The sequence below is a fragment of the Faecalispora sporosphaeroides DSM 1294 genome (genome assembly GCA_000383295.1).
Lineage (GTDB): Bacteria > Bacillota > Clostridia > Oscillospirales > Acutalibacteraceae > Faecalispora > Faecalispora sporosphaeroides.
The window spans coordinates 1-57,671 of record KB911070.1 but is presented as its reverse complement, the minus strand read 5'-3'; the positions used below and the strand labels follow the sequence as shown (position 1 = coordinate 57,671).

The 57,671-nt window shown below is 54.2% G+C and carries 52 protein-coding genes and 1 rRNA gene (1 of these 53 running past the window's edge); 35 read left to right on the top strand and 18 right to left on the bottom strand.

Translation table 11 applies throughout. The annotated features are described in order from the left end of the window. From miaB to G340_RS0109820, 24 genes are all read left to right on the top strand, one after another. Window positions 1-502, top strand: the final stretch of a protein-coding gene (gene miaB, locus G340_RS0109940; RefSeq protein WP_020073503.1) for a tRNA (N6-isopentenyl adenosine(37)-C2)-methylthiotransferase MiaB. Its footprint begins 917 nt before the window's first position; 502 of the gene's 1,419 nt are visible here — the last part of the coding sequence; the start codon falls outside the window, past its left edge; its stop codon occupies window positions 500-502. Window positions 503-750: 248 nt separating this feature from the next. Beyond that, window positions 751-1,161 carry a YlbF family regulator gene (locus tag G340_RS0109935; RefSeq protein ID WP_020073502.1) on the top strand — a complete coding sequence of 137 codons (411 nt, stop codon included), beginning with the start codon at window positions 751-753 and terminating at the stop codon, window positions 1,159-1,161. Window positions 1,162-1,266: 105 nt separating this feature from the next. After that, a complete protein-coding gene (gene mutS / locus G340_RS0109930) occupies window positions 1,267-3,882 on the top strand; it encodes a DNA mismatch repair protein MutS (protein ID WP_020073501.1) in 2,616 nt (871 codons plus the stop codon). Window positions 3,883-3,995: 113 nt separating this feature from the next. Then, window positions 3,996-6,035, top strand: coding sequence for a DNA mismatch repair endonuclease MutL (mutL, locus tag G340_RS0109925; protein WP_020073500.1), 2,040 nt, complete (start codon window positions 3,996-3,998; stop codon window positions 6,033-6,035). A gap of 148 nt (window positions 6,036-6,183) precedes the next feature. Further along, entirely contained in the window at window positions 6,184-7,131 is a 948-nt protein-coding gene (gene miaA, locus G340_RS0109920; RefSeq protein WP_020073499.1) for a tRNA (adenosine(37)-N6)-dimethylallyltransferase MiaA, read from the top strand. Further along, complete coding sequence (locus tag G340_RS0109915) at window positions 7,124-8,419, top strand: HlyD family efflux transporter periplasmic adaptor subunit (RefSeq protein ID WP_020073498.1); 1,296 nt, start codon at window positions 7,124-7,126, stop codon at window positions 8,417-8,419. Before miaA ends, G340_RS0109915 begins: the two co-directional genes overlap by 8 nt. After that, window positions 8,397-9,143, top strand: a complete 747-nt coding sequence (locus G340_RS0109910) for a YggS family pyridoxal phosphate-dependent enzyme (RefSeq protein ID WP_020073497.1) — start codon at window positions 8,397-8,399, stop codon at window positions 9,141-9,143. The genes G340_RS0109915 and G340_RS0109910 overlap by 23 nt, the downstream gene beginning before the upstream one ends. A 24-nt stretch (window positions 9,144-9,167) precedes the next feature. Then, complete coding sequence (locus tag G340_RS0109905; protein ID WP_020073496.1) at window positions 9,168-9,650, top strand: cell division protein SepF; 483 nt, start codon at window positions 9,168-9,170, stop codon at window positions 9,648-9,650. Further along, the gene (locus tag G340_RS0109900) at window positions 9,650-10,411 is read left to right on the top strand and encodes a YlmH family RNA-binding protein (RefSeq protein ID WP_020073495.1); all 762 of its coding nucleotides are present in this window, start codon (window positions 9,650-9,652) and stop codon (window positions 10,409-10,411) included. The genes G340_RS0109905 and G340_RS0109900 overlap by 1 nt, the downstream gene beginning before the upstream one ends. A gap of 15 nt (window positions 10,412-10,426) precedes the next feature. Further along, complete coding sequence (locus tag G340_RS0109895) at window positions 10,427-11,170, top strand: DivIVA domain-containing protein (protein ID WP_020073494.1); 744 nt, start codon at window positions 10,427-10,429, stop codon at window positions 11,168-11,170. A 27-nt stretch (window positions 11,171-11,197) separates the two neighbouring features. Further along, complete coding sequence (gene lspA, locus G340_RS16710; protein WP_020073493.1) at window positions 11,198-11,788, top strand: signal peptidase II; 591 nt, start codon at window positions 11,198-11,200, stop codon at window positions 11,786-11,788. A 1-nt stretch (window position 11,789) separates the two neighbouring features. Continuing rightward, window positions 11,790-12,716: an RluA family pseudouridine synthase gene (locus G340_RS0109885; protein WP_033402251.1), complete on the top strand. Its 927-nt coding sequence runs from the start codon at window positions 11,790-11,792 to the stop codon at window positions 12,714-12,716. Window positions 12,717-12,813: 97 nt separating this feature from the next. Beyond that, a complete protein-coding gene (locus tag G340_RS0109880; RefSeq protein ID WP_020073491.1) occupies window positions 12,814-13,617 on the top strand; it encodes a Cof-type HAD-IIB family hydrolase in 804 nt (267 codons plus the stop codon). Between the two features lie 17 nt (window positions 13,618-13,634). Continuing rightward, window positions 13,635-14,054 carry a ComEA family DNA-binding protein gene (locus G340_RS0109875; RefSeq protein ID WP_020073490.1) on the top strand — a complete coding sequence of 140 codons (420 nt, stop codon included), beginning with the start codon at window positions 13,635-13,637 and terminating at the stop codon, window positions 14,052-14,054. 299 nt (window positions 14,055-14,353) lie between these two features. Then, window positions 14,354-14,800, top strand: a complete 447-nt coding sequence (locus G340_RS0109865; protein ID WP_020073488.1) for a hypothetical protein — start codon at window positions 14,354-14,356, stop codon at window positions 14,798-14,800. 605 nt (window positions 14,801-15,405) lie between these two features. Beyond that, window positions 15,406-16,533: a 2-aminoethylphosphonate aminotransferase gene (locus G340_RS0109860; RefSeq protein WP_033402260.1), complete on the top strand. Its 1,128-nt coding sequence runs from the start codon at window positions 15,406-15,408 to the stop codon at window positions 16,531-16,533. Window positions 16,534-16,626: 93 nt separating this feature from the next. Next, window positions 16,627-17,898 carry an aspartate aminotransferase family protein gene (locus G340_RS17125; RefSeq protein WP_081626946.1) on the top strand — a complete coding sequence of 424 codons (1,272 nt, stop codon included), beginning with the start codon at window positions 16,627-16,629 and terminating at the stop codon, window positions 17,896-17,898. Window positions 17,899-17,941: 43 nt separating this feature from the next. Beyond that, window positions 17,942-18,748, top strand: a complete 807-nt coding sequence (phnX, locus tag G340_RS0109850; protein ID WP_020073485.1) for a phosphonoacetaldehyde hydrolase — start codon at window positions 17,942-17,944, stop codon at window positions 18,746-18,748. A 35-nt stretch (window positions 18,749-18,783) separates the two neighbouring features. Further along, window positions 18,784-19,515, top strand: a complete 732-nt coding sequence (locus tag G340_RS0109845; RefSeq protein ID WP_020073484.1) for a GntR family transcriptional regulator — start codon at window positions 18,784-18,786, stop codon at window positions 19,513-19,515. A 312-nt stretch (window positions 19,516-19,827) separates the two neighbouring features. Further along, window positions 19,828-20,883, top strand: coding sequence for an extracellular solute-binding protein (locus G340_RS0109840; protein WP_020073483.1), 1,056 nt, complete (start codon window positions 19,828-19,830; stop codon window positions 20,881-20,883). Continuing rightward, window positions 20,883-21,746: an ABC transporter permease gene (locus tag G340_RS0109835; protein WP_020073482.1), complete on the top strand. Its 864-nt coding sequence runs from the start codon at window positions 20,883-20,885 to the stop codon at window positions 21,744-21,746. Before G340_RS0109840 ends, G340_RS0109835 begins: the two co-directional genes overlap by 1 nt. Continuing rightward, a complete protein-coding gene (locus G340_RS0109830) occupies window positions 21,734-22,603 on the top strand; it encodes an ABC transporter permease (RefSeq protein ID WP_020073481.1) in 870 nt (289 codons plus the stop codon). The genes G340_RS0109835 and G340_RS0109830 overlap by 13 nt, the downstream gene beginning before the upstream one ends. After that, window positions 22,600-23,745 (top strand): ABC transporter ATP-binding protein, encoded by a 1,146-nt coding sequence (locus tag G340_RS16700; RefSeq protein WP_020073480.1) that lies wholly within the window; start codon window positions 22,600-22,602, stop codon window positions 23,743-23,745. The genes G340_RS0109830 and G340_RS16700 overlap by 4 nt, the downstream gene beginning before the upstream one ends. Window positions 23,746-23,790: 45 nt before the next feature. After that, the gene (locus tag G340_RS0109820) at window positions 23,791-24,609 is read left to right on the top strand and encodes an alkaline phosphatase family protein (protein WP_326522381.1); all 819 of its coding nucleotides are present in this window, start codon (window positions 23,791-23,793) and stop codon (window positions 24,607-24,609) included. Between the two features lie 413 nt (window positions 24,610-25,022). On the opposite strand, the gene G340_RS16695 is transcribed toward G340_RS0109820, so the two are convergent. The 3 genes from G340_RS16695 to G340_RS0109805 are packed head-to-tail and all read right to left on the bottom strand — an operon-like array spanning window position 25,023 to window position 30,361. Further along, entirely contained in the window at window positions 25,023-28,160 is a 3,138-nt protein-coding gene (locus G340_RS16695; RefSeq protein ID WP_154653170.1) for a family 78 glycoside hydrolase catalytic domain, read from the bottom strand. Window positions 28,161-28,209: 49 nt separating this feature from the next. Beyond that, the gene (locus tag G340_RS0109810) at window positions 28,210-29,733 is read right to left on the bottom strand and encodes an NAD-dependent epimerase/dehydratase family protein (protein ID WP_020073477.1); all 1,524 of its coding nucleotides are present in this window, start codon (window positions 29,731-29,733) and stop codon (window positions 28,210-28,212) included. 46 nt (window positions 29,734-29,779) lie between these two features. Continuing rightward, the gene (locus G340_RS0109805) at window positions 29,780-30,361 is read right to left on the bottom strand and encodes an HdeD family acid-resistance protein (RefSeq protein ID WP_020073476.1); all 582 of its coding nucleotides are present in this window, start codon (window positions 30,359-30,361) and stop codon (window positions 29,780-29,782) included. Between the two features lie 423 nt (window positions 30,362-30,784). Between G340_RS0109805 and G340_RS0109800 the strand changes: the two genes are divergently transcribed. Together G340_RS0109800 and G340_RS0109795 are read left to right on the top strand one after the other, a co-directional pair. Next, window positions 30,785-31,465, top strand: coding sequence for a response regulator transcription factor (locus tag G340_RS0109800; protein WP_020073475.1), 681 nt, complete (start codon window positions 30,785-30,787; stop codon window positions 31,463-31,465). Further along, on the top strand, window positions 31,455-32,507 hold the full coding sequence (locus G340_RS0109795) for a HAMP domain-containing sensor histidine kinase (RefSeq protein ID WP_020073474.1): 1,053 nt from the start codon (window positions 31,455-31,457) through the stop codon (window positions 32,505-32,507). The genes G340_RS0109800 and G340_RS0109795 overlap by 11 nt, the downstream gene beginning before the upstream one ends. Window positions 32,508-32,625: 118 nt before the next feature. Here G340_RS0109795 and G340_RS0109790 read toward each other — a convergent pair whose 3' ends face one another. Together G340_RS0109790 and G340_RS0109785 are read right to left on the bottom strand one after the other, a co-directional pair. Continuing rightward, on the bottom strand, window positions 32,626-32,910 hold the full coding sequence (locus G340_RS0109790; RefSeq protein ID WP_020073473.1) for a GlsB/YeaQ/YmgE family stress response membrane protein: 285 nt from the start codon (window positions 32,908-32,910) through the stop codon (window positions 32,626-32,628). Window positions 32,911-33,625: 715 nt separating this feature from the next. Beyond that, on the bottom strand, window positions 33,626-34,054 hold the full coding sequence (locus G340_RS0109785) for a CBS domain-containing protein (RefSeq protein ID WP_027103950.1): 429 nt from the start codon (window positions 34,052-34,054) through the stop codon (window positions 33,626-33,628). 291 nt (window positions 34,055-34,345) lie between these two features. Between G340_RS0109785 and G340_RS0109775 the strand changes: the two genes are divergently transcribed. The 3 genes from G340_RS0109775 (at window position 34,346) to G340_RS16690 (ending at window position 36,909) form a co-directional block, all read left to right on the top strand. Then, window positions 34,346-35,095: an EFR1 family ferrodoxin gene (locus tag G340_RS0109775; RefSeq protein ID WP_020073470.1), complete on the top strand. Its 750-nt coding sequence runs from the start codon at window positions 34,346-34,348 to the stop codon at window positions 35,093-35,095. A 266-nt stretch (window positions 35,096-35,361) separates the two neighbouring features. Next, window positions 35,362-35,574, top strand: a complete 213-nt coding sequence (locus G340_RS0109770; protein WP_020073469.1) for a cold-shock protein — start codon at window positions 35,362-35,364, stop codon at window positions 35,572-35,574. An 87-nt stretch (window positions 35,575-35,661) separates the two neighbouring features. Next, the gene (locus G340_RS16690; RefSeq protein WP_020073468.1) at window positions 35,662-36,909 is read left to right on the top strand and encodes a DEAD/DEAH box helicase; all 1,248 of its coding nucleotides are present in this window, start codon (window positions 35,662-35,664) and stop codon (window positions 36,907-36,909) included. A gap of 70 nt (window positions 36,910-36,979) precedes the next feature. Here G340_RS16690 and G340_RS0109760 read toward each other — a convergent pair whose 3' ends face one another. From G340_RS0109760 to G340_RS0109750, 3 genes are read right to left on the bottom strand one after another with little or no spacing between them, the layout of a single operon-like run. Then, entirely contained in the window at window positions 36,980-37,648 is a 669-nt protein-coding gene (locus tag G340_RS0109760) for a DUF6320 domain-containing protein (protein WP_020073467.1), read from the bottom strand. Beyond that, a complete protein-coding gene (locus G340_RS0109755; RefSeq protein WP_020073466.1) occupies window positions 37,635-38,915 on the bottom strand; it encodes a hypothetical protein in 1,281 nt (426 codons plus the stop codon). Before G340_RS0109755 ends, G340_RS0109760 begins: the two co-directional genes overlap by 14 nt. Next, on the bottom strand, window positions 38,902-39,843 hold the full coding sequence (locus G340_RS0109750) for an alpha/beta hydrolase (protein ID WP_020073465.1): 942 nt from the start codon (window positions 39,841-39,843) through the stop codon (window positions 38,902-38,904). Before G340_RS0109750 ends, G340_RS0109755 begins: the two co-directional genes overlap by 14 nt. A gap of 323 nt (window positions 39,844-40,166) precedes the next feature. Here G340_RS0109750 and G340_RS0109745 point away from each other — a divergent pair, with 323 nt between their 5' ends. Beyond that, the gene (locus G340_RS0109745) at window positions 40,167-41,072 is read left to right on the top strand and encodes a ribonuclease Z (protein ID WP_020073464.1); all 906 of its coding nucleotides are present in this window, start codon (window positions 40,167-40,169) and stop codon (window positions 41,070-41,072) included. Window positions 41,073-41,221: 149 nt separating this feature from the next. Continuing rightward, window positions 41,222-41,497 carry a metal-sensing transcriptional repressor gene (locus tag G340_RS0109740; RefSeq protein ID WP_020073463.1) on the top strand — a complete coding sequence of 92 codons (276 nt, stop codon included), beginning with the start codon at window positions 41,222-41,224 and terminating at the stop codon, window positions 41,495-41,497. A 177-nt stretch (window positions 41,498-41,674) separates the two neighbouring features. On the opposite strand, the gene G340_RS0109735 is transcribed toward G340_RS0109740, so the two are convergent. The 6 genes from G340_RS0109735 to G340_RS0109710 all read right to left on the bottom strand — a co-directional run bounded on the left by G340_RS0109735 (window position 41,675) and on the right by G340_RS0109710 (window position 48,102). Then, window positions 41,675-42,178: a DNA-deoxyinosine glycosylase gene (locus G340_RS0109735; RefSeq protein WP_020073462.1), complete on the bottom strand. Its 504-nt coding sequence runs from the start codon at window positions 42,176-42,178 to the stop codon at window positions 41,675-41,677. Next, on the bottom strand, window positions 42,162-43,505 hold the full coding sequence (locus G340_RS0109730; RefSeq protein WP_020073461.1) for a CCA tRNA nucleotidyltransferase: 1,344 nt from the start codon (window positions 43,503-43,505) through the stop codon (window positions 42,162-42,164). The genes G340_RS0109735 and G340_RS0109730 overlap by 17 nt, the downstream gene beginning before the upstream one ends. Window positions 43,506-43,752: 247 nt before the next feature. Next, window positions 43,753-43,962 (bottom strand): hypothetical protein, encoded by a 210-nt coding sequence (locus G340_RS0109725; protein WP_020073460.1) that lies wholly within the window; start codon window positions 43,960-43,962, stop codon window positions 43,753-43,755. 17 nt (window positions 43,963-43,979) lie between these two features. Then, entirely contained in the window at window positions 43,980-45,278 is a 1,299-nt protein-coding gene (locus tag G340_RS0109720) for a GerAB/ArcD/ProY family transporter (protein WP_020073459.1), read from the bottom strand. Further along, the gene (locus tag G340_RS0109715; RefSeq protein ID WP_020073458.1) at window positions 45,275-46,444 is read right to left on the bottom strand and encodes a Ger(x)C family spore germination protein; all 1,170 of its coding nucleotides are present in this window, start codon (window positions 46,442-46,444) and stop codon (window positions 45,275-45,277) included. Before G340_RS0109715 ends, G340_RS0109720 begins: the two co-directional genes overlap by 4 nt. Continuing rightward, complete coding sequence (locus G340_RS0109710) at window positions 46,441-48,102, bottom strand: spore germination protein (protein WP_020073457.1); 1,662 nt, start codon at window positions 48,100-48,102, stop codon at window positions 46,441-46,443. The genes G340_RS0109715 and G340_RS0109710 overlap by 4 nt, the downstream gene beginning before the upstream one ends. Before the next feature lie 190 nt (window positions 48,103-48,292). Between G340_RS0109710 and nrdD the strand changes: the two genes are divergently transcribed. After that, window positions 48,293-48,577, top strand: a complete 285-nt coding sequence (nrdD, locus tag G340_RS0109705; RefSeq protein ID WP_020073456.1) for an anaerobic ribonucleoside-triphosphate reductase — start codon at window positions 48,293-48,295, stop codon at window positions 48,575-48,577. Window positions 48,578-48,823: 246 nt separating this feature from the next. Here the strand turns inward: nrdD and G340_RS0109700 are convergent, their stop codons facing one another. Next, the gene (locus G340_RS0109700; RefSeq protein WP_177309665.1) at window positions 48,824-49,300 is read right to left on the bottom strand and encodes a type II toxin-antitoxin system PemK/MazF family toxin; all 477 of its coding nucleotides are present in this window, start codon (window positions 49,298-49,300) and stop codon (window positions 48,824-48,826) included. A 570-nt stretch (window positions 49,301-49,870) separates the two neighbouring features. On the opposite strand from G340_RS0109700, the gene G340_RS0109690 reads away from it, so the two are divergent. Beyond that, on the top strand, window positions 49,871-50,776 hold the full coding sequence (locus G340_RS0109690; protein ID WP_020073453.1) for a patatin-like phospholipase family protein: 906 nt from the start codon (window positions 49,871-49,873) through the stop codon (window positions 50,774-50,776). A 235-nt stretch (window positions 50,777-51,011) separates the two neighbouring features. Here the strand turns inward: G340_RS0109690 and trpS are convergent, their stop codons facing one another. Both trpS and G340_RS0109680 read right to left on the bottom strand, forming a co-directional pair. Next, a complete protein-coding gene (gene trpS, locus G340_RS0109685) occupies window positions 51,012-52,031 on the bottom strand; it encodes a tryptophan--tRNA ligase (RefSeq protein ID WP_020073452.1) in 1,020 nt (339 codons plus the stop codon). Between the two features lie 20 nt (window positions 52,032-52,051). Then, window positions 52,052-53,245, bottom strand: a complete 1,194-nt coding sequence (locus G340_RS0109680) for an aminotransferase-like domain-containing protein (RefSeq protein ID WP_020073451.1) — start codon at window positions 53,243-53,245, stop codon at window positions 52,052-52,054. A 193-nt stretch (window positions 53,246-53,438) separates the two neighbouring features. Between G340_RS0109680 and G340_RS0109675 the strand changes: the two genes are divergently transcribed. Further along, the gene (locus G340_RS0109675) at window positions 53,439-55,781 is read left to right on the top strand and encodes a SpoIIE family protein phosphatase (RefSeq protein WP_020073450.1); all 2,343 of its coding nucleotides are present in this window, start codon (window positions 53,439-53,441) and stop codon (window positions 55,779-55,781) included. A 325-nt stretch (window positions 55,782-56,106) separates the two neighbouring features. Here the strand turns inward: G340_RS0109675 and metA are convergent, their stop codons facing one another. Then, window positions 56,107-57,027: a homoserine O-acetyltransferase MetA gene (metA, locus tag G340_RS0109670; RefSeq protein WP_020073449.1), complete on the bottom strand. Its 921-nt coding sequence runs from the start codon at window positions 57,025-57,027 to the stop codon at window positions 56,107-56,109. A gap of 531 nt (window positions 57,028-57,558) precedes the next feature. On the opposite strand from metA, the gene G340_RS18485 reads away from it, so the two are divergent. Beyond that, window positions 57,559-57,671, top strand: a 16S ribosomal RNA gene (locus tag G340_RS18485); the annotation flags it as partial.

Sequence of the window (57,671 nt, the reverse complement as noted above, 5' to 3'; positions counted from 1 at the left end):
GAAGGCGATGAACCGCAGCTACACGCGGGAAAAATACCTCGGCCTGATCGCCTACGCAAAAGAGAAAATCCCGGATTTATCGCTGACGTCCGATATTATTGTGGGCTTCCCCGGCGAAACCTACGAAGAGTTTTGCGAAACCGTCAGCTTGATCAAAGAGGTGGAGTTTACCTCTTTGTTTACGTTCCTCTATTCGCCCCGCATCGGCACCCGCGCGGCGGAGCTGCCGGACCCCGTGCCGTATGAGGAGAAGTCCCGCTGGTTTCGCGAGCTGCTCGCCGTGCAGGAGGAAATTGCGGCAAAGCGCTGCGCGGAGATGGTCGGTACGGTGCTGCGGGTGCTGGCGGAGGAAAGAAACCCCAAAAGCGGCCGTTTGGCCGGGCGCTCCGGCGGCAACATCATCGTCGAATTCGACGGCGGGGATGAGAATATCGGCCGGTTCTGTCAGGTTAAGGTCACAGCGGCCCGAAACTGGATTTTAAACGGAGAACTGGTATCATAGTCCCACCTCATTCCGAAGCTGTGGCTTTGGGCGGCGAAGGGAGCGCGGGGCGCCAGAGCGCCGATTTCGCACTCCCGGGTGTTTTTGACCCGCCTGTGTTTTTATTTGTACCATAATAATTCAGCGATGGCGCTTTTTGCGGGCATGCTAATAACGGCGTGCCGCAGAGATCGGTTTCGGTTTGAATACAGCCGCCACACGGCGGCGCGCAGATGAAATTTGATGAAATCAATTAGGAGGAAATAACCATGGACGTTATTGAGATGGCCCGTCAGCTTGGCAAAGAGATTCAGAAGGACGAAAGATACCTTGATTTTCAGAAAGCCCGCAAGGAGAGCGAAGAAAACGAGGAGCTGCAGAAGATGATCGCGGATTTCAACCTCAAGAGAATCGCAATCAGCCAGGAGGGCGGCAAGGCCGACCGCGACGAGGACAAGATGCAGCAGCTCAACGAGGAGCTGCGCGAAGCGTACGACGGCGTGATGAACCACCCTGCCATGGTGGACTTTAACCTTGCGAAGGAAGATATGGACATGATGCTCCAGCGCATCAGCGCGATCATCAATGCCTCTGCCGACGGCGAAGACCCCGATCTGGCGGATTACCAGGCCAGCGGCTGCGGCGCGGGCGGGTGCTCCGGCTGCTCCGGCTGCCACTGATTCCAATCAGCGATAACAGCCGGTTCTTCCCTGCCGCAAGGCGGAGGAAGAACGCAGTGGCCCAAAAAACGCGGCCTTTAGAACCAACAGACGGGGGATGGAACAATGGCGGATCTTTCGCCCATGATGAAGCAATATTTTGAAATCAAGGAACAGAATCCGGATACCCTGCTGTTTTTTCGGCTGGGCGATTTTTATGAGATGTTTTTTGAGGATGCGAAGCTCGCTTCCCGCGAGCTGGAGCTGACCCTGACGGGCCGCGACTGCGGGCAGGAGGAGCGCGCGCCCATGTGCGGCGTGCCGTTCCACAGTGCCGAAAGCTACATCGCGCGCCTGGTGGCCAAGGGCTACAAGGTGGCGATCTGCGAGCAGATGGAAGACCCGGCTTTGGCCAAGGGGCTTGTCAAACGCGCGGTCATCCGCGTGATCACGCCCGGCACGGTGATGGAGAGCAGCATGCTCGACGAATCCAAAAACAACTTTATCTGCTCGGTGTTCGCGGGGGAGCGTGCCGCGGGCGTCTGCTTTGCGGATATTTCCACGGGGGAGCTGCGGGCCACGGAGCTTTCGGCGGATTCCCTGCAGGAGCTGGAATCCCAGGTGAGAAACGAGCTGGCCCGCTTTTCTCCCCGCGAAATTCTCATCAATCCCCAGACCCTGCAAATGACGGGTCTTGGCAAATTTATCAAGGAAAAACTCAGCGCGGCGCTGGAGTGCCTGCCGCAGGAGGAGACCGCGGGCGCGGAACAGCTGCTCAAAGCGCAGTTTTCCCCCGAACGGCTCGATTCCTCCGGCGTTTCCGCGTATCCCTTAACGGCACAGGCGGTCGGCTGCCTGCTGCTGTACCTCAAAAAGACCCAGCGCACCGGCCTGGAGCGCATGGATACCATCGAGATGTATTCCGGCTCGCAGTTTATGGGGCTGGATTTATCGGCCCGGCGCAATCTGGAGCTGCTCGAAACCATGCGCGGCAAAAGTAAGCGCGGTTCGCTGCTCTGGGTGCTGGACAAAACCAAAACCGCGATGGGCAAACGGCTCATCCGCATGTGGATTGAACGCCCGCTTTTGAATCCCGCGCAGATTCTTCGCCGCCAGAACGCGGTGGAGGAGCTCTTGATGGACGGCATGTTCCGCGATGCCGTCGCCGAGCAGCTTTCCGGGATTCACGATCTGGAGCGGCTGATGACGCGCATTGTGTACGGCTCGGCCAACGCGCGCGAGCTGCGCTCCCTGTGCGCGGCGCTTTCGCGCCTGCCGGAATTAAAACAATTGCTCGGCGGCGTTTCCTCTGCCCTTCTCAGGGAAATCCGGGACAAGATCGACCCGCTCGAGGATGTGGCGGCCTTAATTGAAAGCGCCATAGTCGACGAGCCTCCGTTTTCCATCCGTGAGGGCGGCATGATCCGCCCCGGCTACCACGAGGAGCTCGACGGGCTGAGAACCGACATGGGCAGCGGCAAAGAGGTCATCGCCCAGCTCGAAGCGCGGGAGCGCGAAAAAACGGGAATTCCGAAACTCAAAGTAGGCTACAACCGGGTGTTCGGTTATTATATCGAGGTTTCCAATTCTTACCGCGACAAGGTGCCCGACGAGTACATAAGAAAGCAGACGCTGACGAACTGTGAGCGCTTCATTACGCCCGATTTAAAACAGCTTGAGGGCCGCATTTTGGGCGCGCATGAAAAATCCGTGCAGCTCGAGACCCAGCTTTTTGAGCAGGTGCGGGCCGAGGCGGCGTCGCATCTCGAGCGGGTGCAGGCCACGGCCTCCGCCGTGGCGCAGCTCGATGTTCTCACCTCGTTCGCGGCGGTGTCCGTTGCGAACGGCTACCAGCGCCCCGAGGTGAACCTCAGCGGAAAAATCATTCTGAAAGAGAGTCGTCACCCCGTGGTGGAGCAGATGCTCGACGGCGCGCCCTTTGTGCCGAACGATGTGGAGCTCGATCAGGAGGAACACCGCGTCGCGATCATCACCGGCCCAAACATGGCCGGTAAGTCCACCTATATGCGCCAGATCGCGCTGATCGTGCTCATGGCGCAGATCGGCTGCTTTGTGCCCGCGCAGTCGGCGGAGATCGGCGTGGTAGACGCGATCTTTACCCGCGTCGGCGCGTCGGACGACATGGCCTCCGGGCAGTCCACCTTCATGGTGGAGATGACCGAGGTCGCGGATATTCTGAAAAACGCCACAAGCCGCAGCCTTTTGATCCTTGATGAGATCGGGCGCGGCACCTCCACCTTTGACGGCATGAGCATTGCCCGCGCGGTGCTCGAGCATGTGGCGGACAAGCGTTCCCTCGGCGCAAAGGCGCTGTTCGCAACGCACTACCACGAGCTCACCGTGCTGGAGGAGCTGGTTTCCGGTGTGAAGAACTACAACATCGCCGTGAAAAAACGCGGCGACGATATCACCTTCCTGCGGCGCATCGTGCGCGGCGGGGCGGACGACAGCTTCGGCATCGAGGTCGCAAAGCTCGCCGGCGTGCCGAATTCCGTAGTGAACCGGGCCAAGCAGGTGCTGCGTGAGCTGGAAAGCGGCAGGCCGGTCACGCCGAAGGGCTCCGGCAGAAAGCCGCGCGAGGAGGAAACGGCGCAGCTTTCGCTCGTGCCGCCGCAGGAATCTGAGGTGCTGGCGCGTCTGCGGCAGATGGATGTGAATACGCTTACGCCGATCGAATGCATGAATACGCTGTTTGAACTGAGCAAGCTCGCGCAGAATTAGAGCCGTATCCATGCAGTCGCAGAGGGCATTTCTTTTGCAGCAGGCGGGGGAATACCCAAACGGATTGCATATCAACTGGAAGGGTTGGAATAGAGAGAGCGGGAGGCAAATGAATGGGGAAAATCAATCTGCTCGATAAGCATGTTGCGGAGCTGATCGCCGCCGGCGAGGTGGTGGAGCGCCCGGCCTCCGTGATCAAGGAGCTGGTCGAGAACTCGATCGACGCCGGTTCGGCGAGCGTTTCGGTAGAGATTCAAAACGGCGGCGCGACCATGATGCGCGTCACCGACAACGGCAGCGGCATTGCGCGGGAGGATGTTCCCACGGCGTTTTTGCGCCACGCCACCAGCAAGGTGCTGCACGCGGAGGATCTCGAATCCATCGGCACGCTCGGCTTTCGCGGCGAAGCGCTGGCCTCCGTTGCGGCGGTGGCAAGGGTCGACCTGCTCACCCGCACCGAGGAGGAGCTGGCCGGAACACATTATGTAATCGAGGGCGGCGAGGAACAGGCGCTGGAGGATGCGGGCTGCGCGCGCGGCACCGTCATTACCGTGCGCGACATTTTCTTCAATACTCCCGCCCGCATGAAGTTTTTGAAAAAAGACACGGTGGAGTCGAACGCAGTCGCCGCCGTGATGGATAAAATTGCCCTGTCGCACCCGGAGCTTGCCGTGCGCTTTGTGCGTGACGGAAAAGAAACTCTGCGTGCCCCGGGCGACGGGCAGCTGAAATCAGCGGTGTTTGCGGTGTTCGGCCGCGAATTCACCGCAGGGCTGATCCCGGTGGAATATGAGCTGCAGGGGGTGCGGGTCACGGGGTTTGTGAGCAAGCCCTCGCACGCGCGCCCAAACCGCAGCATGCAGCAGTTTTTCATCAACGGGCGCACGGTTCGCAGCCGCACTGCGCAGGTGGCGCTGGAGCAGGCGTTCAAGGGCTCGCTGATGGTCGGCAAGTTCCCAGCCTGTGTGCTGCATCTGGAGATTCCGGCGCAGGCGGTGGACGTGAACGTTCACCCCGGCAAGCTCGAGGTTCGCTTTATCAACGAGCGCCCAGTGTTCGACGCCGTGTACTATGGGGTCAAGACCGCGCTCTCAAAGGGGGATTCCCCGAATAAAATCACGCTGCCCGGTGCGGTTCAGCCTCCCGCCGCGAAGCCGCAGACATCGCCTTTGCCGTTTGATGTGCCGGATGCGGAGCCCCGGCAGATTGCGATGCCCGGCGTATTCGGCGCCGCAAAGTCCGCCGCCCCGGCCCTGCACGACAGCGCGGTGGACGACCCGGTGGAGATCGCCGTGCCGACCACGCCCGCTTACCATAGAACAGGCGCCCCGGAGCCTGCCCGTCCTTTCACGGAGCGGTGGCCGGATGCCCGCCCCGCTTTGCCGGCACAGCCCGGCGCAGCCCCTCAAAGAGCTGTCGAACCGGAGGAATGGGACGTTTCTCTCAGCGGGGAGGCCGCTCCTGTCAGCCCTGAGCCGGTCAGCAGTCCGGCACAGCAGTCAGAAGAAAGTGTGTTTACGGAACAGCCGTCACTCACCAATAGGGAAGCAGTACAGTCCAACGTGCAGGCCCGCGGAGATTTCCGCTATATCGGCCACGCGTTCGGCACGTATATCCTGCTCGAGCGCGACGGAGCGGACGGCGAGGAGCTGGTGCTGATCGACCGCCACGCGGCGCATGAGCGGCTGCTGTACGAGCGGCTCAAGGAGCAGAGCGGCACGGCCTTTTCGCAGATGCTGCTGGCCCCCGTGCCCGTGCTGCTGGAAAAGAACGAATATGCCGCTGTGCTGGCTTCGCTGGAACTGTGCGAAACCGCCGGCTTTGAAATAGACGATTTCGGCGGCGGCACCGTGCTGGTGCGCAGCGCGCCCTTGTCCCTGACCGGGGAGGACGTGCCGGAGGCCGTGATGGAAATCGCGGGCTACTTGGCGCAGTCGCGCACCGATGTGACGACCGAGCACCTCGATTGGCTGTACCATAATATCGCCTGCCGCGCGGCGATGAAGGCACACGACGACCGTTCGCCGGAGGAGCTGATCGCCCTGGTGCGGCAGCTTGACGAAAATCCCCAGCTTCGGTACTGCCCGCACGGGAGGCCGATCTCGATTGTGCTGACCCGCAAGGAGCTGGAGCGCCAGTTCGGCCGGGTATAACTCAAAACCCCGGGGAAGAAGGGGCTCTTTCCTCTGCGCTGTTTGCAGCCCCGGCCTGCATGATTTTCAACGTCCTGTAAAGAATCATCTATGGCTTTTCCCGCCGTGCGCGGGGAAAATTCGGTCATTTCGGAAGGGAGGAAGGCTTATGCCGCAGGAGAAAATATCGCTGCTGGTCATCGGCGGGCCGACGGCCAGCGGAAAGACCCGCCTTGCGGCGGAGCTGGCCCTGCATTGCGGCGGAGAGGTGGTTTCCGCCGATTCCATGCAGATTTACCGGGGGATGGAAATCGGAACCGCAAAGCCCACTCCCGAAGAAACGCTGGGGGTGCCTCACCACCTGATGGACTTTGTGGAGCCGGGGCAGTCCTTCTCCGTGGCGGATTATGTGGCTCTTGCCAGGGAGACGGTCGGCGACATCCACAGCCGGGGGCGCCTGCCGGTGCTGGCGGGGGGCACCGGCCTCTATATTCGCTCGCTGATCACGAACACACAGTTTACCGAAGCCGACAGCGACCCCGTTCTGCGCGCGGAGCTGGCACAGCGGGCGGCGCGGGAGGGAACCGATGCCCTCATGCGGGAGCTTCGCTCCTTCGACCCGGAGTCCGCACAGCGCATTGAGCCGCGCAACCTGCCGCGGCTGATCCGCGCGATCGAGCTGTACCGCACGACGGGCGTTACTATGACCGAGCATCTGCGTCGGTCGCGCCTTGCGCCCTCGCCGTACCGGGTGTGTTTTTTGTGCCTTGGCTTTCGCGACCGCGAACGCCTGTATGAAAGAATCAACCGGCGAGTGGATGAAATGTTCCGCCGCGGGCTGGTGGAGGAAGCGAGGGAGCTTCTCGAAACGCCCGGCGGCGCCACGGCGATGCAGGCGATCGGCTATAAAGAGCTGCTGCCGTATTTCCGCGGTGAGATTTCACTCCGCGAAGCACAGGATACCATCAAGCGCGAAACCCGCCGCTACGCCAAGCGCCAGCTCACCTGGTTCCGCCGGGAGGAGCAGGCACGCTGGCTGTTTGTGGATGATTACGCGCGGTGGGACGCGCTCCGCGATGCCGCCAAGGAGATCGTGAGGGGGGAGCTGTGTGAATAATCCGGTTTTAAAGCGCCTGGTTTCGGGCCTGATCGGCCTGCTGCTCCTCTTTTACATCGGCAACCAGATTTATAACGCCAGCTACAGCGGGGTAAAGGCCGAAACCGCCGTGTATGCCAACGCGGAGGATACGATTCAGATGACCGGCACGGTAATCCGTAAAGAACAGCTGATCAAACAAAGCGTGCAGGGCGTTCTCACGTATCCGCTTGGTGAGGGCGGCAAAATCGCCAAGGGCGGCGTTGTGGCGGAGGTGTACGACAGCGCCAAGGACGCCACGCAGCGGCAGCAGGCGGCCCACCTTTCGGCGGAGATCGCCCGCCTGCAAAGCCTCGGCAAGCCCGGCGACACGTATGCCGCGAACCCCGGCTCGCTGACAAAGCAGATCAATCAGAGCCTGAAGGAAATCCTGACCTCGCTGCAGAGCCGCAATTACAACGCGCTGCCCACCCAGCGCGATTCCCTGCTGTACCTGATGAACGAGCAGCAGGTGGTCACCGGCGCATCCAAGGATTTCAGCGCCAGAATCGCGCAGCTGCAAGGCCAGCTCAGTGCCATCCCCACCTCCGGCGGCACGAAAATGGGGCAGATCAAATCGCCGGTTTCGGGCTATTTCGTCAGCACGGCGGACGGGTACGAATCCCAGTACAATTACGCCTCCGTGCTGGAGCTTTCGGTGGATGACCTGAAAGCGAAAAAAAAGCCGCAGGCCCTCGGCAGCGATGTAATCGGCAAGGTGTGCGAGGAGTTCGACTGGTATTTCGCCGCCGTAGTCAATCAGGACGACGCGCTCAAGCTCAAGGAGGGCAACCGCGTCAGCATCAACTTCCCGTTTGCGGTGGGCAAATCGGTTCCGGCAGTCGTGGCCGCCGTGAATCAGCCGAACCATCAGGGCGACGCCGCGGTGATTCTGCGCTGCTCCTATATGGATACCGGCATCGCGTCCGTGCGTGACGCCACGGTGCAGGTGCGGGTGGGAACCTATTCCGGGATCATGGTCAGCCAGAAGAGCATCCACTTTGAAAAGCTGACGAAGGAGTTCACGCAGGAGGACGGCACCAAGAAGAAGGTGGAAAAAGAGGTGCAGGGCGTTTATGTCATGCACGGCAACACCATCGAATTCGTGCAGGTCATCCCACTGATGAGCAGCGGCAGCTATGTCATCTGCAAGGAGCTGACCGATATCGACCCGGAGTGGAAGGAACTCATGACGAAATCCTCCATCCGTTTATACGATGAGGTGATTATAGAAGGGACGGATCTTTATGACGGAAAAGTCGTTAAATGAAACCGAGCAGGAATACGCCGAGCGGATGCGCGATCTGGAAGAAAACCTGAAGGTTGTTCGGGCAAAGATCGAAGAGGCCGCCGTCAAGTCCGGCAGAAGCTCTGAAGAGATCACGCTTTTGGCGGCGACCAAAACGGTTCCCGTTCCGGTGATCAACCGCGCGGTCGAGCTGGGGGTTTCGCACATCGGCGAAAACCGCGTGCAGGAGCTGTGCGACAAGCTGCCGCTGCTTTCCCCCTGCGACCGCCAGTTCATCGGCCATTTACAGACCAACAAGGTCAAGTTCCTGATCGGTCAGGTCAGCCTGATTCAGTCTGTGGACAACGAAAAGCTCGCGAAGGAGATTTCGCGCCTTTCCGTGCAGAACGGCACCGCCACCAACGTGCTGATCGAAGTGAATATCGGGCGCGAAGAAAACAAGTCCGGCGTCCTGCCGGAGAAGCTGCCGGAGCTGCTGGAAAAAGTTTCCTGTCTGCCCGGCGTTTCGGTGCGCGGCCTCATGGCTATCCCGCCTGTCTGCGATCGGCCGGAGGACGCGATGTCATATTTTTCGCGCATGCACGAATATTATGTTGACATCAAGGCGAAAAGAATGGATAATATTCTCATGGATTACTTATCCATGGGCATGTCGTCAGACTATGCTCAGGCAATTCTTTGCGGAGCGAATATGGTTCGGGTGGGCTCGGCTCTCTTCGGACCCAGAAAATATCAAATCCTTTAGAACGAAGAATAGGGAGGCATCAGAATGGCCGGGTTGGTTCAAAAATTTAGAGATATGTTGGGCGCCCCTGAAGACGAGTACGAGGATGAGGAATATGTAGATGATCGCGCAGACGAGATCATCTCCGGCCCGGAGAATCACGCGGATACGATCCGCGAGCGCGAAACGGCAAGACGCGGCGGCGGTGCCGGCGGCAGCAACAAGGTCGTGAATATTCACGCCACCACGCAGCTGCAGGTGGTTCTGTTCAAGCCCGAGCGTTTTGGCGAGGAAACCCGCGCCGTGGCGGATGAGCTGCTGAAAATGCACACCGTGGTCCTCAACCTGGAAAACACCAACAAAGACATCAGCCGCCGCATCATCGATTTTCTCAGCGGCGTCGCTTACGCGAACGGGGGCAAAATCAAGCGCGTTGCGGCAAGCACCTTTATCATCACCCCGTATAATGTAGAGCTGACCGGCGACGATGTGCTCGACGAGCTGGAAAACAACGGCGTTTATTTCTGATGAAACAGAATTCACCCGGGGAAAACGCCGTGCTGGAAGCCAGGCTTCTGGATGCGGTGCGCCTGTGTTCCCGGCGGTCTCAGCCGGTTTTTGTGGGCTTTCTGTCACAAGCGGAAGCCTTCTCGGCACAGGAGGTTCTGCGCCGAGAGGGCTTTTTTCGTTCTATGTTCTGGGGCGGCTTCGAGGGGGCGGAGCGCGTGATGTTCGGCGCGTTCCCCGATTACCTTGAGCCGGAGCCGGAGCTGTTCCCTATTTCTGCCGTTACGGCCTCCTTCCGCGATTGCGACAAGCTCACGCACCGGGATTTTCTCGGTTCGCTGATGGCGCTTGGCATTACCCGCGACACGGTGGGCGATCTTCTAATCGAGCCGGGCCGGGGCGTTTTGTTTCTGCGCGAAGAAATGGCCGGCTATGTGCAGACGCAGGTGGAGAAGATCGGCCGGGTGGGGGTGCGGCTTACCCCCGGCTTTACCGAGCCTTTGCCGGGCGGCCTCGGCTTTGAGCCGTTTAGCGCGGTCATCGCTTCGCCCAGGCTCGACTGTGTTGTTGCCGCGGCGCTGCGCACCAGCCGTGAGAAAGCGGCGCGCCTGGTGGAATCGGGCGCCGTGCTGTTGGGCGGCGTGCAGATTTTGTCGGTTTCCGCAGCGGTAAAAGACGGCGACCGTCTCTCCGTGCGCGGCAAAGGCCGCTTTATTCTGGATCAGATCGGCCCCGAAACCAAGCGGGGCCGCGTGAACTTGAGTGGAAGAAAATACAGATAACAGGAGGTTTTTGTCGTGCTTACTCTCAACGATATTATCAATGTCAGCTTCCGCAAATCGAATTTTTCCGGTTATCGTACCGAAGATGTAGATGTCTTTATCGATCAGGTGAAGGATTCTTACGACCAGCTGCTGAAAAAAACAATGGAGCAGACCGAAGCGTACGAAACGCTGGCAAACGAAAAGAAAGAACTGGAGAAAAAGCTCTCCGTTCTGGCGGAAAAGATTGAGGATTACCGACAGGAGGAGAGCGAGATCAAAAACGCTTTGGTCAGCGCGCAGAAGCTGGGCGAGTCCTCCGTTCGGGAGGCGCGCCACAAGGCGGAAATCATCCTGAAGGACGCGAATTTGAAGGCCGAGCGCATTCTCAGCACCGCCAAGGCGGATGTGGTCGAGCAGCAGCGCGAGCTGGATGAGCTCAAGAAAAAGGTCATCGATTTCCGCACCAAACTGCTGGCGATTTACAAAGAGCATTTGACGCTGATCGATGCGATTCCCAGCCGCAAGGAAGAGTTTGAGCAGGAAGGCGGCCATGCCGCCGCCGAACCGGAGAAAGAGCAGGAGGAGCCGGAGCGACAGAGCCACTATATGCCCGAGGAGCCGCCCGTGCCCGCAGAACCGGAGCCGGAGTACACCCCGGAGCTGGAGAAGGACGATTTTTCCGTCGACGCCGCAGTGTTCGATTCACAGTCGCCGAGCCGCGACCTGCGCTACGACGTTTTAAAATTTGATGAATTGGATGAATCCGGAGAAGAATAAGAAATGCGGGGCCGGAGTATTTCATAGATGGAGAGGGACGGAGTGATCCGCCCTTTTTTCCTGAAAGAGAGGGAGTTTCTTTTGCCTTATATTGCAGTGTTTTTGTCCTTCGCCGCGGCGGCGGCGGGGATTGCCGTGGATCAGGTTCTGAAAGCCGCGGTGGTGGAGCAATTAAAGCCGCTGGGCCGGGTGGAGCTGATTCCGGGCTTTTTTCAGCTCACCTATGTGGAGAACCGCGGCGCGGCGTTCGGCATACTGGCGAACTACCAGTGGCTGTTCGTTGCCGTTACCGCCGTGGTTTGCCTTTTGCTCGCGGCGGCGCTGATTTTCTACCGCAGCCACACCGCGCTGACCCGCACGGCGTTCACGCTGATTCTGGCCGGCGGAATCGGGAACATGATCGACCGGCTGCGCTATCAGTATGTGGTGGACTACATTCACTTTCAGTTCTTCCCGCCGGTGTTCAATTTTGCGGATATCTGCGTCACGGTCGGCTGTGCACTGCTGGTGATTTACCTGCTGTTCCTTGCGGACGACAGGGGCCGGCCCAAGCCGCCGGGGCGCTATTCCAAATATGCGCACTACAATCAGAACAGAAATCACAGAATGGGTGGTTAAGGTGCAGAAAAAGCTGCTGGTAATCGGGGCGGAGCATCAGGACGCCCGGGCGGACCAGGCGGTGAGCGAGCTGCTGGAGGGCCAGACGCGCTCCGGCGTGCAGAAGCTGATGCTTGCGGGCGCGGTGCGGTGCGGCGGGCGTCCGCTTTCCAAAAACGACCGGGTGGCCGAGGGGCAGACGATTGAGGTTCTGCTGCCGGATCCTGCCCCGCTGGAGCAGGCGGAACCGCAAAACATCCCGCTTGACATCGTCTATGAGGACGACGACCTGCTGGTAGTCAATAAGCCGAAGGGCATGGTGGTTCATCCCGCGCCGGGCAACCGTGACAAAACACTCGTCAACGCACTGCTGTACCACTGCGGCGATTCCCTGTCCGGCATCAACGGGGTGATTCGCCCCGGCATTGTGCACCGGATCGATAAAGACACCAGCGGCCTGTTGATCGTTGCGAAGAACGATTTTGCGCACCAGAGCCTTGCCGCGCAGATTAAGGAGCATTCCTTTACCCGCGAATACGAGGCCGTGGTGTACGGTCACCTCCGCGAGCAAAGCGGCTTGGTGGACGCTCCCATCGGCCGGCACCCGACCGACCGCAAGAGGATGACGGTCACGCAGAAAAACAGTCGCCGCGCGGTTACGCACTACCAGGTGCTGGAAGAACTGCCCGGCTTTTCCTATGTGCGCCTGCGGCTCGAAACGGGCCGCACCCATCAGATTCGGGTGCATATGGCGTATTTGGGCCACCCCGTTGCGGGCGACCTTGTATACGGGCCGAAAAAAGCGATTTCCTCGCTGAACGGCCAGTGCCTGCACGCGAGAGTCATCGGCTTTCGCCACCCGCGCGACGGCCGGTATATCGAGCTGACCAGCCCGCTCCCACCATATTTTACCGGTTTTCTGGAGCGTCTGCGCGGTCAATCGCACTGATATTTTAAAGCTTACGGGCGGGTGCCTTCCCTGCCAAAGACGGGGAGATTGCCCGATGTTTTATTTTTTATTGCTGGGATTATAAGGAGGTTCTCGTTTGAAGCTTCAGGATATATTCTTGGTGTCTGATCTGGACGGTACCCTGATTGGCGAAAACCATACGATACCGCAGCGGAATATCGATGCGATCCGGCGGTTTCAGGAGCAGGGCGGCCGTTTTGCCGTGGCGACCGGGCGCTCTGTGAATTCCGGCGCGCGCTATTGCCGCCAGGTGCAGCCCAGGGGGCTCTGCGTGTTGCTGAACGGCTCTATTTTATACGATTATGAGCAGGGCGAGATCGCAAAGGCGTTCTTTCTGCCGCCGCAGGCGAAGGACTATGCCCGTCTGCTGGCGGAACATTTTCCGGAGATTGGCTGTGAGGTGTTCGCGCAGCGCAGGCAGTTCGTTTTGCGCGCGAATCAGTATGTCAGGGCGCATCTGGGGAATGAAAATCTTCCCTGTGTAGAGGTGGACGCAGACGAAATTACCGACCGCTGGTGCAAGGCGCTGTTTGCCGCCGACCCTGAAACCAAGCTGAAAATACAGGCCTTTACCGAGTCCTTTGCGCATCCCGGCGTCCGCTTTGTGCAAAGCGAAAAGTGCTTTCTGGAAATGCTGCCCGAAGGAGTCGACAAAGGCAGCGGCCTGTTGGAGATTCTGCGGCAGACCGGCCTGCCGCGCAAAAATCTGGTAGCGATCGGCGATTATTATAACGATGTGGAGATGCTGCGCGCCGCCGGCTTTGCGGCGGTGCCCTCCAACGCGCCGGAGGACATTCGGCAGATGGCCGATCTGGTGGTAGGCGACTGCCGCGACGGCGCGGTAGCCGACCTGATTGAATATCTGGAACGCGCGGAATAAGGGGTGGCGGTGGAAGAATGGATCAGGATGCCCGTCAGATACGCTGGCTGCTTGCCGTCGCGGTTGTTCTCTGCGCCTTGATGATCGGGTATAACGTGCTGTTTGTGCCGCAGGTAACGCTGACGACTGTGGTGGAAACAGACCTTTCTTCCGCGGCGCGGGCGGCGGTACCCTCCGCGCCGGGCGACGCTTCTCAGCCCGAGGGCTACGAGCCGGAGCCGGTGGGGCAGGCCGCGCCGGTCAACCTGAACACGGCGGACGCCGAAGAGCTGGCGACGCTGCCCGGGATCGGCCCGGCAACGGCGCAGAAGATCATCGCGTACCGCGAATCCGTCGGGGCCTTTCAAAGCACAGAGGAGCTGATGCAGGTGGACGGGATCGGAGAAAAGACATTCCAGAAGCTCAAAGAGCTTGTGACGGTGGAAGCGGCAGAGTGAAAAATCCCGCCGGGGTCGGTTGCCCTACACCGGTTTTGATCATTTCACGGGGAAGTAGAACGCGATCCGGTGCGGAATCTGCGGATATATTTTCGGCAGAGGGGCTTTCCGAGGGGGTTAACGCCCCCGTGCGCGGCCAACAGTTCATTGAGTTACGGCAAAAACGAGTCGGAAGCGGCTGCGTCCTTACCAAGGATGCGGTCGCTTCCGATGCTGCATCGTGCGGATTTTCTGGGAATAACTTGCAAACTGTGGGTAAAATGGGTAAAATAGGGAAAAAAGCGGAGGGGGAGTAGTTTATGGCGGTGAGTCCCTTGCAGGATATCATGAATCATTACCTTTGGAATTTCAGCGCATATCTGTTGGCGCTGGCGATTATTCTGCTGAACGCGGCCCGCAGCGTGTATTTTTATTTGAGGAGCAAGCAACGGCCCCTGTACCCGAAGCGAGGCAGACTGGATCTTCTCATCAGCCTGCTGTGCGGCGTGTCGCTGGCGATGGGACTGATGTTTCAGGGAGTCCTTGCGGACAACAACGCTCCCGGAATCTACCATTGGTCGAGCTATCTCTGGATGGCCTGTCTTGTTTCGCTGGCGCTGTTTGCCGTTCAGATCGCATTCCACGTCAAGACTCCGTCCGTGCGCCCCGCAGTGGAGCCGACAGACGAAATTCCGCCGCTACCAACCGCGCCGCAGGAGCAGCCCTCGGTTTTTCCGGAGGATTCCGCGCCGAAGGACGGGGAATGACGGCAACCTTTTCTTGTGCAGAGTGAATTGAAATCATAAGGTCGAGAGCAAATTTCGCACGATGAGTCTTTTGGATTTTTGCGATATTTCGGGATACAGAATTTATTGTAAATAAAATATTGGTCTACTTGTGCGCCGCTTCTTTGCATGACCAATTTCATCATCCTATTCTAAAAAAGTCAGTATTTTGCCAAGGGCAAAGTGCTGACTTTTTCTTTTCGTCAATAAACCGTTCACAGCGACTGGAATTTACAGAGTGTTACAATTTGCTTTCATGTAAGCGACTATCGTTCCCCGCTGCCGCTCACCTCTGCCTCTGACATTTTGACGCACCGTCAAAATGTCAGAAAACGAAAGACAGCCCTATATTTGCGTATGGAAAGTTCCCTAAGCAGATCTGGAAAAGCGAAAACACTAATCCGCGGTGTTAAGCTTTCCGGCCCTTGCCTTTCAGTTCGTTCGGGCGGCCTGAGGATACTCTGCCGGTTCAGATACAGATGCCGGGCGGATGCGAATTCTGTTAATGAACATTTAACCTTACAGTGATTGACGCTAACATGGTGCCATGATAGGATGACCTTAAATTGATGAAAGAGGTGCGTGGGATGCAATCGGTCAAAAGAAATATTCTTCTTACTCCCGGGCCGGCAACAACAACCGACACGGTTAAAATGGCGCAGGTCGTTCCGGATATCTGCCCCAGAGAACAGGAATTCGGGAGCGTCATGGAATGGATTCGCCAGCAACTGATCCGCATTGTACACGGGAATCCCGCAAAATATACCGCTGTGCTGTTCTGCGGGTCGGGTACCATAAATATCGACGTTGCGATCAGTTCGCTTTTGCCCGCCGGGAAAAAGATTTTGTTTTTAAATAACGGATTCTACAGCTCACGCGCGGTCGATGCCTGTCAAGCATACGGGTTGCCTTATGTGGAACTGGATTTTCCGATTGACGATCTGCCAGATCTGGAGCTTACGGAAAAAGCCCTTCAGGCCAATCCTGATATTGCGATTGTATACACCACTCACAATGAAACGGGAACCGGCATCCTGAACCCTGTCAGAGAGATCGGCGCGCTGGCTCACCGGTACGGCGCAGTGTTTGTGGTCGATACAACATCCACCTACGCGCTGCTTCCCATCGATATTGAACGGGACAACATCGACTTTCTGATGGCGTCCGCTCAAAAGGGGTTGATGGCCATGGCGGGCCTTTCGTTTATTGTCGGCAACGAAGCCATAATCCAAAAGACGAGGGACTACCCCAAGCGTTCCTATTATTGCAATCTTTATATGCAGTACCAATATTACAAAACGACAGGACAGATGCATTTTACGCCTCCGGTCCAGGCCGTTTACGCGCTCCGGAAAGCGCTCGAGGAGTTCTGGCAGGAGGGTGAGTCCGCAAAATACGCACGCCACCGCAGGGTATGGAAAAAAATCCATGAATGCAGCGAACGGCTCGGGCTGCGGGACATCATACGCAAAGAGCTCCAAAGCGGACTGGTCGTTCCCTTTCAATATCCCGCAGACCCAAATTGGGATTTCGACAAAATCCACGACTATTGCTATGAGCGGGGATTTACCATTTATTCCGGCATCATTTCCGGTGCGAATACGTTTCGGCTTTGCAGCCTGGGCGCGATTGACGAGCAGGATATAGAAGATTTTTTCAGGGTTTTTGAAGACGCGCTGCGCGTTCAAAAGATCTGCGTACCGGTTCGGTACTGAATTGGAGAGCAAAGAATGAATACGAAAAAACGTTGTCAAACTGAGGGAGATACGAATCTGTCGGAGCTGCGTCTTACATGACAAAAGAAATTTCTGAGCCCGAAAGCATCGGATCTGGTTGAAAGGGATCGCAGGGCTTTTTTCTCCCAGTCTCTTTCAACCCCCTGCCTCAACGCGGTGCAGAGCGCTGCCGGCATTTATCTGTATGATCTCGAAGGAAAGAGCTATATGGACTTCCACGGAAACAGCGCTCATCAGCTCGGCTACGGCAACCCCTATGTGATGAAGGCGCTGCACGCACAGCTTGAAGACCTTTCGTTCGTGCCGCGCCGCTACACCAGTGAGACACCGGTTCGCCTTGCGGAACAGCTAATCGAGCTTTGGAGCGCAGGCCGCGCAAAAGTTCTTTTCGCGCCGGGGGGCTCCGAGGCGGTGGAAATGGCGGTCAAGCTTGCCAGAAGATACACCGGTCGCTATAAAACCGTTTCGATGTGGGATTCCTTTCACGGGGCCACTCTTGGGGCCATTTCCGTTGGGGGCGAAAGAGATTTTCGCTGCGGGATCGGTCCGCTGCTGCCCGGGGACATCCATATTCCCCCCTATAATTCCTTTCGCTGTGTGTTCGGCCACTGTGACGGCTGCGGCCTGAAATGCCTGAATTATCTTGAATATGTGCTGAAAATGGAAGGGGACGTCGCCGCGCTGATTATGGAGCCGGTAAGGGCCACAGACGTGCAGATTCCTCCCGTCGAATATTTTGAAAGAATACGGAGCCTTTGTGACCATTATGGAATTTTATTGATATTTGACGAAATTCCTACCGCTTTGGGAAGAACGGGTACCTTTTTCGCGCACGAGCATTTCGGGATCAGACCGGACATGGTGATTCTGGGAAAAGGCCTGGGTGGAGGCGCGGTGCCGTTTGCCGCCCTGCTGGCGGACGGACGTTTCGACTGCGCGGGGGATATTTCCTTGGGACACTTTACACATGAGAAAAGCCCGCTGGGAGCGGCGGCGGGATTGGCGGTAATCGACTGCATCCGGAAGGAACACCTGCTGGAGCACACGGCCGTACTCAGCGGCCTGATGGAGCGGCGCCTGAAGGATATGCAAGAACGTTATCCAATTATCGGGGATGTGAGGTGCATCGGCTTGCTGGGATGTCTGGAGCTGGCGTCAGGCCGGGAGAACGGAGAGCAGACGGCCCGCAAAGCGGAGCGTGTGCTGTACCAATGCCTTGAAAACGGACTGAGCTTCAAAATCTCGAAAGGCAGCTGCATCATTCTTTCTCCCCCGCTGATTATTACAGAGGAGCAGCTTTTCCGCGCCCTCGACATTTTGGAACAGGCCATAGCCTCGAAATGAAGGCCGTTCCGTATTTTTGAATTATGAATAGGGAGATTTAATGATGCAAAATAAAATTCAAGCGGTTGTTTTTGATTGGGCTGGAACGACGATCGATTATGGATGCTTTGCCCCGCTCGGAGCCTTTTTGGAAACATTTGAAAGCAGCGGCGTAGAGATTACGCTGGACGAAGCGAGGCAGCCGATGGGACTGTCGAAGATCAACCATATCCGCGCACTGCTCGGCATGCCGAGAATAGCGGCCTTGTGGAAGAAAAAATATGGAAAGCTTCCGGAGGAATCCGACGTCCGAAAGCTGTATCAGCAGTTTGTACCCTCGCTGACCGCAGTCCTCGGCAATTATTCTGAGCTGCTCCCCGGTGTCGTAGAGACAGTGGAAGAGCTTCGCAAAGCCGGCCTGAAAATCGGTTCCACAACGGGATACACCGACCAGATGATGGAGATCGTCGTCCCGTCGGCGGCGAAACGCGGATATGCCCCGGACTGCGTTTTCACTTCGGACGGGTTGCCGGCAGGCCGCCCTTACCCGTGGATGTGCTATCAAAATGCCATTCGGCTCGGCGTATACCCTATGCGCCGCATCGTGAAGGTCGGCGATACCGTCAGTGATATTCAGGAAGGGGTCAACGCCGGCTGTTGGAGCATCGGCGTCGTGGAAGGCAGCAGCGAGCTTGGCCTGCGTCTGGAAGAAAAGGAACTGATGAGTCCAAAAGCGTTTCAGGAAAAATGTGATGCTGTAAGAGCTCGTTTTCTAAGCGTGGGGGCCCATTTTGTGATCAATACCCTGAAAGAACTGCCCGCTCTGACGGAAAAGATCAACGACCTGCTTGCAGAGGGACAAAAACCCTGATGACGGGCGCGGATATGGAAGGGAGAGTGAGCTTGATGAGCGATGGCCATCTCGTGAAAACACAGCTTATGAAATTGAAGATCGCAGATTACGTGATAGGTTATATCCGTACTCACAGGCTGTCTACGGACGAAATGCTGCCCTCGGAAAACTCCCTTGCGATCCAGTTTGGCGTCAGTCGCAACGTCGTAAGGGGAGCGCTGGATCATTTGCGTTCTCAGGGGAAAGTATACGCACGCAAGGGGAAGGGCTTTTTTGTCGCGGAAAAACAACAATTCATTGTCTATCAGCAGGATGTCAACGTCGGTTTTTCAGAAACATTTCAGGAGCCGGTATATCGCTATGAGAGTAAATTGCTGTCATGGACGCTGATCCGGGCCAAACAGGTCGAAAAAGAAATTTTCGGCCTTTCGGAAGATGACCAGCTTTACCGGTTAAAAGTGCTGCGGTCCGTCATGGGTCTTCCTCTGGCCATCTGCTACTCTGAAATTCCGCAAAGAATGGTGCCGAATCTGGAGCAGTACCTAAGCGATTTTTATTCGCTCAACGATATTCTCGTTGATAAATATGGCTACGAGCACCCAATCTGCAAGAGCGTGGCGGTGGAGGTGGTTCTGCCCACTGTTTCAAAAATTCATCTGCTCGGTATTGACGCCGGCATCCCCTTGCTCAAGGAAACCAATGTGTTCGAGGTGCCCGGCGGCCCTGTGGAATATTTTCAGGTTTACGCGCGGAGCGACCGGTTTAAGCTGAAAATTAATGTTTAGTGATCTTACGGCTAACACGGGAGCTTTCCGTCTGCGAGGGGTTTCCCCGTATCGGCGGATCAGAATTTTTGAGAGGCGGCATCCGCTCAGGATGCCGCCTCTCTTTGCTTGCCGGAAAGCCCCGGCGAAGGACGCAGGCGATACGCTGCCGCTGACAGATGCGAAAATAGATCTAGCTGGTTTTTTACATCGTTGGGTTGGCGCTTTAACATATAAACTCTATGATTGAAACATCGATAACAGAGCGTTATCGTGAACTGGCGCCTTTGGATCGGATATAAAAATGTTGATTACTGAAAGTGGGGTATAAAAATGCCAGGATTTTGCAAAAGGGCCGGCTGTCTGCTGACGGCCGCAGCCCTTATGATGACCTTTGCCGCCGGTTGCTCCGGCAGCACGGGGACGGCTCCGGCCGAGAACAAGATCATTACTTACGGACAGCCCGACGACTGGGCAAACTGGAAGGAAATGTTCGCGACCTTCAATCAAAAATATGGGACCACGCACACCGACACGGATATGTCGAGCGCTGAAGAGATTCAAAAGTTCGGCGCGGAAAAGAATAATCCAGTTGCGGATACGGCCGAAGTCGGCATGATGTGGGGACCGGTCGCCGTGAAGCAGGACGTTACCATGCCATACAAACACGCGAATTGGGACAAGATCGGCGACTGGGCCAAAGATAAGGATGGAAATTGGTCCGGACTGTATGTCGGAGTTCCCGTATTTTTGGTGAATACGGATATCGTCAAGAATGTTCCGAAATCATGGAACGATTTGCTGAAGAGCGAGTACAAAGACATGGTCTGCATGTCAAACCCGCAGACATCGGGCTCCGGACAAAATATGGTTTTGGCTGCGTCGTACGCCTTGGGCGGTAGCGTCACCAATCTTGACGCGTCCATGTCCTATTTTTCAAAGCTCCAGAAAGCGGGCAACATCAAGAATATCTCCGTGTCCGTCGCAACACTGCAAAAGGGAGAGGTTCCGATTTACATTGTCTACGATTTTCTGGCAAAAGGGTACCAGGAGCAGCTGAAGGGGCAGGCAAATTTCTCCATCGTATTCCCGGAGGAAGGCTCTATTTGGGCGCCGGGCGCGCTGATCATCAATAAATGGTCTCCTCACCCTGAGAATGCGAAAAAATTTGCGGATTTTGTATCATCGGACGAAGGACAGCTGATTTTTGCAAAAGGGTATGCGCGCCCGATCCGTTATGTGGAAGGCAACCTGCAGATCCCGGATGACATTAAAAGCAAGATGCTTCCGGACAGCTTTTACAAGAACTGTGGGAAACCGACCGAATGGGACAAGGTGCCGCCGGATGTGATCGCAGCCAGATGGACAAAGGAGGTTTTGGGGCAGTAATGGTCAGAATGGAAAAGGAACAGAGTCATAACAGCCGGAAACGGCATGCCGGGGGAAGCCTTTCGTACCTCTTCGCATTGCCATATCTCATCGTTTGTGCCCTGTTTTTGGTTTTTCCTGTGATCTCCATCATCGTTCACAGCTTTGACAGTGGCCTGAACGGCTGGTTTTCCGTTGTGTGCAACAGCACTTATGTCAGGGCTTTTCAGGGCAGCTGCCGTCTTGCTATTTGGACGACGGCGGAGGCTGCCGCCCTGGGGGGGCTGCTTGCCCTGTTTTGGGCGCCAAAGCTGTCCAAGCACAGCTGGTTCCTTGCCTTTATCAATTTTGGCGCCCACAACGGCGGTGTAAGCCTTGCGTTCTCGTTTATAGCAACGCTGGGGACAAACGGGATGCTGTCTCTGCTGCTGAAGCATATGGGAATCGGAATGCTTGCCGATTTTAAGCTGGTAAGCCTTTCCGGGTTGCACTGGGCCTATCTTTCCTTTCTGGTTCCGTTTATGTGCCTGATTTTTATGCCGGCCGTGGGATGCCTGAAACCGGAGTGGTTCGCGGCTGCCCGCACTCTGGGCTCCGGAAAACTCCGCTATTTTTGGAAAGTAGCCGGGCCGGTTCTGCTTCCCTCGTTTTTCTCCTCCACCACACTCGTTTTTCTTCAGGCAATGGGAACGTACGCCACTGCACAGGCCATCACCGACAACCGCATCAACCTGATTACGCTTCAAATCGGTTATTTGATGCAAATGTCCGTTTTTAACCGGTCCGACGCGGATATTCTTTCGGTGCTGCTGCTTTTCATTATGATTGTTGCGACCTGTATTTATGATGTTTTTAATAAGAGGGCTTCAAAATGGATTGGATAAAAACCGGTGGATCTTCCGATGGGCGGCCGATTTCCAGGAAAGTGAAGCGCGACAGGTGGGAACGGGCCGGTTTTTTAGCGGTTTCGGTTTTCTTCCTTCTGTATCTTGCCGTTCCGATCCTTGCAACGGTACTGTTTTCCCTGGCGGGAAAGTGGACCGACACCATTCTGCCGCAGTCATGGTCGCTGAACGCCTATTCCGTCATTTTCACCAGCGATGAATTTTACTCGTCTCTCTTCCGAACGATTTTTCTTTGCGTGGTTGTGGCGGTGCTGGAGGTCGCTGTAACGATCCCCGCCGTCTTCGCAATCAAAATTGGAAGCGAGGGCCTCGGCAGGCTGATTCAGATCCTCTCCGTCATTCCAATCGCCCTGCCGGCGGTGGTGCTGGCTTTGGGCTCCGTCAAGTTTTACGGCGAGGTGCTTCCCTCCCTGCTTGGCACCCCCGCCCTCCTGATCGGGGTTCAGACCGCATTCGGTCTGCCGTTCGTGTACTGGACAATTTTAAATGCATTTCAGGCTATCGATGTGGTCGAGCTTTACAATGCCGCGAGAACCCTCCGGTGTGGAGCTTTGGAATTTATCGTGCGGATTATCCTCCCTTCGCTGAAAAAAGGGATCGTCATCGCCGGGGTCATTGCCTTTGCGAGCACGTTTGACAATTTCGCGCTCCAACAGCTGATTGTGGGAGCCAGCTGGGAAACCTTCGCAATGTATCAATATAAATACTTTACCATAGACGGGCATGCGGTCAGCGCGCTTTCCGTGATTGGAATGCTGATCATCTTTATCATGTCGTGGGTTGCGGGTTTCCAAAGTAAAACAAAAAGAGAAAGAAAGGAGGAAGATGCTCTTTGAATCATCTGAAACTTACGGACATTGAGAAACACTATGGAAAAGTCCGTGTTTTAAACCAAATCAATCTGGAGATCGGCGAGGGCCAAATGGTGTGCTTGCTCGGGCCAAGCGGCTGTGGAAAAAGCACGCTGCTGAAAATTATCGCGGGGCTGGAGATGCCTGACAGCGGCGGCATCGAGTTTAAAGGGGTGAACTGGAGCGGCTTGGACGCGAAAAAGCGCCGCGTTGGGATGGTGTTTCAGCATTATTCGCTGTTCCCCAATTTAAATGCGCTTCAAAACGTCGCGTTTGGATTGGAAATGAAAAGAATGCCCCGAAAACAGTCCCAGAAGGAAGCGGAAGAATGGCTTGAGAGGGTCGGACTTCAGGATTTCAGAAACCGGTATCCGCATCAAATGAGCGGCGGACAGCAGCAGCGAGTCGCGCTGGCCAGGGCGCTCGCGCCCAGTCCCGATCTTCTTCTGCTCGACGAACCGCTCAGTGCGCTTGACGCAGCGGTACGGCTTTCGCTACGCGGTGAAATCCGCAGGCTCCAGCTTCAGCTTGGCATAACGGCCGTTTTTGTGACGCATGACCAGGCAGAGGCTCTTGCGATTGCCGACCGTGTGGCGCTCATGAGGGAAGGCTCGATCGTGGAATACGACGATCCACAGATCATGTATTCCAATCCGAATTGCTTTTTTACTTCTTCGTTTATCGGGGTGGTCTCCGTTATGGAGGGTACGATCGCGTCCCTTAGTCCTCCCATTGCGAAAGTATGCGACGGTATGGTCGCATTGCCGTACCTCGACGAGAAAAAAGCGGAGATCGGCAGAAAAATCCGAATTGTCATGCATGCCGAAGACATAGAGCTTTCCGAAGGCTTCAGTGAAAACGGTCGGTTCGATCCCCTCCGGGGACAAATCTACAATTTGGATTTCCTCGGAAAGACGAAAAGATATACCATCCGTTCGTCCGATGGGAACACTTTGTTTGTTGAGGTACAAGCCAACGGACATATGGATTTTCAGATCGGCCAAACGGTGGAAATGGTCGTCAGACCCGAGAATATGCATGTTTTTGATGCGCGGACCGAAGAATCCCTGAAAAGTGCCGGCGGGCGGGGGAAAAACATGAAAGACGGATTGCTGAATACCGGATGAAATAAAAAAGAATGGTATTGTCAGGAGGTTCACAAGTTGAAAAAAGTGATTTTTGTTTTAATTGATGGTCTGAACGCGGAAACAGCGTTTCGGCATATGGGTTTTATGGAGCATCTCGTAGAGGCGCACGCAGCGTCAAAGTATGTTGTCAGGTCGGAACTCCCGTCGGTTTCCCGGCCGCTCTATGAGGTTCTTATGACCGGAACGCCGGTATCCGTCAATCGGATTTCTTCCAATGAAACAATCCGAAAATCCACACAGAAAAATCTTTTTCAGATGTCGGCGGATGCCGGTATTGCGACCGCCGCTGCCGCTTATTATTTTTTCAGCGAATTATATCTTCATGCTCCGTTTCATCCGCTGACGGACCGATTCCACAGTGATTCCGCGTCGGCGATTCAGAACGCCATGTTTTATTACGATGACAGCTACCCGAATTCCCATCTGTTTCTTGACGCGGATGAACTGATCATCCGCCATCATCCGGGATTTATTCTGGTGCACCCCATGAGTGTGGATTACATCGGGCATCAATTCGGCGGGGGGAGCGGAGAGTACTGCAAGGCGGCTTTTAACGTGGATTGCATCCTGTCCCGGTTTCTGTTCAAATGGATTGAAGAGGGATACAGTGTAATCATAACTGCTGACCATGGGATGGGGAAGGACGGAATACATGGGGGGACCAGTGCGGAGGAAAGAATGATTCCAATGTATATCCTCAGCGGCCAAGTCGATGCGGCGGATTACAGCGGTCAGACGGTATCCCAGCTGCATATTGCACCCCTTGTCTGTAAACTGCTGGGGCTGCCTCTTTCGGAACACATGATTGAACCGAAGATTCCCGGCCTGCATCCGGCCGTATAAAGTATGGGCCGCGGAACCCGGTCGGCTTCCCCCCTGAGCCTCACAGACACGATGATCAGTTTTCATAGTCAGAGCATCTGAATAACAAAGACAGCAGGTTAGTGAAATAATCCATAATTTGAATCGCCTGACAAATGCTATATCTCTTCGCTAAGTCGGCATATTATTGTTAAACCTGCATTATCCAATCAACATGAGATTTGCGATTCCCTCAGGCTTCCTCCGCCGTTGAACGGGAAGTCGAATCGCGCATGCGGAAGAAAAAAGGTGGCATCGGCCGGTTCGATGCCACCTTTCTATTGTTTGCACTGTTGTGCACCGCAATACAGAGCCTGTGTAAATCTTCACAAAATTTAGAACTGGGAGAAGTGATCGCTCGTACGGCCGTTGCGGCGAGACTCAAACCAATGGAATTACGCATTCACTACATAGGCATGCACACCTGAACCAACCTTTCTCTCAGTTCCATCCGGAAGGTTTATGGTCGCTGTCATGTTGCAGGGAATCTGAAACTCAAAATAAATGCTGCCTTCTTTGTAAACCCATGCGGATCGGATCTGGCCGTATGGCGAATCGTAGCGGGCATTGACATACCCAAGCCTTGGATCTGTCTTGGGGGAAATGGTTATCGCTCCATCTTCAACGCGGATGCCAGCGGAAGAATCCATCAGCCAGCTGCACACTGCTCCATAGGAATAATGATTCAGGGAAGAACTCACCTTGCCATCCGCATCAATGCCGTCCCATGTTTCCCAGATGGTGGTTGCGCCCTTGTTCACTGCATACAGCCAGGAAGGAAGTGTCTCCTGCAGGAGCACATCGTATGCCTTTTTCGTATTGCCATAATCAGAGAGGGATTGCAGAAGGCTGCCTGTGGAAAGAAAGCCTGTATTCAAATGATTATTCTTTGCTGTGATCAGCTCCGCCAGCTTGTTGGATGCCGCGATACTTTCTGCTTCATTCAAAAGCCCTTTACTGATTGGGCGGATATAGCGGCTTTGTCGGTGCTCCTCCGTGATCGTTCCGTTATCGGTAAATACTTCCCGATATGCTTTTCTTACCTTATTTGCTGCATCTGCGTAATACGCCGCATCTTCGGTATTTCCCAGCGCCTTCGCCATTGCCGATAGTTCCCGGCATGAGGTGTATAAATAGGCCGTTCCAACCTCCGGCTCTCCCATAAGGGCGTTGTTGCCCAAAATGGTAACCATAGTAACGGAATTGTTATAATCGGCCTCCAGCCATTCACCCCAGCCGAAGCCTTGATCTGCCAAATAGGGGTACAGACTTTTATCCAATTTATTCTTATAGTACAAATGCGTTCCGGAGGCAGCTCGTTTCAGCGCATAATCAACCCACCTTTTCGAGGCTTTATAGGTATCGCTCACAACCTGCAGATTCCCCGTTCTTTTCCACATATCATATGGGATCATAACAATGGCATCGCTCCAACCATGGCTGGAATCAAACAAACTCTTGGTCAGCTTAGTGGGGGCAAACTGCATCAGGGAACCATCCTCATGGAAAACATGGGCGTAACTTTTCAGCCACGAACTGTATACCGGATAGCTGTCCATAAGATACAGGCCTGTGGGAGCAAAGATCTGCCCATCCCCGGCATATCCGCTTTTTTCACGTGTTGGGCAGTCCGTCATCACGCCGACAAAATTGGATTTCATGCTCCATAGTGTATTGCTGAACAGCTGGTTCACTTTCGCGTTTCCAGATTCAAAAAATCCGGTCTGCTCCATATCGGAATAAACGGCCACACCCTGAAAGCTTTTCGGGCTAATCGGGAGTTTTGTTTCCACCTTGACATATCGGAAGCCGAAATAGGTCATAGAGGGATGGTAGGAATTGTGACCGTTCTTACAGGTATAGGTCACCTCCTGCAATGTTGGATAGGATGGGGAAGCCTGAAAATTCGAGATGGTGAAGTTGCCGTTTTCATCCAGTGTTTCCCCGTGGATGAGCTTGATTTGCTCACCGCCCTGTGCGTCAATATTGATTTGAACGTAGCCGGAAAAATTCTGACCGAAATCCAAAACGGTTTCCCCTGCAGGCGTTGTAATGATGGTTGGTGTGAATTTCTCATGCTGGGTAATTGGCTGGCAGTCGCTTCCGGTCAGATTTTCATAGCCATAATCTGCAATGGTGACAGGGTGCCATGTAAAATCAGACGTATCCTTGTCCGCATCATAGACCTCTCCCTGATGCAGATCATTCTGTGCAAGCCATCCATCATTCGCGGCTTCCCATGTCTGGTCCGTCTGAAAGATGACGTTGTCATCCGCTCTGGCTTCGCAGAGAAATGCGGCATCGGTTCCAAAGGAGTTAATGACCTGCTCTTTATCCAGGCTTCCCCGGTACCAACCATCACCGACCTGTACCAGAATCTCATTTTTACCAGCCCTCAGGTATTCTGTAATGTCATAGGCCTGAGTCTGCAGAATATCGGGATACTGCGTAAAGCCCGGGGCCATGAACCATCCGTTTACACGGGTGCCGTTGATCCACATGTCATACACGCCGTGAGCCGTTGCATACAGCATGATTTTCCCCTGGGATATCTGATCCTCCGTGATTTCAAACGTTTTTCTGAGATATGATGCAGGGCGCCGATTCGCTTTGGTAGGAACCGTTGTGTCCTCTTCCGGGTTAATCCACTCTGCCTGCCAATCATCCCTTGCCAAAGAAGTCTGGAAGCGATCCGATTTTGTCTGACCGGCCTTACCGTTTTCATCATACAGTGTGAGATACCATATATAAGACTTTCCGCTTTCGGTTTTAAAATCAGGTTGAAACTGAATAGCAGAAGACGCACGTTTTTTGCTGTCATACACCAGCTGATCGCCCTGTTTGATTGTGATTTGAAAACCACTTTGGCTCACAGCATTGGTCGGTGCCCAGGAGAACGCGATCTCGCCGGGAGTCAGGCTGTTGGGAGAAACGAGCATATTCGTTTTCATATGATCCGCATAAATACCGGTCTGTTCAGGAGGATCAACCCGCATTCCAAACGGATCCTCTTTGCTGAGCAGCTTTACGGTCTGTATCTTCCCATCACTCACCACATTGGCTTCCCTGTAAGCGAACGCCTGATTGCGGGTGTAGTTGCTTGCCAAGAGCAGCAAGCAGCCTATGCTGCACACAAGAAAAAACGCTCCCTGAAGTGAAATCAGTATCTTCCTGGAATTCTTCTGGGTTTTCATGTTCCTGAAATGATCATACAGTGGTTTTCCGGCACTTACCCCTCCCAGAGCGATGATGGATACACTCAGGAGGTTGCCTGTCAGCCTTGTTCGCACAGTCAAAAACAAAATTCCAAGAAGCAGGGCTGCTGTGCCGGCTCCGAGTATAATTGCTTTGTATTTTGTGAGTTTCAAGCACTTGCCGTTTCTGAACTGTTGAAAAATGTTGATTCCAAGCGTTGCAGCCACGCACATCAGCAATAGGACTGCCACAGGAACATCATAATTAAACGGAAACGGGGAACCTAATAGTAGTAAACCGATCAGACCCAGCAGTATATTTATTGCACCAATCCCCACTTCAAAATACCCCCTTATCGTTATTCAATGCCAGACTGACTTTGCGCTGTCACGCATCCCGCTCGGATACAACCTTTCTGTATTCCCGCTGCGGTTCATCTTTCTCATGCAGCGGATTCCAGACCTGTGCAAAGAATGGGTCAACCTTTGCCCGGGCGGCATAGTTCCAGCTTTTACGCTCGCAATGGGGGCACCAGTGCCCGCCTTCCAGCACCAGACGCGGGCTTGCTTCAAACTCATGGCCAAAGGCGCAGGTGAAGGTCAGTTTGCCCGACCAGCTGCCCTGTTCCATGACGGAAGACGTGCACACACCACCGCGGAATTCCGCCGCTTTTTTCATGTCGTTTAGGTTCAGTTCACTTTCCGGTTTGCTTTCATCATAACCATGGTCCAGCATAACAACTTTGTCCCAGGCATCAAAATGCTTGAACTCGTTGATGCTTGTTGGAATGCTTTCCCAGTTACGGCGGCCGCCCCAATAAGCGTCGATTTGTTCCACCATATTGTTTTCGATAAAGCGGACTGTCCCGTGCTCCGTGCGTGCCTGCTGGATGAAAACGCGCTTCATGATGGTTCCCATTAGTCGCTGTCCGCCGGGAAGCTTACAAACTGCTCTGGAAACAGTAGCCGTCGCACCCAGGCTCTTTAGATACTCATCATAAAAATATTGCATGGTGTCGTGCCGAAAATGCAGGTAGTTTTCCAGCTTGTCCGAATCCAGGTAATACTGCCCGTGAAAATTGCGTGTGGCATACCATTTGGGATCGATCACATAGCGCAAGTCCCCAAAGCCGATCGCACCGTAGAGCTTTTCATACATCTCGTATGTGCTGACTCGGCAGCTTTCTCCACCGCCGATATTATAGATATGGCCCCAGAAATCATCCGGCAGTTCTCCGGAGGCGGTCAGGCGGCACAGATTCCCCAGAAGAATACCGGAATCGCGGTCGGAAACATACTCCAGAACATTATCCAGACAGTTGTGAAACATGATGGCGTCTTTAATTTTACTCATAGCGGGCCCCATAATCCCGGTCTGGCGAAGGCTGACCCAATATTTTAAGCCGGATTCCACCAGAAGCCGTTCAGCGGCTACCTTGGAAACGGCGTAATAATCGAACACACTGGGCTTGATCGGGTCCCCCACGCGCCCCCAGTGGATGGGCGGCATGCGGTCGCCGGTTTCGGCGATGGTTCCGACGGAAACCAAACGGACGGAATCCGCCCGCTGCTGTGAGTGGATGGCCTGAATGATATGTTTCATCCCACCATAATTGACCTTCATGGCAAGTTTTGGCTGATAGTCTGCGACAGGGGATACCAGCGCCGCAACATGGAGGACGATATCCGCTTTTTCCACGCACTGATACACATCCTCATAATTGGTCAGGTCACCCCAGTGAATGGTCACTCCCTTTTGATTCTGAAAGCTTTTCAGCTTGTCGCGATCACGCTCCGTGTCCTGAACCAGCAGGATAATGTCCTGTTGGTCAATCTCCTTCAATAGTTCCTGAAGACCGAGGAAGCCCATGCCTCCGGTAGCCCCGGTTAAAAATACGGTTTGCTTTTTCATATATTATCCTGCCTTTCGCATGATATAAACTGTTTTGAGTATATTTTTAGTTTGAAGTTTTCCCGTCGCCGCCTTTATAAGAGACATAGCCCTTCCGGCTGCGCGACGTAAGGGCAGAAAAAACGATTTGGGAAGTACCTTCCAGCAACAGAGAAACACCGATAAATCGCATGAAAGTTAAAGCGGTGGAGAAGGGATTCCAGAAGATGATCAAGCCCAAAACGGCCTGTACGATCGCGCCGATCAGCGGCAGAAACCAGCGTGGTGCTGCCATGCGATACAAATCGCAGGCAGACTGTACTTCGCGGGCGGCTCCCATGATCAAAAACAGGCCGAACAGCGAAGGAAGCATGGAAATGATGAGCTCCGGACGCAGCAGCAAAAATAATGCCAGCGCCAGCATCAGAATTCCGGAGGAGAGCCCGTTTCTTACAGCGGCATCGGCCGGTGCGCTGCGAAAATAGCCAATGATGCGGTATGCGCCGAACAGAAGGATTCCGAAACCCAAACCATAGCAGATCATCTGACCCGAAAGTGACGGCCAAACCAGCAGAATCATGCCGAGCGCCGCGCTCAGTGCGGATCCGGGTATAGACTCCGAAACGAAATGAACCAATTTTGGATTCATGTGCTCCTTACCTCCATGATGTTTTCATTCGCACCGACTGAATTCCTGCTTCAAAATTTCTTTTGTACTTGCACCATTTGCGGTATAATCAAGCATAGGCACACTTCACCAGCCGGCGTAAGCAACTTCCGCTTCTCCCGAAGGGCAGGAAAACCCGGCGGTAAAAACCGGAAGGTCGTATTTTGTATTGGTCGCCGTCACGTTTTTTGTACAGCGTGATTTTATTGCGAGATACACCGGGTGTGCTGGGAAGAAATTTGAGCCGCTCGTGCTGCTATGTTGGTATTGTATTTTAGGAATATAAACTTTTTTTAAATAAAACAATAAAAATACCTCGGCACATGACCGAGGCAGGATTGTTAAAAAATGATTTACAAAATCGTGCTACCATTCAAAAGACGATAAATCAGGGGAGGTTTCTCTGTGCTGACAATTTTGATTGTTGAGGATGATGCAAAACTGCGTCATCTGTTTGATACGGTTCTTCGGAAGAATCATTATGACACACTCACCGCTTCAGACGGTGAAGAGGCGCTGGCGCTCATGGAGCACGCGCATGTGGATTGCATAGTCTCTGATATTATGATGCCAAATATGGATGGGTATGAATTCACCCGGCAGGTGCGCGGCTATAAACCGGAAATTCCGATTCTGATGGTTACCGCAAAGGATGCGATTGAGGACAAAAAGCAGGGGTTTCTGGTGGGCACGGACGACTATATGACGAAGCCGGTGGATACGGAGGAAATGTTGCTGCGGATTCATGCGCTTCTCCGGCGTTCCAAAATCGTATCCGAGCGAAAAATTGTATTTGGAGAGACAATATTGTTCTATGACGATTTAATGATTCGGCAGGGGGAGAAAGAAATCAGGCTGCCGCAAAAGGAATTCTATGTTTTGTACAAGCTGCTGTCTTATCCCAACAAAACCTTTACCCGTCAGGCACTGATGGAGGAAATCTGGGGGATGGACTCGGACTCGGAGGAGCGGACTGTGGACGTTCATGTCAACCGCATTCGTGATCGGTTAAAAGACAACCGTGATTTTCAAATTATGACGGTTCACGGACTGGGCTATAAGGCGGTGAAAATGGATGCGCAATAAAACGGGCCGGAGATTCGGGCTATGGAACCGCTTTGTTTCCATTGTGTTCGGCATTCTGCTTTTGACCGGTGGGATTACCTATGTGGTGATACTCACTGCTGTGAATATGGATCTGTTCAAGCACATGGAATTTAATTTCGCCTTTTCCATGTCTGTTGCCATTTTGCTGAGTCTGATCATTGGAAGCGCGATTACCTTTCTGGTTGGGAAGCAGATTCTAACGCCTCTGCTGAAGCTGAACCATGCATCTAAGGAGATCGCCGGCGGGAATTTTCAAATTAAGCTTGAGACAGCTACGCCAATCCGGGAAATCAAAGAAATTTATTCCAATTTCAACCAAATGGCCGCGGAATTGGCTAGCATCGAACTCATGCGCAACGATTTTATCGCGCAGTTTTCGCACGAATTTAAAACACCCTTAGCTTCCATAGAAGGATATGCAGCTTTGTTACAGGATGAAGCGCTTTCCATAGAGGACCATCGACAATATGTGCAGATGATTTTAGATAGCTCGGCGCAGCTCAGTAACCTGTCCGCCAGTATTTTAAAGCTATCCAAGCTGGAAAACCAGGATATCATTACAGAGAAAACCCGCTACCGTCTGGATGAGCAGCTGCGTCAGGCACTCCTCTATTTTGAAAGGGAATGGACGGAGAAAAATCTGGAGTTGAAACTGGAGCTTCCTCAAACCATGTTTTATCAGAATCCAAAGCTCATGATGCAGATTTGGCTGAATCTGCTGTCCAACGCCATCAAATTTACGCCCCCAAACGGCAGAATTGAGGTTGGGCTTTTCAAAAGGGAAAAAGAAATTTCGGTTTCTGTCAAAGACAGCGGCATTGGAATAGAGGAACAGGTTCAGCGGCATATTTTTGATAAATTCTATCAGGGGGACTCCTCCAGATCTGAAAACGGGAATGGTCTGGGACTCGCTATGGTCGCCCGAATTGTAAAGATGGGAAACGGCAGAATTGAGGTAACCAGCACGCCGGGAAAAGGCAGTGAGTTTGTGGTATCCTTTCCGGTTGAGAACGCCAAGTAGAGCGGTTACATCTCATGCATTTAGGTTGCAAGGTTCAAAGCTGCCCTAAAACGCACCGGCAATATACCGACAAAAAGCCCGCCGAAACGGAATTCGGCGGGCTTTTCGCTGCAAAGTGTTATCTGTTTGTCGGTTGATCCACCTTATCGCGTCTTGTTTTCTGGAAGAGATTGATAATCAGCAGCAGAATAATTGCTCCCACTGTTGCCACGACCAGACTCCAAATATTAAATCCGGTGAACCCTACGTCAGTAATCATGTTAAAGACGAATCCGCCGATAAACGCACCTGCAATTCCGATGCATACATTCGCGAATCCTCCCATTTCTGAATTTTTACCAACGATCATACTGGCGATCCATCCTGCTAATGCACCTAATACAATCCATGTAATGATGCCCATATAGTTTCATCCACTTTCTAAATAAATTTTGGTTGCAACTTTCTCTGTTTAGAATATCCGATTTATAAAAATTTATGAATTTATTTATTGAAAATAAAATTCTGCATAACTGAAATGCGGTGTGTCTGTAGAAACGGAGAGAAACCGGATTCCCTCAGGGGCGGACTGCGGATAGATTACGCAGAACGGCCCCGTTAAAAAAACGAGATCGGGTAGGTCTTTTCTTATATTGCCCATGATTGTAACAATAAATGCAGGCTCTACCGCTGCTGGTGCGGATGCTGCCGCCGACACTTTCTTTGCGGCAAGCTCCGATTCTGTTTTTCTCCTGTAGCTTCGGCCGACCGTTCCCGGCGCGGCCCATCGCTAGCCAAACCGCCAGAAATGGAATCTTTAGAAAACGCCTTCTAAAAGGACGAACACATCGATGATGAAAAGGGCCTTCTTTTGAAACCAACGCGTGCAAAGAAGGATCAGCAGCGTTACCACTTCGGTATTCGGCAAAGGGAAAGCACAATCTGTAACACAAACAGTATCGCGGTGCATACCGACAGCCGGGCCAGCCCCTTGATGGACAGAGAATTATCTGGAAAAGCGCCCTGACAAACAGCAAAATGCGCTTTGAAATGGCACGGCAGCCAGATCAAGGCGCATTTTTTGAGCGTTGCGTTTCATCAGCTGCATTGTGCAACAGCCTGTTCCGAATAAAATGCGGTTACATTTGGGCGGCGCCGGACTGTGAAATGTTTTTCAGGGCCTCGCCCGCATTGTCCTGAAGTGCGGGCTGAACGGAAATGTCCCCCAGCGCGACCACGCCCACCAGGCTGTTGTTTTCCACGATCGGCACCCTCCGAATCTGCTTTTCGCTCATCAGCTTTGCAACCTCGTGCACATCCATTTCAGGGCTGCCCACCACAGGGTTTTGGCTCATGATGTCGCACACCTTCTGCTGCTTTACGTTCTGCCCTTTCGCAGCGGACCTTGTCGCGATATCTCTGTCGGTGACAATGCCGACTACCTTGCCCTGGTCGCAGACGGGAATGGAGCCGATATTGTGCTGCTTCATCAGTTGGGCGGCTCTCTCGATGGAATCATCCGGATTCAGCTTTGTTACTTCCTTTGACATAATATTTCTGACTTTCATATCCATCACCTCTGCCTTTATGGTTTCCATCGAATCTGTTTTTATCATGAAATCGTGATTGCGGCGAAAGAAATATTGAAAAAGGAAATCGTTACGGGAGATTTGAAGTTGCGGCCCAAACGGACCGATAACAACAGGAATGTGACCGCACAGAGCCGGTGCCTGCAGGTGAAACCGCGCCCTAATGAAAATCCGGCGTCCTTTTGCTTTGCAAACACGAAACAATCTGCTATAATAATCGTAATGCAGGTAGGTTACAAAGAGGAATGACCGTCAGAATGTGAGGCTACAATGATACTCTATTACAGCTCAACCGGGAATTCGAGGCACATTGCGTTGAAACTGCACGAGGTGTTTCATGGGGATCTCATAGATGTCTGCGACTGCGGCGAGCGCGTCTCATTCAATTTGGAGGATGGCGAGACGCTGTTTCTGGTTACGTTCAATTGCTTTTGGGGAGTCTCGAACCGGTTGGAAGCCTTCCTCCGGAAAAGCGAATTCAGGAATGCCGGCAAAATAGTCGTAATTATGACCTGCGGCGGATATCTGGGAGGAGGCGACGCCTCGGTAGAAAAGCTGTTTTTGGAAAAGGGACTGCCGAAGCCGACCGTCTATTCACTGGTGATGGTCACAAACTATTCCATATTGCACGACGTGCCGCCGCCGGACGATCAAAAAAAGAAGCTGATGCATGCGGAACGCATTCTTCGGAACATCCTTCAAGGGGCGCAAAAGCCCTATCACAGCGGCTGGCTGATTCGGCGGTTAACGCCTGTTGTTCACGCTCAGTATGAAAAGTCCCGGGTCACGTCGCCCTTTACTGTGGACAGCACCTGCACGCACTGCGGGCTGTGCGCGAAGAACTGCCCCGTTCATGCGATTGAAATGAAGGGTGGCAAACCGTTCTGGAAGCTGCCGAAATGCGACATCTGCCTGCGCTGCCTGCACCACTGCCCGGCCAAAGCGATCAACTACGGGGATTCCACGCGGAACCGTTTAAGGTACCTCTGTGATTCTTCCGGAGAGACTCATACATCATAAACAAACCGCTCATTTATTTCGGGCAGCCGGCTGCTTTGCGCCGGCGGGTATTTTCATGCCGTTCCCTTCACACTTTTTCCAATACATATTTTTTAGAAATAACGGTTGACTTTTTGCGCAGGGTGTGTTAAGATAAACGAGTATTCTAAAAATGTTACATTGTCTCACATGTTTTTGTAAGTCATTGATTCGTTTGATGAGTTATAAAAGCATGTGATTTTTTGTGCAGTTACGAGTGCAAATATAATTATGGAGGTACCAACAATATGAATAACGGTACAGTAAAATGGTTCAATTCCGAAAAGGGCTTCGGCTTCATCACCAACGACAACGGCAGCGCCGATGTGTTCGTTCATTTCTCTGCCATTGTTTCGGACGGCTATAAGAGCCTCAATGAAGGCGACAAGGTCACTTTCGATACGGAGCAGGATCCCAAGGACAGCCGCAAGCTGCGCGCTATAAACGTAAAAGTCGCGTAACGAACATGAACGTGAGGGCCGCCAATTCCACTCGGGGTTGGGGGCTTTTCTTTGACCCAAAGATATCTTTAGGAAGAAACGGAGATTATGATTATCACTAACTTTGAAAAATTTGGCTTTACCCCGGAACTGCTGCGGGGAATTATAAAAATGGGATACAGCGATCCGTCCCCGGTACAGGACGCCGCCATAGCGCCCATGCTGGAAAAACGGGATCTGCTGGTACAGGCGCCCACCGGCACAGGGAAAACCGCCGCGTTTGGCCTCCCGATCCTGGAGAATGTGGATCCTGCCAACCGGCAGATTCAAGCCGTCATTCTTTGCCCCACGCGGGAACTGGCGGTGCAGACGTCGGGCGTTTTGAAGCAGATGGCCACCTATAAGCAGGGGGTTCGGATTCTGGCGCTGTACGGCGGCGAGCCGATTCAGCGCCAGATCATGGCGCTCAAACGCTGCCCGCAGATTATTGTGGCCACCCCCGGCCGCATGATGGATCATATGCGCCGCAGAACCACCCGGCTGAGCGGCGTCAGTTGCATCGTGCTGGATGAGGCGGATCAGATGCTGGACATGGGGTTCCGTGAGGATATCCATACCATTCTGCAGTGTGTTCCCGCCGAGCGGCAAACGGTGCTGTTTTCCGCGACGCTGTCCGGTGAGATCAAAACGATTGCGGCACAGTACCAGCAGAATACCAAGCAGATTTGCATTCAGCCCAATACCGCCAGCGCAAAGAAGGTAGAGCAGTTCTATTGCGAGGTTCGCGGCAACGCGAAATTCTCTGCACTGGTGCAGCTGCTGCAGAAAAAGCAGTTTGACCTTTCTCTGGTTTTCGTCGCGACGAAGGTGATGGCCGGCGATTTAGCGTCCCAGCTGACTGAGGCCGGGTACCCGGCGGAGGCGATTCACGGCGACCTGCGCCAGAAGCAGCGGGATCAGGTGATGCGGCGCTACCGCGACGGCAAGGTGAGTATTCTGGTCGCAACCGATGTCGCCGCCCGCGGCATTGACGTAGGGGGGATCGACGCGGTTGTGAACTACGACATCCCCAGCGACGCGGAAAGCTATGTGCACCGGATTGGACGAACCGGCCGGGCAGATTGCACCGGAGTGGCGTATACCTTTATTTATCCCAGGGAGCGGGGCAAGCTGCACGGAATCATCAGCAATACCAAGGCGACCATCGCGCCCGTTATGCTGGATGCCAAGGCCGCTCTTCCTGAATTTTCAATGCTTCAAAAGCAGTACAAAAACGAGAGCCAAAACAAACGCAGAAACACGGGGAAGCCCTGGAACAAGAGCCGCTCCCCGCGCAGACAGGCGGTTCGCGCCTGAGCGGGTTTTGCTCCCTCCATAAAAAAGCCTGCATCACCGCGAAAACTCGCCGTGATGCAGGCTTTTTGAATTATAAATGGAATCTGCGCTGAATTTCCGTCCAAAGTGCTTTCCCCTCAAAAAACAGCAGGAATGCCAGAAAAACAATGGAGCCCCCAAAGCTGACGGCCGACGGGATAACGACTTGAACCGCGTCGGTCAGAATGAGGAAGAAACACACGATTCCCAAAACACAGTCGATGACCAGATACAAAATGTAATCCTGTGTGTCGAGCCTTCTCGCTTTTGCCACAATCGTCATGGCGAGCATGGCGCAGGAGCAGAGGATAGGGAAGACAAAATTCAGTGACCAGCCGCTGAGCCCCGTCAGAAAATCCCAAAAAAACGCAATGAGAGTGATGATGATCACCTGCCACAGGATGTTCTTCGGCAGGTTTTTCCGCTTTTTGACGATGAGTGAAACATCGACCCACAAGCTTGCGATGCCGGCGATCACAAACACCGACCACCACCCGCCTGCGGGCACGATCAGGTTGATCATCACGCAGACCGCCGCCGCGCACACGCTGCCGAAGGCAAGCCACGCAATGAGCACCCGGCTGACGGTTCGCTGCGGATTTGGCAGACGCGGGAACCGGTCGCCGGAGCCGTCCGGTGTTCCGACCGGCTTGTTCTGGCAGAGCGGACATCGGTTTTGCTCCCCGGGTAAATCCACTTTGCAATGTTCACACCGCAGCATAGGCCGTCTCCTCTTCTCTGTACTGTTCCAGATTGGAAATGATCTGTACGGAAATCCCCATTTCCGCCAGCTGGCGGAAAAAGTACCGCTGAATCCCGGTGTCCGCCAACTGCGAGGACACGCTGACCGCCAGAGTATCCCCAAAAGAGCAAAGGCAGAGCTGCGGGCGCTTGGTGCTGACGAATACGTCGAATAACCGAATGTATTTCGCTGCTTCCTCCGGAACCGCGACCCGGCCGATATTGGAGAACGCCGCCGTGTCCCCGCCGTCCGCCCAAAGCCCGCTGATGCGCAGAATCGGGATTTTCACGGGCAGGGGAATGGCCTTGATGAAAGGGTTGTTTTCAAACACCGAATACCGGCTAATGATCCCGTGCAGATTTTCCTGCGTCAGCTGCCGCCGGAAGGATTCGCGCACATTTGCCAGAACCTGCGAAAATCCCTGCCCGTCTTTTTGAAAATGGTGCGCAACTTGAATCACGCCAAAAAAATTTCGGGCAGTCTGCGCCGGGAAAAAGCGGCGGAGATCCACCGGCACGGTGATGATCACCGGGCGGCTTCTTTCCCGTACCGCCATTCCATCGTAAATGGAGCAGATCAGCAGCGCAATCAAGAATTCACTGAGCGTGGCGTCGTTCTCATGCGCCTTTTCAAGCACCGCCCCGGCGGATAAAAACCCCTCGGTCACCCCAAGCCGGCTGCCGGGCAGGCGTTCCCCCCGAATCCGATAGGCCCGGTACTGCTTTATCTTTGGGGCGGCCCCGGTTTTGTCGTAATATTTATAAAACGCGTCCTCGTTTTTTTGGTCGCGGGAAGCGTCGTAATCGGCCAGCCGGCCCGAAACGGCATACTTTTTCGCCAGGTAAGAAAACACCAGGGCGCGCAAAAACTGCATTGCGCCGGTGCCGTCCGCCAAAACGTGAAATACCTCCAAGTTGATCCGCTTTTTGTAATAGAGAACGCGGAACAGCAGGCCGGGCCCATCCTCATTGTAAATAGGGCTGCAGGCGGGGAGCGACTCCTCTGCAACCTGCGGGCGAATGTTGCTTTCCTCCAGGTAATACCAGAACAATCCTTTTTTCAGGATGGAACGGTACAGGGGAAACTCCTGAATCGTTTCTTCCAAAGCGTTCTGCAATATACCGCCGTCTACCGGCTCGGTCAGCTCGCATACAAAGCGGAACACTTTCGTGTCTCGCTTTGTGCTGGTAGGCGGAAATATCTTGGCGGCGTTGTCCAGCCGGCTCCATTGTTTACGTTCTGCCATGGAGATTACCCTTTCGTAAAAAACCGTTGATGATCCGGTAGGTCTGCTGCACCTGTTCAAACCGCGGCGGCAGCATCATATAAGCGTGAAGCGCGTCCGGTATGCGAACAACCTGCACGTCGTTTCCTGCGGCGTGCAGTTTTTCACCATACGCTTCTCCTTCGTCCCTAAGCGGGCAATACTCCGCCGTAATCAGCAGAGTTCGAGGCTGCCGTGAAAAATCCGATGCCAAAAGCGGGGCAAAATAGGGGTTGTTTAAATCGTTATCCGAGCTCCGGTAAAGCTCGATAAAGCTCTGAATCCGTTTGGAGGTAAGAAGATAGTCCGTTCCGTTCTCCCGGATGGACGGAAAGGGAGAACGCTCGCTGTGGTCGCTGTACGTGGAGGGGTACAGAAGAATTTGCCGCCTGGGAAGAAACTCCCCCCGATCCCTCGCCATCAAAGAAACGGCCGCAGCCAGGTTCCCGCCGGCGCTGTCGCCGATGAGCGTGATGTGATCCGGGTTCACACGCGGAATTCGCCCGAGAAAAAACTCGCGCGTCACCGCGTAGCAATCCTCCACAGCGGCGGGGAATTTGTGCTCCGGCGCCAGCCGGTAATCCACAGAGGCTATGGTGCAGTTGGTCGCCTTTGCAAGATCGGCGCAGACGCCGGTGTAATTTTCTATGCCGCCCGTCACCCAGCCGCCGCCGTGAAAAAAGAGCAGAAGGGGGAGCGCCCGCTTTCTGCTCGGCGCAAACAGGCGCACGGGTATGGCGTGGCCTTCGCAGCAAACCGTATGGTCCCACATTTTATAGTCCTTCGGTTTTCCTCGCAGGCGGGAGGTAAGTATTTGAAACTGCCGTTCCATTTTATATGTTTTTTTCACGTCCGGCTCCAGGGATGTAATTGCCTTGAGGGCCGCGCGCATTACCTTATTGATGGCCAAGTGTTCCACACCCCCTCGTCAATTGACTGATCTCTTTCAATAGTGCTTGTTCTGAAAAATGCTGGTGTTTCAATAAATTATACCATAATTCATATATAATATCCAATGAGGTGCCGCATAAAAATAAGGCTTGCCGTGCATACCGTTTATGTTATACTGAATTCACGGGATATGGCGCAACAAACTGTTTGTGCGAGCGAAATCGGCGGGCCGCACTTTGAATTCGCGGCCGTTTTCCCGCGGGCTGAGATGGCAGGGAGCGATGGGCGGCGTGGGGACAATGATAAGAAAAAACGCGGGAAAGCGGAAGGAGATGAAAGTCTATGGTAGAAGTGTGTTTGCCCGGAACGGGAGGGATGCTCCCGCTGGAGAATCGCTGGACGGCAAGCTGCTGGGCAGAGTTTCAGGGCGCGGCCGTTCTGATCGATTGTGGTGAGGGAACACAGCTCGCCCTGAAAAAAGCGGACTGCAAATTAAGCCGGCTGGAGCTGCTGCTTATCACTCACTTTCATGCGGATCATGTCGCCGGGCTTCCCGGGCTGCTCCTGACCCTGGGCAACTATGGAAAAAAGACGCCGCTCACGATTGCCGGGCCTGCCGGGCTCGGGCAGGTGGTCGCGTCGCTGATGACCATAGCACCGCATCTTCCCTATCCGGTCATCTTGGAGGAGCTGGGGGAAGGGGATCGGGCGTTTGATCTGCTCGGTATTCGCTTTGCCTCCATGCATTTGCGGCATGGCATCCCCTGCCTGGGCTACCGAATGACATTCAAACGAAAGCCGATCTTTAACCCGGATAAGGCAAAAAGACTGGGCGTGCCCCTGCGCCAGTATAAAACCCTGCACGCGGGCCAGCCGGTTGTACTGGAGAACGGCAGCCAGATTCTGCCCTGCATGGTGCTCGACGGGGAGCGCCGCCCGATCAGTCTCTGCTACTGCACAGATACCCAGCCCTTCGAGGAAATTTCCAGCTTTGCCCATGGAGCGGATTTGTTTGTTTGTGAGGGGATGCACGGGGATGGGGGCATGGGTGAAAAGATGCGGGAGAAGGGACACATGGTTTTTACCGACAGTGCCGGACTGGCCCGGCGCGCCGAAGCAAAGCGGCTGTGGCTGACCCATTTCAGCCCTGCTATGAAGGAGCCGGAGCAATATCTGGCCGCGGCCAGATCTGTTTTTGAACATACTGAGGTGGGGTATGACGGCATCCGCACCACCCTTGGACCATAAAAAGGGAAGGCAAAAAGAATTCGGCTGCCGAATCGCCTGCTTTCCGTTTCTCCTTTGTTGAAAGCAGAAAGCCATGGCCGCCGATTGACGATCCTGATGAAACATGCTAAACTATTTTATACCTCATGGGGTATAAAGGAGGCAGAACAATGCGGCAATGTATGGATTCCGAAAACCTGCACAGGCGATTGAGCAAGATTATGGGCCAGGTAAAGGCCATTGATAAAATGATAAACGAGGATGTTCCCTGTGAGGATATTCTCGTTCAGATCAATGCGGCAAAGGGCGCGCTGCAAAAGGTGGGCCAGGTTGTTCTGGAGGGCCACCTGAACCACTGTGTGCGAGAGGGGATCGAGCACGGCGACGCGGATAAAACCATCGCGGATTTTGCCAAGGCGGTAGAGCATTTTTCCAGAATGGCCTAAGAAAAGTGGCGGCGGCATCCCGACAAACAGAAAAATGCGCTTTGAAATGGCCTCGCAGCCAGATCAGGGCGCATTTTTGTGCTCTGTTTTAGCGGGTGCATTTTGCGGCAGCTCCCTTTACAGAACAGAATGTAGGAGAGCCATGCGTTTCTTTTAAAGAATTCGCCGCCGCGGGGGTCAGCTTTCCCGTAAAAAGGGCAGGATGACCCGGTATTCCTCCAGAAGGCGCTCCATCGGGTATCTTCCCCGGTTTGCGGGGCTGGTGGAGGGCAAGGGGAGAAACGGCAGAGAAATTTTGGGCAGCCAGGCGGAGCGATAAAAAGAAGCCGCCTTGCCGCCGGTGGTAAATACCGCCCGAAGCTTTGCCGTTTGCAGAATGGGAGTCAGGTCGTTCAGTGCCGGCTCCGAAATACTGGAATCGTCCGCCCCCTCGATGGAACAGCTTTTCAGCACGTCCCACAGGGCGATTCCGTTATGGAGAAGAAAATCCGTTTTCTCCCGGTTCGTTTTCGGGAGCTCACTGCCGAGCAGAGCGGAAAGCACCGGCCAGAACCGATTCTGCGGGTGGGCGTAGTAAAACGCCTGTTCCCTGGATTTGGGGGAGGGGATCGAACCGAGAATCAAAATTTTGGAGTTTTTATTGTAAACAGGGGGAATGGTATGTTCAACCAGATGTTTCATGCAGTGTTTGCTTTGCCAGATTCAGCAAAGCCTCCTTTTCATTCGGGATTTTTCCGTTGATAACCGCGTCCAGCAGCCGTTTCAGCAGCACGCCCACCTTTGGCCCGGGAGGAATGCCAAGGGCAATCAGATCGTTCCCGCTCACTTTTAACTCCTTTCGGGAAAAGCACTGCCGCTCCGACAGAATCTGTTCCAAAATCGGGAGCACAGCGTCGATCTGATTCAATCTGTCACGGTAAGCAGGGTTTTGGGCAAGGCTGTCCGCCCGTTTGATCTCCAGCAGGGCGCGAAAATCCTCTTCGCCCATCCGGTTCAGCCGTCGGCGAATCCATGCGGCGCAGGGCTGAAGAGGGATGTCGTGTACGCGCACCAGCGTGCTGACCCGGCGAACGGTCTTTCCGTCCAGCCGAAGCCGGTGGAGCGCCTGCTCGGCCAGCTGTACGCTGACCGCGCCGTGCCCGTAAAAATGCCCGACTCCCTTTTGGTCTCTGGTAAAGGTGTGGGGCTTGCCGCTGTCGTGCAGTAAAATGACAAGGCGAAGCACGGGGTCGGCAGGCGTTGCGTCCAGCGCGTGCAGCGTGTGCTCCCAAACGTCGTAAATATGGTGAGGATTGTGCTGTTCAAAGCCGATCATCGGCAGAATTTCCGGCAGAATCTGCCCGATGATCTGCGGGAATTCCCGCAGAATCTGCGCGGCATTTTGGCCGCACAGCAGCTTGATCAGCTCGACGCTGATCCTCTCTTTGGCGATGCGATCCAGAAGCTGCCGGTGGGTGTTCATGCTCCGAGCGGTTTTTTCGTCCGGAGACAGCCCCAGCACGGCGCAGAAACGCAGTCCGCGCAGAATCCGCAGAGCGTCTTCTTCAAAACGGCGGTCGGGATCGCCTACGCACCGCAGAATCTTTTGCTGTAAGTCCTCCCGCCCGCCAAAGCAGTCGACCAGTCCGTTCTGCTCGGAATAGGCCATGGCGTTGACCGTGAAATCCCTGCGGGACAAATCGTCCGTCAGGCTGCCGGTAAAGCAGACGCTGTCCGGCCGGCGATTGTCGGAGTAGGCGCCGTCGATGCGGTAGGTGGTGATCTCCACCGCCATTCCGCCGGAAAGCGCGGTAACGGTGCCGTGCTTCAGGCCGATTTCCAGCAGTTTCAGGTCGGACAAAACCAGCTTCACTTCCTCCGGCTTAGCCGAGGTGGTGATGTCCCAGTCTTTAGGGGAAAGACCGAGCAGGCTGTCCCGAACGCATCCGCCCACAACCGAAGCTTCATATCCGGCAAGAGTTAAGCGGCGCAGGATTTCCCGCACCGGGAAAGGAATATCCAGTTTCATAAGTAACGCTACTTTCTGTCAGCAGATGTAATAAAATATTGGAATGTTATCTTTACCTTATTCTGTTTTGATAACCAAATGATGAAGTTGTTTTTTTACTGCGATATCACAGAGCTTCTGCTGGCGCAGGCCTGCCCCGGCACGAGGAGCAGATTCTGCACCAGCAGAATTTCTATACGGAGAATCCGTAAAAAAAATTCATTCTTTTACATTTTTATATTGATTATACCATAAAAAGCAGGCCGCGTTAATAAGTCAGCCCCATTTTTGTCATGGCTTCCCCAATCAGCATCAAAATACTCGGTATGGGAACTTCCAGATTGCGCAGGATGGCCACGGAGCAGACGATCACGAACAAAATGCCGTAAATGATCAGGTCGTGCTTGTTCTTCTCCCGGATCAGCGGGGGAAGATCGATGGCGAGAATGATGAGAAAAGCCAATATCAGTAAAAACATTGCCCGTCTCCTTTCTTTCAAACGGACTGCGACCGCAAATCCCCGTGCTGCCCTGTGCCGGACGACGTGCCGGCGTTTGACTGGAATTTGGAACCGCTCTGTTCTTTGGAATCGGTGGGCAATGACGGCTTGCCTGTGCCGGAAGGAGATTGTGAGCCGGACGGCGACGCGGCTGCGGATTTTGATGCGGAGGAACTGTTTTGATTTTCACTCCCGGTTTGTCTTTTGCGGGTCATTCCGCGGAATTTGGCGATGATCAGGGTGACGAGAGGCAGAATGATCTCAAAAATCGGCCAGACCAGCGGGATAATCTTCTGACCGGATTCATTATGAACCAGAAAATTTGGGTACAAAATAAAGCTGGAGGTGATCGCCGAAGCGCCGATCAGCAGGATCAGACGGCGGTGATCCTGAAAGCGCAAAAACTGTTTCGCGCTGATTACCGTTACATAATAGAGCCATGTGACTTTAAAGAACAGCAGTGCAATCAGAATAAAGGCAAATACAATTTCCATGCGGCTGAGCGTTTGGGTCACGCTGACCATGCGCAGTGTTTCAAAGGACGGCAGGGAAAACAGGGAAATGGCGTTCCCCAGCACGGTGATGTCGCGCATGATAACGAGCAGAATCGTGATGCAGCCGATGGCGATGCCACCCAAAATGATGGGGAAGAAGCCGCGTTTTCCGCTCTGCACATGGTTTGTCGTCATTAAAAAAATAATAATTTCGGCAAATGGGATGGTAACTACAATATTGGTGGCCTGAATATACTTTTTCGGCTTCAGATCCATCACTGGCAGAAAGTTTTCAAAATCCATCAGGTTCAAGGAGAGAAGAATTGTCGCGATGACGATCAGCAGGCAAATCATCGTCATCAAAAAGCCGTACTTTACCATCTGGCGCAGCCCGCCCACAAAAACGGCCCAGGCCGAGGTTAAAAGAAAGGTGAACGAGAGAACAACCAGCGGGGTTTGCGGCATGATGGTCGATTTTACGAACTCGCTTAAATCGATCAGATTCAGTGAGGTTAAAATGAAAAAGAACAGTACATACAGTCCGCAGAAAAATCCGCCCAAATATTTTCCGTACACGGTTTGCAGTATTCCGAACAGATTTTTTGTTGGAAAGCTTTCCACCAGCCTGGCGTATATCCAGGCCAAAGGGCAGCAGATGATCAGGGCAAACAGAACGATAATCCAAGAGTCCTGGCGGGTGATGGAAACAAAGAAAGAGGACAGCAGGGACGAAGACTGAATATAGCAAGCTACGGCAAACATAAAATCCAGGCCGTGTACCTTTTTCGATTCCGGTTTCATTCATGACCCTCTCTCATATTCAAAGATTCCGAAATTTTACCGCTGGAACCCAGATTGGTTTCTACCTCCAGTTCCAGCCGGATTTTGGGGTAGATGCTGGCCCAGGCGGACTCCATCGTTTTCCACTCCTTCGGGTGGTGTTTGTGAATATGGGCGCCGATTCCGTAAATATCGGACTGCAGGCGCTGCGACTCCGCGAAGCAGGCTTTGATCTTGGTTTCCAGAGCCTCTTTCGCCTTTCCATTGACCAGTGAAATCACCTTGTTGATGTCCATGCCGCGAAAATTCTGCAGTGCGCCGACGGCGAGAACGGTGTTGACCTTTAACTTGAAGGTAATATTTCCCTGATCGCCCAGTACGATTTCCTGCTTGCAGCTGGATTTCGTAATCTTCAAATCTGCGTTGCCAAGATCTGTCACAATCTCGAGGCTGCCGCCGTTTACCTCACCCATGCTGAGAATATAGCCCTGCATTTGATACATATCCATCATTCCAACCATAACGTCGTCCTTAAAAACGGCCATCCCGCTGAAATTGAGGATCTGCAGGCCGTCCTCCTCCCTGCGTTCCACCACCAGCGTGACGGGGGCGGTCGAGCGGTCTACCAGATGCGATGTGAACTGCAGCATGTTGGTGCTGGAGTAGGGGGAGATTGCCCGCTCGTTCATAATCATTCTGGTTAGGGCCACGGAAGAAATCTTATCCTGCTCGGTTTTGGTACTTAAAATGGATCTCGCGTCGTTTTTGGCAACCAAAACCCAAACCTCCATGCGGGTTTCCGTGTTCCTCATAAAGCTGTCCAGATACGGCTTCACCCCGGATTTTGCCACATCGCTGCCGAAGATGATCACCTGATTATGCTGTAAAAACAGTTGGCGGCTGTTTCCATATCGAAGGGCGTCGATTCCGCCCAGAACAAATCGACCCTTCGATTCCCGGATCAAATAGGGGGCGGCCTCTCCGCCGCCGCCCTCCTTTTTTGAGCCGTTCTGAACCGAGGCGATCTGAAAGCTGAGATCCAGATTGCCGGGCTCCTTGCCGGTGTCGATTCCTATACCGGTAACAATCGAAAGGCTGTCCAGCTCCTTGTTGTCCCAGCAGCCCGTCATGCACAGAAGCGTGCTGCACAAAAGCATGGCGAAAACGGTCTTGAGCTTTCTTTTCATGATCCGTCCCCCTTTGCGCCGGAATCAGAAATTCCGCCGGTGGCGCTTGCGGTGGGGCGGGGATCGGGCGGGACGAAGTATTTTCTGCGGGTCATATCGCGCTTTGCAATGCGCGCCGGGCGTTTTGTCATGAACCACAGGGGCATGCGAACAATGCTGTCCTCCAAATCTCTTGAAATCGAGAGACCGTTAAAATAGGTAACCCCAAAAGAGGAAAGCGAGCCCAAATGAACCAAAAGGCCCAAGAAGCACAGGCAAATTCCGTACCCACCCAGCGCGGCGGCAAAGACCATTGTAATCAGGCGCAAAAGCGACATGGAGTCGTTCTGCTCCGGAATGATAAAGCCGGACACAGTGGTCAGGGCGATCGTGATGACCATCGGCGCGCCCACCAGGCCGGCGGAAACGGCCGCGTCGCCCATAATCAGCGCGCCAACGATGCTGACGGCCTGGCCGACCGGCCGCGGCAGCCGCAGACCGGCCTCCCGCAATATTTCAAACGAAAAAATCATGATGAGCGCTTCAAAAAACGCGGGGAACGGGGTGCCCTCGCGCGCGCTTGCGATCGTCAGCAGCAACGTTGTCGGGATCAGCTCCTGATGATAGGTGGTCAGCGCGATATAAATGCCGGGTAAAAAGACGGAGATGAAGTAGGCGATGTAGCGCAGGATGCGCATCAGGCTGGCAAACAGCGGGCGGATATAGTAATCCTCCGCGGTCTGGAAGGTTTCGATAAACAGCAGGGGAGCGGTGAGCACAAAGGGGCTGCCGTCCGTGATGATGGCGACTCTGCCCTCCAGTATTTTCGCCGCGGCCACGTCCGGCTTTTCGGTGTAGCCGACGGTGGCGAAAATCGAAAACGGGGCATCCTCAATGTATTCCTCCAAATATCCGGCGTCCAGAACAGAGTCTATATCCAGCCGCGACAATCTCTCGCGCACCTCCTGTACCACCTGCGGGTTCGCAACGCCTTCCAGATACGAAATGCACACGTTGGTCAGGGTTTTTCGCCCAATCGTCATCTGCTCCATGCGCAGGCTGGGGCTTTTGATTTTTCGGCGCAGCAGAGAAGTGTTTGTACGAAAATTTTCAGTAAAGCCTTCCCGCGGGCCGCGCACGACGGATTCTGTTTCCGGCTCGGTGACGCCGCGCTTTTCCCAGCCCTTGGCGCTCACACTCAGGCCGACCGCGCATCCTTCTACCAGCAGCACGGCGTCGCCGGAAAGGATTCCGGCGGCCACCTGCGAAAGCTTCGTCAAAATCTGCGTATCTCCGGAGCAGAGAACCTTTTCCTGCAGCTGGTCAATACGTTGTCTTCCGTCCTGTCGGGAAGACGGCACGGTGTAATCCATTGATAAAATGGGGTACAGGATTTCGTCTGAGATCACCTTCTGGTTGATCAATCCGTCCACAAACAGCAGCGCGGCCGGGCACTCCCTGTTCTTGCCGAGACGAAACCGGTGCATTTTGATGTCGCCGCTCTTTCCCAGCAGATTTTCAATGTATGTCAGATTCTCCTCCAGACGATCCATAATTTCCGGATCCCTGGAGTCCTTTTTCTTTTCCGGTTCCGGCTTTTTTTCGTTTTTCTGCTGTGTGCCGCTACTCTGGCGGTGGCTGTAAAAGCCGATTTTACGCCCAAGCAGATCCCATATCATAAAATGTTCCTTCCTTTCCCAAGGATATTTTTTTAGTATTGCAGAAAAGAATAGAATCATACGGGATCGTGACCGGCGGTGCTTATTTTTCTTGGGTATCTCTTTTTTTTGCACCATATATATGATGTGTATTGACATTCGGTACAATATAGTGTATATTAATAACAGAATCCGAGAAGGGGGGATCTACATGAACGAGAACGTCACCGTTGCCGGCGGAGTACTGGATGAAAAGGAACTGCAGAACTACATTCAGCATGTGTGCGAAAAGCATCCGGGCCGGCACATCAAATCTATGGAAGTGGAGCTCGACGGAGAGTATGTCAATTTGAAATATGAGCTTGAGCCGGTACCATTTGACCGAATTCGGCGCATCACCGGTTACCTGGTAGGCGGCACAGACCGCTGGAACGACGCGAAGCTGGCCGAGTTGAACGACCGTGTGGTTCACGGCATGGGCAGATCTTTCACCTGATAACCTGTCAAAAACATAGAACCCACCGAATTCGGTGGGTTCCTTTTTGTATTCTAAAAGCAAAAGGGAGCCAACCATCGGTTGACTCCCTTTTCTAAAACACCCATGCAAACAAATTCCAAAAGCATCGCCCGAACCCTTTGGAACACATGGGATATTTTTATCAGACCCCCGCCAGAACGGGTCACTCCTGCAGAGCAGAAGTTTATGTATATGCCACAATAATAGCACGATTTTATCACGCTGTCAATTCTTTTTACACAAATCCAATTCGATTTTAATTGCTTCCATCACCTGTTCCCAGGGCGGCGTTTTTGTGTCGATCACGTCGATTCGGTTGCTCAGGCGGTTCTTTGAAATGCAGCGCATTTGCTCGATCAGAATTACTCCCCGCACGGGACAGTCCGGCTTTAATCGGCGGATATAAATGTGGGTGGGCAGCTTTGCTTTGGTTTCGTCGGTGATCGGCGCCACAATCGTAGTGGGGCTGTGCAGGTTGCCCTTGTCGTTTTGCAGTATGATGGCCGGCCGGAATTTATCCTGCTCAGACCCGATGTTCCGGCCGAAGTTACAGTGGTAAATTTCCCCCTTTTTCACGACCAGTGAATTGGGCGGGTTGCGAAATTTGTATTTGTACTTTTCCTCGAACCACAGCGCAAAATCGGTGACCTCGGCAAGCCACCGGGCACTGTGGTTTTTCAGTCTGCCGTCTTCGGTAATCATACGTAAAAGCCGCGCAAATGTATTTCTGATATCCTGCATCCTCGCTTTTTCTGTGTTAGCCGGCACCAAAGGCCCCCCTTTTATCAAAATGATAAGCTCCGCCCCTTTTTGCGGCGGGTTCCCAAACGGGAATACAAAATCAGGCGGCGGAGAAAGCTCCCCAATCCTCCCGATAAAGCAATCTGCGCGCCGCCCGGTTCGGCAAAGAGAAACCGGCGGCATGCAAAATCAGGTACATGTACCCGATCGAATTTGTTCTTTCATTAATATTACGACAACTTTTCGTTCTAGTAAATATGTTTCTGGATTATTGAGCGATATTCTTTGAATATTTTGAAGCCTTTTTCGCTTTCTGTATGAAAAGCTCCTCTGCCGCGAAGCCGAATCTCAAAAATTTTGGCATTCAGTCAAAATTTTCCCCCGCCTCTCATAGTAATGAAGTATCACAACGGCATCAGCGGTACATTTGAAAGCGGCGTTTTTCTCCCGGTGCAAACGGGGGAGAAAACGACCTTGCTTTGAGAGCTGCATGTCGCGGCAGTAAATTTGGCAGCGAACGGAGGGGCGGACATGTCGTTTGGATTGGCGCTTTCGGGCGGGGGAATCCGCGGGGCGGCGCATGTAGGGGTGCTTTTGGCGCTGGAGGAGGCGGGCATGGTGCCCGATTCGATTGCGGGCGCCAGCGCGGGCGGAATTGTGGCGGGGCTCTATGCGGCGGGGTATTCCGCGCACGAGCTGCGCGGCATTGTGCAGGAGCTGGTCGGGGGAGGGCGCTCCCTGCTGGACCCGGACTATCTGGGTCTGCTGCGGGCGGTGCCGCAGATGCTGACCGGCAGAGAGGTAAAGCTTTCCGGATTTTTAAAGGGCGATCGGCTGGAGGATTACCTGTGCGGGCTGACGGGCGGGAAGATGATGCGCGACCTGAATATGCTCACGGTGATCCCCTGTGCAGATCTCACCTCCGGCCTGACGATCGCGTGCACCAGCCATTTGCGCGGGGTTCAGCAGCTGGAGCGCGTGCGCTGGAGCTCGGGCCTGCGCATCTGCGAGGTGCTGCGGGCCACCTCGGCGGTGCCGGCGGTGTTCCGCCCGAAGCTGATCGGTGACCTGTGCCTGGTGGACGGCGGCGTGACGGATGTGCTGCCGGTGAATCTTCTGATCGCCGCGGGGGAGCCGAATGTGCTGGCGGTGGATGTGGGCAAGGAGTACCGCATGCCGGAGCAGATCAACGTTTGGGAGGTGGCCACCCATTCTCTGTCCGTAATGCAGGAGCGCCTGCAGGAGTGTGTGGCGCACGGTGAGAAGCTCCAGCTGATCCCGCGACTGCCGGACCACACCCGGCTGCTGGACTTTGGCAAAATGGAAGCCTGCATGGAGGCGGGCTATGAGGAGACAAAGCGGAAAATGCCGGAGATCAAGCGTTTGTTTTCCCCGTCGTATCCCGGCTCCCGCCGAGTGTTCCGCACCCGAAATTAGCTGTGCGGGGCGCTGCGCTCCCAAATAAAAACAGGCCGGCCTGACGAATGCTCCTTTTCCTGAAAAATCCCCCGGTATTCTCAGCGGAATATCTCCGCGCGAAATGCCGGGGGATTCTGTTTTTATCTCGTCTGCATTCTAAAAGCTAAAATTGTCTCCCCGCGAAAGAGAGGAGACAACAGCGGTCATCTGCGACTTTACAGAAGAGGAATTTAAAAAATCTGAGCGCCGGTGATCAGAATTGTTTCGGCAGAAAACCGATCTTCTTCATCACCTTGTTCAGCGTGCGGGTCGAAAGTGCCAGCGCCTGCTGCGCACCTTCGGTGTAGCACTGCTCCAGGTAGGCCTTGTCGGCGATCAGCTTCTCATACCGCTCCTGCACGGGGCGCAGCTCCTCCAGCACCGCTTCGGCCACCCGAAGCTTCAAGTCGCCGTAGCCCTTGCCCTCGAACTCCGCCTCGATCTGCTCGTTGGTCAGGCCGGTGACGCTGGAGTAAATCCCCATCAGGTTATTGACGCCGTCCTTGCCGGGGGCAAAGTGAACCCTTGCCTCGCTGTCGGTAATGGCGCGCTTGAATTTGCGCACGATGTCGTCCGGCTTGTCGAGCACGGCCACATAGGCGTTGGCGTTTTCGTCGGATTTGGACATCTTGCGGGCCGGGTCCTGCAGCGACATGATGCGCGCGCCCACCTTCGGAATATACGGCTCCGGCACGGTGAACGTGGGGCTGTATGCGCCGTTAAAGCGTTCGGCAATGTTGCGGGCCAGCTCCAGATGCTGTTTCTGGTCGGCGCCGACCGGCACCAGGTTCGACTGGTACAGCAGAATGTCGGCGGCCATCAGGCTGGGGTAGGTGAACAGACCGGCGTTGATGTTGTCCGCGTGCTTGGCAGATTTGTCCTTGAACTGCGTCATGCGCGAAAGCTCGCCGAACTGCGTGTAGCAGTTCAAAATCCAGGCCAGCTCCGCGTGTGTGTGAACATGGCTCTGCAAAAAGAACGGGCTTTTCTTCGGGTCGATGCCGCAGGCGAGAAAAAGGGCGTAAGCCTCCAGCGTGTGGCGGCGGAACGCGGCGGGGTCCTGACGCACGGTGATGGTGTGCAGGTCGGCCAGCGCGAATACGCAGCGGTACTCCTCCTGCAGAGTCACCCAGTTTTTAATGGCGCCCAGGTAATTGCCCAGCGTAATGGTGCCACTGGGCTGTACGGCGCTGAAAATAATCTGTTTCGGTTGAGCTTCTGTTTCGATTTCCATGTGAGCGGGACTCCTATCTTTTATTTGTTGCGCAGCTCTTTGGCGAGCCGGCCCAATATTTCAATGCCTTTTGTCAGCTGCTCGTCGGTGGGGGCGGTGTAATTGATGCGGAACGACTGGCACGGCTGGGTTTCGTCCACCAAAAAGGCGTTGCCGGGCACTACGCAGACAGTGCGCTCCATCGCCTTACGGCAGAAATCGACCATGTCGATGTCGTCCGGCAGGCGGCACCACAAAAACAGGCCGCCCTCAATCGGCTCCCAGGTGATGTCCGGGGCGAGGTAACGCTCCGCCAGCTCCAGCAGCAGCTTCGCTTTTTCGCGGTAGACCCCGCGGATACGGTCGAGATGCGCAGAGAAATCGTAGTTGGTCAGAAATTCCTCGCAGATCAGCTGCGACCAGATATTCGTGTGAACATCCTCGCCCTGCTTGCATACGACCATTTTCTGCACAATGGGCTTCGGAGCCAGCGTATAGCCGACGCGCATGCCGGGGGAAATCACCTTGGAGAAGGAACCGGCGTAAAGCACAAGGCCGTCCTCGTCCAGCGCCTTGATCGGCGCGATCTCTTCGCCCGCAAAGCGCAGGTCGCCGTATGGATTATCCTCCAGAATCAGCACGCCGTACCGTTTGGCCAGCTCGTAAACACCGCGGCGCTTTTCGGCGCTCATCGTGATGCCGGAGGGATTCTGGAAATTCGGAATGGTGTAAATGAATTTCGCTTTTGGCTCTTCGCGCAGGGCCCGTTCCAGCTCGGCAAGGTCGATGCCGTCGGATTCCATGGGTACGCCGCGCAGGCGCACCTGATAGGAACGGAAGGAATTCAGCGAGCCGATGAAGCTCGGCGCCTCGCAGATCACAACGTCCCCCGCGTTGCACAGGGACTTTGTCGCCAGATCCATTACCTGCTGCGCCCCCGAGGTGATCAGCACATCGTCAAAATCGCGTCCCGCGCCGTGCTTCTCTTTCATATAAGCAGTGAGCGTCCGGCGCAGCGGAGGATACCCTTCGGTTACATTATATTGTAAGGCGTCGATCGGGCGCTGCCGAAAAATCTGCGAAGAAATCTCCCCGATTTCCGCCGCGGGGAATGCTTCCGGCGCTGGATTTCCGACGGAAAGGGAAATCATTCCGGGCGCGGAGGCGGATTTCAGGATTTCGCGGATGGCGGAGGGCTTCAGGGTTTGCACCCGGTCTGAAAATAAATACTCCATGGCAAAACGACCTTTCCGGCTAAAATCTTTGCAAATAGTCTAACACAAATTGGAAAAAGAATCAATTCCGCTCACTTGAACAAAGCTACGGCAATATTTGCCAAAATATAACAGCGCGTTATGACAATTCTGGATATATACGATATGTATAATAGAAGGGACAAGTCTGAATTGAAAATGGTGGTGCGGAAAAATGAAAGAAAAAGCTGTTGTACGGCAGAGACTGACGGTTGGGGAATTGCTGGAAACGCCGGCCGCGAGAAAATTAATGGTGCAGGCCGCCTGCTTTGCAATTGGGTTTGCCTGCTCGCGGGCCATTGTGTTTGGCCGGTATGCCCCGTTCGGCGTGGCGGCGATTGCGGCGGTTCCGTTTGGCGGCATGTGGGGAATGGTGCTGGGCGTTCTGCTTGGTTATCTTCTGCCGTCGGGCGCGTTGTTCCCGGTTCGGTATGTCGCCGCTCTGTTGGCTGCGGCTGCCATTCGGTGGACGCTCAATGATCTGGTTAAGCTGCGGATGCATCCGTTTTTTGCTCCGCTCATCTCCTTTGCCCCGGTGCTGATGACGGGGCTGGCCATGGCGCTGGTCAACGGTACGGATGCCGCGGGTATCGCGATGTATGCCGCCGAATCCATGCTGGCGGCGGGCGCTTCGTATTTTCTGGTGCGGGCGGGCACGCTGCTGCTCAAGGGGACGGGCCTGAACGCGATGAAAAGTCAGGATTTGGCTTGCGTGACGCTTTCGATGGGGATTCTGATCCTGGCGTTTTCAAGCGTCACACTCGGCGGGCTTTCGCTGGGGCGTGTTCTGGCCGTGCTGGGGATTCTGCTGGCGGCACGCTACGGCGGCGTGACCGGGGGCAGTGTGACCGGGATCGGCGCAGGTGTGATTTTAAGCCTTTCCACCGCCGGGGTCAGCTATCTTTCCGGCGCGTATGCGCTCGGCGGGCTGATGGCGGGTGTGTTTTCCCCGTTGGGGAGACTCGTTTCCGCGTGTGCCTTTGTCATTTCCAACGCGGTGGCGTCCCTGCAGGTTGGCAGCCGCGAGTCGGTTCTCACCGGCCTGTACGAGGTGATGGCCGCGAGCGTGATCTATATGATCTGGCCAAGGGATGTGGGCAGCCGGCTCACCGCTGTATTTGCCCGGCCGACAGATCTGTTACATAGCGAGGGGCTGCGGCGCTCCGTGATCATGAAGCTCGATTATGCCGCGCAGGCCCTCGAAAGCATTTCAGATTCCGTGGAAGAGGTGTCCCGCAGGCTTGATAAGTTCAGCGCGCCGGACATCAACGCCGTTTACAACCGGGTTATCGACAACACCTGCGTGCGGTGCGGACTGCGCGTTTACTGCTGGGAACGCAACTATGACGAAACGATGCGCGCGTTCGGCACGCTCACGCAGATTCTGCGGAAAAGCGGGAAAATCACAAAAGACGATTTTCCGAAGCAGTTTACCGACCACTGCAGCCATATGAGCGAGATCGTCGAGAACATCAATCGGCAGTACGCGGAGTTTTTAACCCGCGAGGCGGCGGAGCGGCGCGTTGCGCAGATTCGCGGCGTTGTGGCTGAGCAGTTCGATACCACCTCGCAGATGCTGAAAAACATGGCCGAGGAGCTGGAGCTGTTTGAGCGGTTCGATTTTACCGCCGCCCAGCGCGTCAGCGATGTAATGACCCAAAGCGGCATCATTCCCATCGACGTCAGCTGCCGTGTAGACCGCTACGACCGCATGACGGTCGAGGCCGAGGCCGCGCAGGTGGACAAGTCCCGCCTGAACAAGGCGGATCTGACCCGGCAGATTTCGCAGGTGTGCGGCCGCACCTTTGAAATGCCCTGTATCAGCTCGGCGCAGGGAAAATGCAGAATGCAGATGAGCGAGCGTCCTGTGTACCGCGTGCAGAGCGGATTTTTCCAGCATGTGAGCGGGAATGGCCAGCTCTGCGGCGACAGCCAGGAGCTCTTCCCGGACGGAAACGGACGCCAGATCGCGATCATCAGCGACGGCATGGGCACCGGCGGCCGGGCGGCGGTAGACGGCGCCATGGCTGCGGGGATTATGGCCAAGCTCATCAAGGCCGGCATCGGCTTTGACTGCGCGCTGAAAATCGTGAACTCGGCGCTTCTGGCCAAATCGGGCGACGAATCTCTCGCTACGCTCGATGTGGCCGCCATCGATCTGTTTAACGGAAAAGTAGAGCTGATGAAAGCGGGAGCGGCGGTCAGCATTCTGCGCAGGGACGGCAGGGCCGTTATCATCGATACGCCCTCTCTGCCGGTGGGAATCCTGACCGAAGCGAAATTCGCCAAAGAAACCGTTCGTCTTTCCGCGGGCGATCTTCTGGTGCTGTTCTCCGACGGCGTGGTAGCCTCCGGGGAAGACTGGGTGCGCGAGATGGTAACAGAGTGGAAAGGCACCGTGCCGCAGGAGCTGGCGGAGCAGATTGTATCTCAGGCCATCAAGCGCCGCAACGACGGGCATGACGACGATATCACCGTGCTGGTTCTCTCTTTAAATGAATTGAAAAAAGAATTCTGATCTATCCCATCTCCTTTTGGAAGCGTGCGTATGCATAAGTGGTTCCGTCCTCCGAATACAGCAGTGGAGCTCCGGTTGATCTCTCGGGATCAACCGGAGCTCCACGCTTTTTATTCCGGATCGTTCAGCCATTGCGCAGGCAGCGGCTCTGCAATGCCGCTGCCTGCGCCGCCGTGTGCCCGCGGGGGCAAAATCCCCGCAAGGTTCCGTCACATACCGGCACATACGCTCATATTATAGAGTTGCTGCCGCGGCACGGTTTTCACTGGCCTGAACGTTTTGATGGTCCGTATACCTATAAGACTAAGAATGAAGATCGGGGAATTTATTCTGAGAGATCCTTCAGATCATACGGAGTCTGCTGATAGACATAGTAGTTCAGCCAGTTCTGAAACAGCAGGCTGGCTCCGCTTCTCCAGGTGAGCGCCGGCGTCTGGGCCGGATCGTCATTCGGAAAATAGTGCGCTGGCAGATCAGTGCTGATTCCCTTATCCAAATCACGAAAGTATTCGTTTGCCAGCGTTTCCCGGTCGTATTCCGCGTGGCCCGTCACAAAGAATTGTCGCCCATTCTTATTGGCAATGATGTGCGCGCCCGCTTCGTCGGAATCCGACAGAATCACCAGCTCGTCGTGCTTCTCAATATCCTCCCGGCGAACCTCTGTGTTGCGGGAGTGCGGCGCGTAGTACACGTCGTCAAATCCGCGGATCAGCGGGTGCATGGGTGTCAGCACACGGTGCTTAAAAATTCCGGAAAGTTTTTTGGGCAAGGTATATTTTGGAATCTGATAAAAATAATATAACGAAGCCTGAGCTCCCCAGCAGATGGTCAGGAGCGAATACACATTCTTTCGGCTCCAGGCAAAAATCTTGCAGAGCTCATTCCAATAATCCACATCTTCAAAGTCCATCAGTTCCACCGGCGCGCCGGTAATAATCATTCCGTCGAATTTTTCATCTTTCAGTTCGTCGAAGGTTTTATAAAAGGTATCGATGTGCGTGTAAGAGGTGTTTTTGGAAAAGTGGCTTGCCATATGCATCAGTTCAACATCTACCTGCAGGGGAGAGTTACCCAGCAGACGCAGCAGCTGAGTTTCGGTTTCAATCTTGGTCGGCATCAGGTTCAGGATCACGATTTTCAGCGGGCGGATATCCTGAGACATGGCGCGCTCATGAGTCATAATGAAAATGTTCTCAGATTCCAAGACTTCAATTGCCGGCAGTGATGTTTGAACTTTAATTGGCATAGCAAAAGCCTCCTTTTGTTAGAGTGTTTTTCATTATAGCAAATCAGCTCCAATAGTTCAAGAATCGTACGGGAAGGGGGAGTTTCAAAAAGAATTGAAAAAAAGTGAAAAAAACAGTTGACATTGGTTGGTAGGCATGGTATTATAGCTAAGCCGTCGAGAGACGGGGGCGAAAATTCGACTAAGATGAACGAAAGTTTTCAAATTGAAAATCGCCGGTTCGTCAGTAATGACGAAAAGAATGTCGAAAAAAGAAAAGAAATGCTTGACAGGCGAGTTTCGCTGTGGTAAAATACAAAGCATCTCTTCCGAAAAAAATTCGACAGAGACAGGACCTTGAAAATTAAACAACGAGAAAGACAAGAAGGAACCCGTAATTTTTGAGAGAAAGCTTCTTGGAAACGAGAAGTGAGTACTTCCGGATAAGAGTTCTCAGAGCTCTATAAAAACTGAGAAACGCGAAAGCGTACTATTGAGCAGATAAAATGCTCTAAAATAGTTTAGACCGGCTTCAAGCCGTTTTAATACCATATTTTAGAGAGTTTGATCCTGGCTCAGGACGAACGCTGGCGGCATGCCTAACACATGCAAGTCGAACGGAGCTAAGTTTGACACCGAACACTCAGGTGTTCGGGAGCAGGGCG

Coding starts and splice junctions, on each gene's coding strand:
- G340_RS0109745 (WP_020073464.1), top strand. CDS start 40,167: ATGGTAGAAGTGTGTTTGCCCGGAACGGGAGGGATGCTCCCGCTGGAG.
- G340_RS0109755 (WP_020073466.1), bottom strand. CDS start 38,915: ATGGCAGAACGTAAACAATGGAGCCGGCTGGACAACGCCGCCAAGATA.
- G340_RS0109900 (WP_020073495.1), top strand. CDS start 9,650: ATGAAACAGAATTCACCCGGGGAAAACGCCGTGCTGGAAGCCAGGCTT.
- nrdD (WP_020073456.1), top strand. CDS start 48,293: ATGAACGAGAACGTCACCGTTGCCGGCGGAGTACTGGATGAAAAGGAA.
- G340_RS0109690 (WP_020073453.1), top strand. CDS start 49,871: ATGTCGTTTGGATTGGCGCTTTCGGGCGGGGGAATCCGCGGGGCGGCG.
- G340_RS0109810 (WP_020073477.1), bottom strand. CDS start 29,733: ATGAAAAAGCAAACCGTATTTTTAACCGGGGCTACCGGAGGCATGGGC.
- G340_RS0109720 (WP_020073459.1), bottom strand. CDS start 45,278: ATGAAACCGGAATCGAAAAAGGTACACGGCCTGGATTTTATGTTTGCC.
- G340_RS0109770 (WP_020073469.1), top strand. CDS start 35,362: ATGAATAACGGTACAGTAAAATGGTTCAATTCCGAAAAGGGCTTCGGC.
- G340_RS0109845 (WP_020073484.1), top strand. CDS start 18,784: ATGAGCGATGGCCATCTCGTGAAAACACAGCTTATGAAATTGAAGATC.
- G340_RS0109860 (WP_033402260.1), top strand. CDS start 15,406: ATGCAATCGGTCAAAAGAAATATTCTTCTTACTCCCGGGCCGGCAACA.
- G340_RS0109775 (WP_020073470.1), top strand. CDS start 34,346: ATGATACTCTATTACAGCTCAACCGGGAATTCGAGGCACATTGCGTTG.
- G340_RS0109735 (WP_020073462.1), bottom strand. CDS start 42,178: ATGAAACATCTGGTTGAACATACCATTCCCCCTGTTTACAATAAAAAC.
- G340_RS0109805 (WP_020073476.1), bottom strand. CDS start 30,361: ATGAATCCAAAATTGGTTCATTTCGTTTCGGAGTCTATACCCGGATCC.
- G340_RS0109785 (WP_027103950.1), bottom strand. CDS start 34,054: ATGAAAGTCAGAAATATTATGTCAAAGGAAGTAACAAAGCTGAATCCG.
- G340_RS0109730 (WP_020073461.1), bottom strand. CDS start 43,505: ATGAAACTGGATATTCCTTTCCCGGTGCGGGAAATCCTGCGCCGCTTA.
- G340_RS0109760 (WP_020073467.1), bottom strand. CDS start 37,648: ATGCTGCGGTGTGAACATTGCAAAGTGGATTTACCCGGGGAGCAAAAC.
- G340_RS0109935 (WP_020073502.1), top strand. CDS start 751: ATGGACGTTATTGAGATGGCCCGTCAGCTTGGCAAAGAGATTCAGAAG.
- G340_RS0109740 (WP_020073463.1), top strand. CDS start 41,222: ATGCGGCAATGTATGGATTCCGAAAACCTGCACAGGCGATTGAGCAAG.
- G340_RS16690 (WP_020073468.1), top strand. CDS start 35,662: ATGATTATCACTAACTTTGAAAAATTTGGCTTTACCCCGGAACTGCTG.
- G340_RS0109910 (WP_020073497.1), top strand. CDS start 8,397: ATGACGGAAAAGTCGTTAAATGAAACCGAGCAGGAATACGCCGAGCGG.
- trpS (WP_020073452.1), bottom strand. CDS start 52,031: ATGGAAATCGAAACAGAAGCTCAACCGAAACAGATTATTTTCAGCGCC.
- G340_RS0109865 (WP_020073488.1), top strand. CDS start 14,354: ATGGCGGTGAGTCCCTTGCAGGATATCATGAATCATTACCTTTGGAAT.
- G340_RS0109830 (WP_020073481.1), top strand. CDS start 21,734: ATGGATTGGATAAAAACCGGTGGATCTTCCGATGGGCGGCCGATTTCC.
- G340_RS0109700 (WP_177309665.1), bottom strand. CDS start 49,300: ATGATTACCGAAGACGGCAGACTGAAAAACCACAGTGCCCGGTGGCTT.
- metA (WP_020073449.1), bottom strand. CDS start 57,027: ATGCCAATTAAAGTTCAAACATCACTGCCGGCAATTGAAGTCTTGGAA.
- G340_RS0109715 (WP_020073458.1), bottom strand. CDS start 46,444: ATGAAAAGAAAGCTCAAGACCGTTTTCGCCATGCTTTTGTGCAGCACG.
- G340_RS0109710 (WP_020073457.1), bottom strand. CDS start 48,102: ATGATATGGGATCTGCTTGGGCGTAAAATCGGCTTTTACAGCCACCGC.
- mutL (WP_020073500.1), top strand. CDS start 3,996: ATGGGGAAAATCAATCTGCTCGATAAGCATGTTGCGGAGCTGATCGCC.
- G340_RS0109875 (WP_020073490.1), top strand. CDS start 13,635: ATGGATCAGGATGCCCGTCAGATACGCTGGCTGCTTGCCGTCGCGGTT.
- G340_RS0109790 (WP_020073473.1), bottom strand. CDS start 32,910: ATGGGCATCATTACATGGATTGTATTAGGTGCATTAGCAGGATGGATC.
- phnX (WP_020073485.1), top strand. CDS start 17,942: ATGCAAAATAAAATTCAAGCGGTTGTTTTTGATTGGGCTGGAACGACG.
- G340_RS0109725 (WP_020073460.1), bottom strand. CDS start 43,962: ATGTTTTTACTGATATTGGCTTTTCTCATCATTCTCGCCATCGATCTT.
- G340_RS0109795 (WP_020073474.1), top strand. CDS start 31,455: ATGCGCAATAAAACGGGCCGGAGATTCGGGCTATGGAACCGCTTTGTT.
- G340_RS0109905 (WP_020073496.1), top strand. CDS start 9,168: ATGGCCGGGTTGGTTCAAAAATTTAGAGATATGTTGGGCGCCCCTGAA.
- lspA (WP_020073493.1), top strand. CDS start 11,198: ATGGAGAGGGACGGAGTGATCCGCCCTTTTTTCCTGAAAGAGAGGGAG.
- miaA (WP_020073499.1), top strand. CDS start 6,184: ATGCCGCAGGAGAAAATATCGCTGCTGGTCATCGGCGGGCCGACGGCC.
- G340_RS0109680 (WP_020073451.1), bottom strand. CDS start 53,245: ATGGAGTATTTATTTTCAGACCGGGTGCAAACCCTGAAGCCCTCCGCC.
- G340_RS0109840 (WP_020073483.1), top strand. CDS start 19,828: ATGCCAGGATTTTGCAAAAGGGCCGGCTGTCTGCTGACGGCCGCAGCC.
- G340_RS0109835 (WP_020073482.1), top strand. CDS start 20,883: ATGGTCAGAATGGAAAAGGAACAGAGTCATAACAGCCGGAAACGGCAT.
- G340_RS0109675 (WP_020073450.1), top strand. CDS start 53,439: ATGAAAGAAAAAGCTGTTGTACGGCAGAGACTGACGGTTGGGGAATTG.
- mutS (WP_020073501.1), top strand. CDS start 1,267: ATGGCGGATCTTTCGCCCATGATGAAGCAATATTTTGAAATCAAGGAA.